The organism is Melioribacteraceae bacterium (assembly GCA_030584085.1).
Lineage (GTDB): Bacteria > Bacteroidota > Ignavibacteria > Ignavibacteriales > Melioribacteraceae > SURF-28.
In genome coordinates this window covers 2595214-2652884 of record CP129490.1, presented here as the reverse complement: position 1 = coordinate 2652884, position 57671 = coordinate 2595214, and the positions used below count along the sequence as shown (strand labels likewise).

Genomic DNA, 57671 nt, shown 5'->3' with positions numbered 1-57671 from the left:
TTTTTAAAATATCCATTTAGATTGGACAAACAAAATATATTTTTGAATGTATAATACAAGAGCCAGAATTAATTTTGAATCTTAATTCAAGGTATAACATCCTATGAAATAAAAAACGGAGGAGTTATGAGTTATTATTTTGCAAAGACGGTTGACTTATCGTTTGATGAGGCAATTCAAAAAGCTACAGATGAACTTAAAAAAGTAGGATTCGGAATTCTTACCGAAATTGATGTAAAAGAAACACTAAAGAAGAAGATTGATGTAGATTTCAGAAAGTATAAAATTTTAGGTGCATGCAATCCGCATTTTGCACATAAAGCATTGTCTACCGAGGATAAAATTGGTGTATTACTTCCATGTAATGTTATTGTTCAAGAAAGTGAAGATGGTAAAGTGGAGGTTGCAATCATGAATCCTGCTGAAGCCATGTCGGTAGTTAAAAATGAAAAACTCGAACCAATTGCATCAGATGTTAATAAATTATTAGAGACAGCTTTACAAAACATCTAATTTTTTTATTAAATCATAAATTGTAATTTAATATTTTTACTACAAGAACAAATTTTCCATAATGCTAATCTATTTAAGGAACTTCCCAATGAAGAAAATCTATGCAGTACTGCTGGTATCATTGATTCTTGTAATGTTCACATCTTGTAGTAAAGATGAATCTCCTAGTGGCCCAGAGGTAAATTCAGATGTAGCCGGTGAATGGGGAATCAATATGCAGAAATATTCCGGAAATGTGCTGGATGAAAGTTTAGATGTTTACTTAACTGTTACAGAAATCAACGGTACAATTACAGGTACAGGAACAGTAAATTATAAAAACGGCGGCACGAATACAGTTGAAATGAATCTTAATGACAACGTTGTTGGGGTTTACCAGCCGAATCAAAGCCCGAATATTTTTCTAACCGTTGGAGGCGGTACTCCCGCACCATTTACATTTACTGGTGATTGGGATGAGTATGGTGTTAATTTCCATGGAACCGTAACAATCTATTACGGCGGTAATTCATATGTAATTACTGATATGTCCTATTATAAAAGAAAATAAATTAGTGGCCCGGTTTTCCCGGATCATTTCATTTCCATATATTTGCACTTCGAAAAAAAACTACTTTTTAACATTTTTTCACAATAAAGAAGAAACTTTCTTATAAAGTGAAGTGTCTAAATGCATTGATTTTAAAAACAAAAGAGGGTATCCCGTTGGAAATAACAGAACTTAATGAAAAGATCAAACGCGAAAGCGAGTTTATTGATGTTCTTTTGAATGAAATCGGAAAAGTTATAGTCGGTCAAAAAGATATGGTTGAACGACTTGTAATCGGCTTACTCGGAAATGGTCACATTCTTTTAGAAGGTGTACCCGGACTGGCAAAAACTTTAGCTATTAAATCACTTTCCTCGTCAATGAAAGCTAAGTTTCAAAGAATTCAATTCACCCCAGATCTCTTGCCTGCGGATTTAATAGGAACACTTATTTATAATCAAAAAGACGGCAACTTTGCAATTAAAAAAGGCCCGATCTTTTCGAACTTTATTTTAGCAGATGAAATAAACCGAGCTCCGGCGAAAGTTCAAAGTGCGCTTCTTGAAGCTATGCAGGAAAGACAAGTCACAATCGGTGAAAACACTTTTAAATTGGAAGAACCGTTTTTGGTACTTGCCACTCAAAATCCAATCGAGCAAGAGGGAACATATCCGCTTCCGGAAGCACAAGTCGACAGATTCATGTTAAAAGTTAAAATCACTTACCCGGTTAGGGATGAAGAATTAAAAATTATGAGGCAAAATGTTTCAGGTCAATTTCCAACAGTAAACCCTGTGATTGATCCTGCAGATATTCTAAAAGCAAGAAAACTTATAAATGATATATATATGGATGAAAAAATTGAACGATATATTTTAGATATAGTTTTTGCTACAAGATCTCCAAAAGATTTCGGGTTGGATAAACTTACTGATTTAATCAGTTACGGCGGATCACCAAGAGCAACGATAAATCTTGCTTTAGCTTCACGAGCAATGGCATTTATTAAACGAAGAGGATACGTAATTCCCGAAGATGTTAGAGCAGTTTGTATGGATGTAATGCGGCACAGAGTTGCAGTAACTTATGAAGCAGAGGCTGAGGATATTACTTCCGAAAACATAATCACTGAAATTCTTAACACAGTTGAAGTACCTTAATAAATTTTCCTCACTCTTAATCATAATCTCGATCTCCAAAGCGATTAAGAGTAAGATCAAGTGTACGATTAAGATAAATTATGTTAACTAAAGAATTATTAAAACAAGTTCGTCAAATTGAAATTCGCACTCGAGGAATTGTTAATGAAGTTTTCTCGGGTGAATATCATTCCGTTTTTAAGGGACGTGGAATGGAATTTTCCGAAGTTCGCGAATATCAATTTGGTGATGATATAAGAAATATCGATTGGAACGTTACCGCTCGGTTTGGTCATCCCTACATTAAAATTTTTGAAGAGGAAAGAGAACTTACCGTTATGTTATTAATTGATATGAGCGGTTCTCTACTTTTTGGGAGTGCAGAAAAAACTAAACAACGTATTGCCGCTGAACTTTCTTCAATACTAGCATTTTCTGCTTTAAAGAATAATGATAAAGTTGGTTTAATCCTTTTCACAGATCGAATAGAAAAATTTGTTTCTCCAAGAAAAGGTCGAAGTCACGTTTTGAGAATAATTAGAGAAGTACTCTCGTTTGAACCACAAGGCAATCAGACCAATCTTAAAGCTGCGCTCGAATATTTTAATAGCACTATCAAAAAGAAAAGTATCGCATTCTTAATTTCTGATTTTATGGATAGCGGTTATGAGAAGATTATTAAAATTGTGGGTAAAAAACATGATTTGATTGGAATGATTTTAGAAGATCCTCGTGAAAAAGAATTACCACTTGCCGGATTAGTAAAATTCAGAGATGCTGAAACCGGTGAAATTAGAGTCATAGATACAAGCAGCAAAATTGTACGTGATGAATTTTTTACTTATAGAAAATACAACGAAGAAAAACGCAGACAGCTTTTCGTTTCCAGTCGAATTGATAAGGTGAATATCGAAACAGATAAAAATTATGTAAAACCATTAGTCGATTTTTTCAAATTGCGTGAGAAACGTTGGTGAGGAAGAACTATCTCTACATAGTGTTAATTAGTTTAATTTTTTCACAATCCTTCGCCCAGGATTTTAGAGCACGCGTTGAAGTCGATTCTTCGGTCTATCTTGTTGGTGATTATATAAATGTTAAGTATAGAATTGAATACCAAGATGGAATAAATTATTCGATGCCATCAATTCAAGATTCTTTAACCGACTTAACGTTTATTAAAGAACTGCCTGTAAAGAATTATGATAAAGATGACATACTAATAGACGAATACACTTATGTTTTCTCTGCATATGATTCTGCCGGTATTGTAATCCCGTCAATAAAATTTATTTATGCGGATAAAAACGGTAATGCTTATGTAAGCTATTCAAACGAAGCTGCTTTGGAAGTAAGAACTATTGAAGTTGATATGCAAGGAGATATTCAAGATGTAAAATCTCCATTGAGAATTCCGTTGGATTGGTGGTCTATTCTTATTTATCTATTGATATTGTTAGCAGTAGCGGTGCTTGTATATTTTATTTATCAAAAGTTTATTAAGAAAAAAGAAATAAATGTTCTGCAAAAACCAATAGTAATAATTCCTCCGCATGAAATTGCTTTGAAAGCATTAAGAAACTTGGAAGATCAAAAACTCTGGCAGCAAGGTAAGATAAAAGAATATCATTCAGAATTGACGAATATAATCAGAAGATACTTTGAAGGAAGATTTAATTTTCTCGCAATGGAAATGCCTTCATCCGAAGTATTATTAAACTTAAAAAAGATTGAAACGAACTCATCCTTTTTTGAATCGGCACAGAGTTTCTTTAACAATGCCGATTTAGTAAAATTTGCAAAATTTGAACCAATGCCGTCTATTAATGAACAAATGATGGATGAAGCATATAAAATAGTAGATACTACGAAGGAAACTATAAACTCAATTCAACAGGAAAACGCAAATGTTTGATTTCACTAATGTTGAATTTGCATATCCTTTTGTTTTATACGGACTTATTTCATTACCGTTATTCGCATTATGGTATTGGAAGAGAAATAAAAAATCCACTCCGGATATCACGTACTCATCGCTGAAATTATTCGGAAGTTTGAAACCGACTTTGCGAGAAAGATTACATCATTTACCATTCATTCTTAGATTACTTGCATTGGGTTTTTTAGTTGTCGCGCTTGCTCGTCCGCAGACTTATTCAACCGGTGAAAATGTTTATACTGAAGGAATTGATATCGCGATGGTTTTGGATATTTCGGGAAGTATGCTAGCCGAAGATTTTCAACCAAATAGACTTGATGCCGCAAAAAATGTCATTGGTGATTTTGTCCGAGGGAGAACTTCAGATAAAATTGGTCTAGTAATTTTTGCACGCGATAGTTTTACTCAATGCCCGCTTACAATTGACTATCAAGTATTAAGAAACTTGTTGAAAGACATTCAAAGCGGAATGATAACAGATGGTACGGCTATAGGGAACGCAATTGCAAACGGTGTTAATAGATTGAAAGATAGTGAAGCAAAGAGTAAAGTTATGATTTTACTTACCGATGGTGTTAACAATGCCGGTGAAGTTGATCCTGTAACTGCCGCTCAAATTGCGGAGACTTTCGGAATAAGAATTTATACAATCGGTGTGGGTACTAGAGGCGAAGCTCCGTATCCATTTAAGACTCCGTTTGGGACAAGATATCAAATGGTTCCCGTTGAAATTGACGAGCAGCTTTTGCAGCAAATTAGTGGATTAACAGGTGGAAGATATTTTAGAGCAACGAATAATGAAAAATTAAAAGAAATTTATGATGAGATTGATAAACTTGAACGAAGCAGAGTTGAAGTTCTTTCATATAGAAATACACAAGAATTGTTTTATTCCTATGTTGGTGTTGGATTGATTTTACTTTTATTAGAAATAGGTTTAATCAGAACATATTTGAGAAGATTACCTTGAGCACATTTAGATTTGCACATAGTGAATATCTAAATTTACTTTACCTCATTCCGGTATTGATTTTACTGTTTTGGTTCACTCAAAGAAAAAGCAGAAAACTATTGGAAGATTTTGCTTCGTCAAAAATGCGAATGATATTAATGCCTTATTACAGTAGAGTCAAAACATTTATAAAATTTGGGTTGATTTCATTCAGTACAGTGCTGTTAATCTTTACTCTTGCAAATCCACAAGTTGGTTCGAAGATAGAAGAAGTTAAGCAAGTCGGGATTGATGTTTACATTCTACTCGACGTATCAAACAGCATGCAGGCTGAGGATATAAAACCAACTCGTTTAACTAAAGCTAAATACGAAATTTCAAAATTGATTAACCGTTTACGCGGAGATAGAATTGGGTTGATTGTTTTTGCAGGACAAGCTTATGTACAGTTTCCATTAACAACCGATTATTCAGCAGCTGATTTATTTTTATCTGCGGTTGATCACTCAACTGTTCCGCAGCAAGGAACAGCAATTGCACCGGCAATAGAATTGGCTATGCAATCTTTCAAACATGATGAAGCAACACAAAAAGCAATTATTATTATTACAGATGGCGAAGATCATGAAGGTAATTTGAATGAAGTTATTTCGGAAGCAGCTCAATCCGGCGTTGTAATTTATTCAATAGGAATGGGGTCACCAACGGGTGTTCCAATTCCGGTTTACAATTCTTCAGGTATTCAAGTCGATTACAGGAAAGACAGAGATGGAAATGTTGTTTTAACTAAATTGGATGAACCAACTCTCGAAGAAATTGCTTCACTGGGAAATGGAAAATATTATCGCAGTACGAATACTAGTGATGAACTGAACCAAATTTACAATGATCTATCGAAACTTGAACAGACTGAATATGGTACAACGCGTATAACCGATTATGAAGATAGATACTATTATTTCTTAATCCCCGCTTTAATCTTATTAATCATGGAAATATTTGTATCAAATAAAAAGTCACAGCTTTTCAGAAAACTTGATGAGAAGGGAGCCGAACAGGTATGATTCGACTTAATTCTAAATTTCTATTCACATTACTTTTCACAACTACTTTGGTTTTTGCTCAAAGTGTGAGATCGTTAAATAATACCGGCGTTGATAAATATGAAACAAAAGAATTTTCCGAGGCGGAAGTAAACTTTAAAAAGGCAATTGAAGAAAATGCTGAAACTTTTAACGCTCACTACAACTTGGGATCGGCTCTTTACAAACAAGAAAGATATGATGAAGCAATTAAAAGTTATCAAAGTGCACTATCATTAGCCGAAAATGATCAACAAAAAGCTCAGATTTATTACAATCAAGGTAACGTTCTTTTAAAAGGACAAAAACTAAAAGAGAGTATTGAGGCTTATAAAGAAGCTTTAAAAATCAATCCTGATGACCTTGAGGCAAAATATAATTTATCTTACGCACTTGAAATGATGAAGAACCAGCAGGAACAACAGCAGAATCAAGATCAAAATCAGAATCAAGATAATCAAGATCAAAACAAGGATCAGCAGCAAAATCAAGATCAGAATAAGGATCAAGAACAAGATAAACAAGATCAACAGCAGAATCAGCAGAACAAGGATCAACAAGATAAAAATCAACAGAATCAACAACAACAGCAACCTAAAAAAGATCAAATTTCTAAAGAAGAAGCCGAGAGAATTTTACAAGCATTAAAAAACAATGAAACTGATCTACAAAAAGAATTAAGAAAACAAAAAGGAAAAGCGGTTAAAAGTGCTAAAGATTGGTAAATTTGATTAATGAAATTTCTTTCTAAAATATTGTTGTTGGTATTACTTGTATCAGTAAGTTTTGCTCAAAAGTTTGAAGCAACTGCCGACAGAACAACAGTCGGTCAGAATGAACGTTTCCAAGTATTTTTTACTTTTGAGGGACAAAGCTCAAATGTAAGCGGATTCAAACCACCGTCCTTTGAAGGTTTCCGAGTTTTAAGTGGTCCGAATCAATCGACAAATATGCAGATTATAAACGGACAAGTTTCAAGTTCGATAACTTTCTCGTTTATTTTAACTCCTAGTAATATTGGCGAGTTTACTATTGGTAAAGCTTCTGTTAATTATTCAGGCACCAAGTATGAAACTAATCCGTTAGCAATCAAAGTAGTTCAAGGTGCAACCACAGCCCAGCCACAACAAAGTGGTGGAGAAATTTCACAAGAAGAACTTCAAAAAAATGTTTTCATAATTGCTTCTGCCGATAAAAGAAATGTTTATCAAGGTGAACAAGTTACGGTTACATATAAGCTTTATACTAAACTCACAATTGCTTCGATACAAATTGCAAAGCTTCCGACATACAATGGATTTTGGCAGGAAGAAATTCCAACCGATAATACTATCAATTGGGAAATTGAAATGTATAACGGTGAGAGATTCAGAACTGCAACTATAAAAAGGGTTGCTTTATTTCCCACGAAAGCCGGAGAACTTACTGTAACGCCTTTTGAATTAAATCTGCCGATTGTTGTTAAGAAACGAAGAACCTCAAATGATTTCTTCGATGATTTCTTTAACGATTCCTTTTTCGGAAGAACCGAGACAGTCGACTATACAGCTAAATCGAACACATTAAAAATTAATGCTGAACCTTTACCTCAAAACAATGTCCCGGAATCATTCAATGGGGCAGTAGGAGATTTTAATTTTACTTCACAACTTGATAGAACATCTCTTAAAGCCAATGAATCTTTAACACTAAGATTTACTATCACCGGAAGCGGCAATATGCAGCTTCTTGATTTACCAAAGCTAACATTACCGGCGGGTTTTGAAGTCTATGAACCCAAATCCAATTTAAATATTAATAGAGGAAGTAAAATCTCCGGGACGAAAATTATCGAGTATGTTATTGTTCCGAGAGTTCAAGGACAAAAAACAATTCCAGCTGTTGAATTCAGTTATTTCAATCCCGCGAAAAAACAATATGTTACGACAACTTCGCCTGTATATGTTATTGAAGTTGAAAAAGGTGATGGAACAATTGCTTCCGGAAGTGGGTTTTCTAAGGAAGATATTAAATTGCTAAATGAAGATATCCGTTATATAAAAACATCAAGCACAAAATTCTATTCTATGAACGGGGATTCGATAATTCCGATTTGGTTTTGGCTTGGTTTGATTTTACCAGCTTTCACACTTGGTGGATTATTAATCTATCAATCGCGAAACGAAAAATTATCTAGAAACACACAATTACTTAAATCAAGAAAAGCAGAAAAACTGGCAAAGCAAAGATTAAAAACTGCACAAAAATTAATGACAGGAAATGAAAGCTTGGCTTTCTATTCGGAAATATCATTAGCAATGAATGGATATTTGGAAGATAAATTGAGTATTCAGAAATCGGAATTTTCATTAGGTAAAGCTTTGGATAAACTAAGCGAAAAGAATATTTCCGATGATCTTAAAGAAAAAGTTAAACAGATTTATGAAAAATGTGAGTTCGCAAGATTTGCTCCCTCTTCACAAAATATTTCGGCTGAAAAGAATTTGTACGATGAAACCATTGAAACAATTATAAAAATTGAATCTCATTTAAATTCCAGAAGAAGTAAATGATCAAGAAACTTTTCGAAATATTGATTGTGATTATTCTTGTAAATGTTAGTGTCAATTCGCAAACACTAGAAGAATTAATGCAAATCGGAAACGAGAATTACAAAAATGAAAATTATTCCGAAGCGATTGAAAGTTATTCGAAAATACTGAATCAAGGTTATGAAAGCTCGGCACTTTTTTTCAATTTAGGAAATTCTTATTTCAAATCAGGTCAACTCGGCAGAGCAATATTAAATTATGAACGTGCATTAAAACTTAATCCCGGTGATGACGATATTCAATTTAATTTAAGATTGGCAAAGACTCGAACGATCGATAATATTAAAGAAGTCCCACAGCTTTTTATTGTAGAATGGTGGAATTTGTTAATCTCGATGTTCTCTGTTTCCGGATGGGCGTTAGTCTTATTAGTTTTCTATTTATTACTATTATTATTTATCGCATTCTATTTCTTATCAAATAATATTAATCTCCAACGATTGAGTATTTATGGCGGGATAGTTTCATCTGTTTTCTTGCTGATTTTTGCAATTGTATTATTTGCTTCCTATCACAGAGAAGTATCATTTGATTATGGAATCTTAGTTGCTAATTCTGCTAATGTAAAAGTTTCTCCAACCGAAGACAGCAGTGATTCCTTTATAATTCACGAAGGAATTAAATTCGAACTTCAAGATCAATTGGACAATTGGGCAAAAATTAAATTAGCTGACGGCAAAGTTGGCTGGTTACAAGTCAATTCATTTGAGAAAATCTAAACCCTTCTTATCCGATTAAATATTTTTTTCATTTTATTTTAGTATTTTGAACCAAAACAAGACGAAAGGTGTTATTTGATTATGACAAACAAAGGAGCATAAGATGAAAAAAATTATCGTTGTTTCCATAGTTGCGTTAATAAGTTTTGGCTTTACACTTAAGTCAGATACTAACCAAAAAGTTGTTGCGGATTGTCCGTACTTGAATAAAATTCATTCATCGAGCGAGATGAATAAATCCGAATGCCCTTATTTGGAAGGAAAAATTTCACAAAAAAGTGAAAAACAAAATTTAAAAGAATGTCCTTACACAAATGAAAGTAAAATGAATTCTTCCGAGTGCCCATTTTTAAATAAGGGTGAAAAGCTGAAAACTTCGGATGAAATTCCAAAAACTAAAATAAAGCTTAAAGCCAGTTAAGATTTTTAAGTCCGTCAGTAGACGGACTTTTTTTTGATGTCTAAAGAAAACTTTATATTTACAATTAATATGAAATCAAAATCAAAAAAGTATAATAATATAAAACTTGGTATCGGTATAGGAAAAGGCATTATTGCCTTTATCCTTATATTACTTTTTGTGTTGCTTAATTACAGTAAAGAGCTCGAAGCTTTACTAAGGATCAATATTCAAAGCGACTATTTGATTTTGTTGCTTTTTACTTTGGTAATCGGAATGGTTTCGTCTATCATTTTCTTCCCCATAAATTATTACTCCGGATTTTATCTTGAACATAAATATGAACTTTCTAATCAAACTTTTTTTAAATGGATGTTGGAAAACTTAAAAGGAACATTGGTCGCAGGTGTTATCGGCATTCCTCTGCTTCTTGCATTTTACTTTTTTCTAAACTTATTTGGTAGTATCTGGTGGCTACCTTTTGCGGTATTGATGTTTATTGTCTCAGTAGTGCTTGCACAAATTTTACCAATTATTATTCTCCCGATTTTTTATAAGGTTTCTCCGATTGAAGATGTCGAATTAAAAAAGAGAATCGTTAAACTTGCTTCAGAAGTCGGGATGAAAGTTGAAAATGTTTTTTCTTTTAACATGAGCAAAAATACAAAGAAGGCAAATGCTGCTTTTACCGGTTTAGGTAAAACCAAAAGAATTATTTTAGGCGATACTTTACTTGAGGGATATTCGAAAGAAGAAATTGAAACTGTGATTGCACATGAAATTGGTCATTATAAACATAAACATATTGTTAAAAATATCTTTATCAGTACAATTTTTAGTTTCCTAACTCTATTTCTTATTGCATTCTTTTATGAATTTTCCTTAAGCTGGTTTAACTTTTCTGACATCACACAAATTGCAGCATTACCAATCTTAAGTTTGTGGGGAATGTTAATAGGATTAATTCAAACCCCAATCTCAAATTGGATTTCGAGAAAATACGAATATGAAGCAGATGAATATGCAGTTAGATCCACTCGTAATCCAAACGCGTTTAAGGAAACTTTAAAGAAATTATCGGATCAGAATCTAGGGGATGAAAATCCTCATCCTATTGTAGAATGGTTTTTCTATTCACACCCATCAATCCGAAACAGAATTCTAGCTATAAATTCAATTTCTCTCGGCTAGATATTGTGTAAAAATCATACATAGACTTAGTTTGAGACATATCATCTTTACAAAATCGATTAAAAACTAAATTAAGACAACGGAACGGAATTTGCCTTATTAACATTTCGTATTACGCAAATTGCGATATATTTATTAATTTTCGAGATAATTAAAAGGGCATACAAGTGAATAAGTTTTTGAGGGCACTGGTATTCATACTTGTTACATTTTTGGTGGTATCTTGTTCATTAAGTGGTGATGATAATGAACAAAATCCGGATCCGGTTGATCAAACTTTACCGCGAAATCCAAGTCCGGCTAACAATTCACAAAATCATCCCCTCGTTGTAACTCTGTCTTGGAGTTTTGAGGGAGCTGAAACATATGATATTTATTTCGGTGAACGAACCCCACCAAGAACTTTATACGCTTCAAATCGTGCCGAAAAAAGTATAATTGTGCCGGGACTCGATTACGCAACTAGGTATTATTGGCAGGTGATTGCAAAAATGCCGGGCGGACAAAGAGTTGAAGGACCGATTTGGTCATTTGTCACCAAACCACGAGGAACTACTCAAGAAGGTTATGTACTGATTGATTATGGATTAGAGACTGAAGCTCCTACTTTTGTTAATGTTTATTTCCAAGTAATTGATTTAAACGGAGTGGGGATCAGTAATCTCAATGAAAACGATTTTGAAGTTTATGAAGACGGTGAAATGGTTTCCATTTCCGAATCAGGATTGGAAGTTATTAAATCAGCCGAACTTCCTTACACATTACAAATAGTTTTAATGCTTGATAATAGTACTAGTTTATTAAATAACTTAGATGATATAATAATTCACGCGACTAATTTTGTAAATAGTTTAAGTCCGCAGTTTGAAATGGCTGTGTTCAAATTTTCCGAAGATCCGATACTAATTCAAGATTTTACATCAAATAAAGCCGAATTAATTAATGCAATAAATGATATACGAAATGATGTTTTTGAGACTACGGATTTATACGGTGCTGTGATTGAAGGTGCCGGTAAAATGGAAGAAATTTTTGATAGGGATGAAATCGTTCAATCAGCTATGATTATTTTTACAGACGGTGATGATACACAAGCCGAGCACACATTATCCGAAGCATTGAATGCTGCTAGTAGTAAACGTGTTTACACAGTTGGCTTAGGTCCTGATATTAAACCTGAAGTTCTTGAGAAAATAGGTAACGCGGGATTTTTTGCAATTGGAGATGTTGATGAATTGTCCGATACATTTATAGAAATTGAAGAAGAACTGAATAAGTTTGCAAATAGTTTCTATCAAATTCGTTACAAAAGTCCTAAGCGTGGGAATAACTTGCATGACTTACTAATCCAAATGGTAGATAATCCAAATAATTCTGTTATACGCGGTACATTTAACAGTAAGGATTTCTTCTCAACTAATCCCGGGCTTTATATAAACGCAACTCCGGAAAATCCAAATGGAATTTCTGAACTAACAATTATTTCCAACGGAAGTCAAACAGTTCAAGCCGGAAGTTTCTACGGAAATTTTGAACCGGTTTATGATTGGCTGTCACTTTCTCCAAATATTATTGAAGTGGATGTTGATACCGAAGACTCTTCAATTGCAACAATTAGAGCAGTGGGTGCTGCCGGACAAAGCGGAGTTGTAAGGGTTAGAGATACTGCAAACGGATTCACGAAAACAATTACAGTAAGGATTCAGTAAGAATGTCGGTTACAAAAAACGAAGTAGAAAATATTGCTAAGTTGGCAAAGCTGAATTTAAGTGAAGATGAAATGACCGAGTTCACTTCCGATCTAAATGACATATTAAATTATATGGATAAATTAAATTCACTCGATACGGAAAACGTGAAACCATTATCTCATCCGTTGGAAAGACATAATATTTTCAGAGAAGATAAAATTAAAGAATCAATTCCAAGAGAAGATGCATTAAAAAATGCACCGGAAAGAACAGAAGAATTTTTTAAGGTTCCGAAGGTTATTAAATCAGATAAAAAATAATTTATGATAATAGGTGTAATTCCCGCCCGATTCGGCTCTTCTAGATTAATGGGTAAACCGCTGGCAAATATCGGCGGTAAACCAATGATTCAACACACATATGAAAGTGCTTGCAAATCAAAATTACTTGATAAAATTGTAATTGCCGTAGATGACGAAAAAGTTTATCAAACTGCCAAAGAATTTTGCGATAGTGTGAAGATGACCTCAAAAGACATTTCAACCGGTTCGGATAGAATTGCAAGTGTTATTAAAGATATGACTTCTGCCAAAATTATTGTGAATATTCAGGGAGATGAGCCATTCATACCGGGAAGAATGATAGACGAAGCAATTGAACCATTGTTGTTCGATGAATCAGTTGAAGTATCAACCTTAGCAAAAAGAATAACGAGAGTTGATGAACTTACTAGTCCAACTGTTCCCAAAGTTGTTTTTGATTACAATAATTTCGCACTTTACTTTTCCAGATCACCCATTCCGCATGTGCGGGATGCAAAAACAAATTTCGAAAGAATTAGAAATTATGAAATCTATAAACACATTGGCCTTTATGTTTATAGAAGAGATGCATTACTGAGATTTACTAAACTCAAACCGACTGACTTAGAACAGATCGAGAGATTAGAACAACTTCGTATGTTAGAAAACGGATTCAAAATTAAAATTGTTGTCACCGAACATGAAAGTATTTCGGTTGATACTGATACCGATCTGCGAAAAGTGCGAGAATATTACCAAAAATATATCCAGAAGAATGAAGAAGATTAGGAATGCGTCGTTGACTTTTTTGTGTATCAATAATTATTTTTTGAATGAAAATGAGGATGAGAAAATAAATGGATAAAAAAATCAGAGTAATTATTGCTAAAGCCGGATTAGACGGACATGATCGCGGCGCAAAAGTTATCGCGGCGGCTCTTCGTGATGCCGGTATGGAAGTTATTTATACCGGGCTTCGTCAAACACCGGAAATGATTGTAGAAGCAGCTATTCAAGAAGACGTGGATGCAATTGGTATCAGTCTTTTATCAGGTGCGCATATGACAATATTCCCAAAAGTTTTACAACTTATGAAAGAAAAGGGAGTCGATGACGTTCTGTTATTCGGCGGCGGCATTATGTCGGATGAAGACATTAATAAACTAAAAGAGATGGGAGTCGGCGAACTTTATACTCCCGGAGCAAACACTCAAGAAATAATAAAGTTTTTGAAAAATTGGGTTGTTGAGCATCCAAGAAATTAATAAAAAATTTCCGTAATCATTTTGATTACGGAAATCTTCTTACTTTGAAGCTTATCTACAATTAATCGCAATTCTTTTCTATCTTTTGATTATTAATAACTAAACACTATCTGTATGTTAAAAATTGGTAAATATACAATTGAAGAAATAAAAACCGGCACATTTGCACTTGATGGCGGAGCAATGTTTGGAATTATTCCAAAACCATTGTGGGATAAAACAAATCCAGCTGATGATCAAAATAGAATTAAACTCGGTGCTCGCTGCCTTCTACTTAAGAGTGATTCAAAAAAAATATTAATCGAAACCGGAATTGGAACCGGCTGGGACGAAAAATTCAAAAAGATTTATGACCTTGATCAATCCGAAAATGATTTATACCAATCTCTTAAAAAGAAAGGAATTGTCCCATCAGATATTACTGATGTTATTCTAACTCACCTTCATTTTGACCATGTTGGTGGTGCTGTATTACAAGAAAATAGCAAATTCATTCCTGCATTTCCAAATGCAAAATATCATGTTCAAAAAGAACACTTTGAGTATTCATTAAATTCATCCGATAAAGATAGGGGAAGTTTCATCAAAAATCGTTTTCTTCCTCTTAGGGAAGAAGGAGTTCTCAATACGCTTGATATAGATCAATTTGATGATGAAATTTCATTCATAAAAGTTTACGGTCATACAATCGCACAGCAACTAGTTAAAATGAGTGACGGCAATCAAACATATTTATATATTGCCGATCTAGTCCCATTCTATTCACAAATTCCGATTGTTTATCTGATGGGATATGATATCCAGCCTCTTAAAACAATTGATGAAAAGAAAAAATATTTATCATTGGCAGTTGAAGAAGACTGGAAATTAATTTTCGGTCATGATCCGAACATAGCAATGGCAACAGTTCAAAAAACTGATAAGGGTTTTACACACAAAGAATTATTTAATGAGATAAAATGAAAGAATCATTGGAAGGTTTTTCAAAAGTATGTAAAGTTGACGATCTAAAAGAAAAAGTCGGCAAACGATTTTTTATTTACGACATTGAAGTAGCAGTCTTTAAAGTTGACGGAAAAATCTATGCTCTCAATAACATCTGTCCTCATCAACATTCGGCTTTAATTTATGATGGCTTCATTGAAGATTGCAAAGTAATTTGTCCGGCTCATGGATGGGAATTCAATTTATCTGACGGTAAGATGGATAATAATCGGAAAGGCTTAGATTCTTATGAAGTGAAAATTATTGATGACTATGTTTATGTAAAAGTATTCAAAAAAGAATTAAACTGGTGACAAAACTAAATGGTCATTTCCGCGAAGGCGGGAATCTATTCATGACTAAGTTAGATCACAAATAAAATTTCCGGAAATGATACCATAAATCTAAATGACGAACCACCAAATAATAAATATCGCTCATCAACTTGGATTTGAACTTGTCGGTTTTTCAAAAGCTGAAAAATTAAAAACAGAGATTGAACATTTGCAAACCTGGCTGCAAAAAAACTTCCAAGCCGGAATGAGCTATATGGAACGTAATTTTGAAAAGAGAGAAGATGTATCACAGATTCTCCCAAATGCAAAAAGTGTTATCTCGCTTGGCTTAAATTATTACACGGATACTGAACACAATAACAGAGATGGTTTTGGTAAAGTTTCAAGATATGCTTGGGGAAAAGATTATCATCTGATCATTTGGGAAAAGTTAGATCAGTTTGTTGAGATGTGTAAGGAAATTGATAGTCACTTCGAGGCAAAAACTTATATTGATACCGGACCTGTAATGGACAAAGCATGGGCGGTTAAATCCGGAATAGGCTGGATGGGAAAACATACAAATGTTATTTCCCGTGAAATTGGAAGTTGGTTTTTTATAGCAAATGTTATCACCAATTTTGAATTCGATTATAATGAACCAATTGCTGATTTTTGCGGAAGCTGCACGGCTTGTATTGTTGCTTGCCCGACTAATGCAATAGTTGATGAATATGTTGTTGATGCAAATAAATGTATTTCTTATCTCACTATAGAAAGTAAATCTGATGTCCCCGAAGAATTTATTAGTAAGTTTGACAACTGGATTTTCGGTTGTGATATTTGTCAGGATGTTTGTCCGTGGAATCACAAATTTTCTCTGAATACAGATGAAAAGGAATTTTTACCGCGTGAAACTGAACTTAATATTTCAGAAATAAAAAATATGACAAACAGTGAATTCAAAAAGAAATTTTCAGACAGCCCAATTAGCAGACCAAGATTAAAAGGCATGAAACGTAATGCGGAGTTTTTAGAAAAATGATATTTGTATTTGAATCTTTTCTTAAGAATAGAGATAATGTAATTTGTGTTGATGCAAACTTTCCCGCGAAAATTCAAATCAGTCATTGGCCGGGACATTCAACTCCTTCCGAATTATTTGCAGATACGACAACTGAAATGGCTTTCAAGTTAATTGAGTCCCCCCAAAAAGATGAATACTTAAGAGGAATTGAAGTTATATCAAATAATCATTTCGATTCCGATGGAGTCATTTCAGCTTTTGTTTTAAACAATGCTGAGTATTCTTTATCCAATAAGCAGAGTTTAATTAATATTGCATTAACTGGTGACTTTGCCGAGTTCACAACCGAAGATGCTCTTAAAGCAGATTACGTGCTAAATAATTTGATAGATTATGACAAAAGTATCTTCAAGGATTTAATTAAAGATTTGCAATTTCCACATGCAGCTCAATTAATGTTTGAAAAAGGATTCGAGATTCTTCCCGAATTAATTAGCGACATAGAAAAATTCGAACCATATTGGAAAGAAGATTTTAATTGGTATCAAAAGTCCGAGCAATCATTTGAAACACAACAATCAGTCTTTTCAAACTATGGTGATATTCGTTTAACCGTTTTGGAATCTGATTTTGAAATTCACCCAGTCGCAAAAGTATCTCAAGCCGGATGTGAGATTATTCTCTCGGCAATTAAACATGAAGAAGGAAGATTATACAGTTTAGAGTATAAACCATTTACATGGCATTCTACGACAAGACCGCAGAAAATTGCACGAAAATCACTTGAATCCTTAGCAGAAAAATTGAATCTAATTGAAACTAATAAAATTGGTAAATGGAAAGTTATCAGAACTGATCCCAATACCGATTGGGACTACAGAATGAACTTTTCTGATAAGTCATTTATACAAATTCCAAGTAAATTAAAAGTTCACGAAATTGAAAATATTTTATTCGATTATTTTTTTGAGTAATTACGGAGTATTATTATGGCAGACAAACATCATAAAGTGATTATTATCGGATCGGGACCTGCGGGTTTAACAGCAGCACTTTACAACGCTAGAGCAAATTTGAATCCGGTCGTGTTTGAAGGATTACAACCGGGCGGACAATTAACTATTACAACCGAGGTAGAAAATTTCCCGGGTTTTGAACATGGTATTCAAGGACCGGAATTGATGGACGTTATGCGTAAGCAAGCGCAAAGATTTGGTGCGAAACCATTTTTTAAACAAGTTACAAAAGTAGATTTTTCTAAAAGACCATTTACAATTGAAGCAGACAAAGAGACCTACACGGCGGATGCTGTAATCATTTCAACAGGTGCAACGGCAAAATGGTTGGGAATTCCAAGTGAAGAAAAATATATGGGATACGGAGTTTCTGCCTGTGCAACTTGCGACGGATTCTTTTTTAAGAATCAAAAAATTATTGTTATCGGCGGTGGTGATTCTGCAATGGAAGAGGCAAACTATTTAACTAAATTCGCTTCCGAAGTTTTAATAGTTCACCGACGTGAAGAATTCCGCGCTTCAAAAATTATGCTTGAACGTGCAGAAAAGAATCCGAAGATTAAATTTATCTTGAACAAAACCGTGAAAGAAATACTTGGCGAAGAAGAAAACGGACGAAAGAAAGTTACCGGTGCCTTACTTGAAGATACTCGTGATGGTTCAACCGAAAAAGTTGACGTTGACGGAATATTTCTTGCCATCGGTCATAAACCGAATACAGAATTATTCAAAGGTCAACTTGAAATGGATGAAACAGGTTATTTAATAGTAAAAGGATCATCAACTTATACAAACGTTGATGGCGTATTTGCAGCCGGTGATGTTGCCGATCATGTTTATAGACAAGCAGTAACAGCAGCGGGAATGGGTTGCAGAGCAGCAATTGATGCCGAACGCTGGTTGGCAGAACAAGGTATTGAATAAATCAATAATAGAATTGCAAAAAAAGTCCGCCTTTGAGCGGACTTTTTTGTTTAACAACAAAATTAGATTAACGAATTACTCTTGATACTTTTTGCTGACAAAAAACGCAACGATAAATCCTAAACCTGTCATGGTGAAAATTAGGAACGGAACCCATTCTTCTACTCCGGTCATTTCTTGTATTAAAAGTCCGCCTCCTAAACCAAGACCGAAAAAGAATACTACAACACCAATTTTAAGCATTATTAACGGATCGCGCTTTTTGTTATAGAGTGCCATCATTTGTTCAGTTGACAAACCTCGTTCGATTATTGTTGATCTTTCGCGATAACGTAAATAATAGTAAGCTATTAGGACAGCACCGGTGGTAAAAAATATTATCGGAACTACAATTACTTCGGAACCCATTTTATACTCCTTCTAATTGTTTCTAAAACTTTTGACTAATATTTCTGGAATAAGGTTACAAACCATCAAATTTTAATTGCGCTTTCTGCTTTTCTTTTGCTTATTAAGACTGGCTTTTTCCCGGGAGGTTACAGATTAATTTTGGGTAGCATTTGTAACCTATTTAATTAAATTGCTGTCAAAAGTATTGAAATGAAGAATTTAACCGACGAACAAATTATTGAATCGATCAAAAAGGGAAATAAAGGAGATTTTACCCTTTTAGTTGATCGATATAAAGATAAAGGTTTCTCACTTTTAAAGAGAATACTTAAAAATGATTTGGATGCGGAAGAGGCATTACAAGATACATTTATGAAAGTGTTCAGCTCATTGAATTCATTTCGGTTTGAATCGAAGTTTTCTACGTGGTTTTACAAAGTAACTTTTAACACCGGTTTAACCATGGCTGCAAGTAAAAAACGAAAAATCGAAAAAGAAATGTCATCGATTGAAGATCATTTTGAATTGGGTCATGAAGACGAAAGAATTTATTCCGAATCAGAAAATGTAAAACAATATGTGATGAAATTAGTTGATCATTTACCGCCGAGAAATGCACTATTATTAATTTTGTTTTATATTGATGATATGTCGCTTAAAGAGATAAGTGATATTCTGGAAATATCATTAGTTAATACAAAAGTTCTTCTTCATAGATCGCGAAATATTTTGAGAGATATGTTACTCAAACATAATTATCAAGAGGAAGTATTATGAAACAGATAGATGAATTATTGAATAAATATATTGATAACGAATTGACAGTTTCCGAAATCAATGAATTGAAAAATTATATTTCTGAAAATCCGGCCGAGTTGGAAAAATTAAAAGCGCTCAAATTGGCAGATTCAATTTTAAGAGAACTTGAATTTGAAACCGCTCCGGGTAAGTTCACAGATAAATTGATGTCACGCTTAAATGTTGTCTATAAATCGAAACCTCAAAAGAATTATGTTATAAGAGTAATTTTTTCTTTATTCATCGCGGGATTTCTCGGAATATTCACTTTTGGCATTACTCAAATTTCGTTCGACTTTAGCGATTCTGAAGAAAGCCGTTTTGGTAACCTTTTTGAAAGACTCGGTGAATTAATTCCTTCATTTAATTTCTCCATCAGTTCAGATTTGTTGATGTTAATAGTCTCCATTTTAGTGCTGATTACTTTGATTGCTACTTATATAATTATTAATTCTCACAAAGCATTTAAAGATAATTTGGAAAATATCTTCCGTTAAGTTTATCAATTAATTGCCTTTCGCATCCTCGATATCTATTTTTATTCATTCCAATAATTAGAATATCTATGAAAACAAAATCTGGTTACGTATCAATAATCGGCAAACCGAATGCCGGTAAATCCACATTGATGAATTCGCTCATCGGAGAGAGATTATCAATAATTACAAGTAAACCGCAGACTACCCGGAAAAATATATTAGGAATTATTTCTGATGAAACTCATCAAATAATTTTTCTTGATACTCCCGGAATCTTAGAACCTAACTATTTGCTTCAGCAAAAAATGGTTGAGTTCATCAATCAAGCAATTAAAGATGCTGATATTCTTCTTGTTCTTTTTGATATAGATTCCGATCAAGATGGGAAAGAAATTTTGGAAGATGAGAATCTTATTCAAATTATTGGCAGCAATAAATCGAAGAAGATTGCTGTAATTAATAAAATTGATCTTTCCAATGAGATTAAAGTCGAGAAGTTGATTAATAGAGTAAAAGGAACCAATATATTTGATGATGTAATTATTATTTCTGCACAGTTAGGATTTAATATTCAAGAATTACTTAAGACTATTAAATCATTTTTACCTTACGGACCAAAGTATTATCCCGATGACCAGCTAACTATTGAGAATGAAAGATTTTATGTTTCGGAAATTATTCGTGAAAAGATTTTTGAATATTATAAAGACGAAGTTCCTTTCAGTACAGAAGTACTGATTGAAGATTTCAAAGAAAGAGAGAATGCAAAAGATTTTATTTCCGCCTCAATTATTGTCGAAAGGGAAACACAAAAACCGATCATAATTGGCAAAGGAGGTGAAGCAATAAAACGTCTCGGTAAAATTTCTCGCGCAGCTATTGAAAAATTTTTAGATCGCGAAGTTTATCTTGAACTTCACGTAAAAGTCAAACCAAAATGGCGTAGTGATCCAAACTTGCTGAAAAACTTCGGATACTCCACTGATAATGAATAGCACAGAACCAACCGGAAGAAAATACTTAGCCGAAGGTGCACTTCTTTTAGCAACACTAATTTGGGGCGGAACATTTGTTATAGTAAAAGAATCCTTGAATGATTCTTCTCCGATGTTATTCATTACTTTACGTTTCGCTTTAGCTTCGATATTGCTATTACCTTTTATTTACAAAAGAAGAAAGCTTTTCACAAAAGAATTGTTATTCGGCAGCATGCTTGTGGGTGTTTTTCTGTTCTTGGGTTTTGCAACTCAAACAGTTGGACTAAAGTACACAACTGCTTCTAGATCTGGTTTTATTACCGGAACAACAGTCGTAATTGTCCCGATTTTGCAATTATTAATTGAAAAACGACCGCCGACACTGGGTGCTATAATTGGAACGCTTTTAGTATTTCTAGGCTTAACTTTTTTGAGTTCGGGTGGAAATTCAATTTATACTGTTTTTACTGAACTAGGGACAAATTTTAATTGGGGTGATTTTCTAACTCTTCTCTGTGCAGTATTTTTTGCTTTTCAAATTGTATTTATTGATATAGTATCCCGTAAATATGATTTCTGGTTATTGATGTTTGTTCAGCTCAGCACGGTTGCAGTCCTTGCGTTTTTTGCAACACTATTTTTTGAGATTACTTCAATTGAATCAATAAAACTAATTCCGACGGATTATTTATTATTCGGTCTTCTTTACACCGGAATACTTGCAACACTCATTAACATATCGATTCAGACAAAATTTCAAAAAGAAGTCACACCTACCAAAGCAGGAATTATCTTTTCATTTGAACTTGTTTTTGCTGCGTTATTCGCGTTCTTTTTATTAAATGAGAAAATCACTAATTTTGGCATCGTTGGTGGTGCATTAATCTTCATGGGTTTATTAGTTTCCGAAGCTTATGACACATTCAAACTAATTTATGAACAGCGAATTAAAAAGAGCTGAAATAATTGTTAAAGGTCTAGTACAAGGTGTCGGGTTCCGATGGTTTGTATTAAAAACTGCACAGCAACTTGGTTTAAAAGGTTATACAAAAAATTTAATAAGCGGGGAAGTTTACTCAGTTGCTGAAGGTGAGTATTCAAACTTAGAAGAGTTTTTCAAAAAATTAAAAATCGGTCCGATGCACGCATCCGTAAGAGATGCATCAATAAAATGGACTGAACCAAAAAACGAGTTTACTAATTTCGAGATTAGACATTGAACACACCTTTTAGAATTGGCTTTGGTTATGATGTCCATCAGTTCGCTAACGATAGGAAATTATATCTCGGCGGAATTGAAATTGAACATCATAGCGGTTTAAAAGGTCATTCCGATGCCGATGCTCTTCTTCATTCCATCACCGATGCTTTGTTGGGAGCTTTGGCACTTGGTGATATTGGAACACATTTCCCGGATACGGATTCACAATACAAGGGAATTGCCAGCAGAATATTATTAGAAAAAACGTATGATCTTGTGATACAAGAAGGATTTAAAATTGCGAATATTGACGCAACAGTTGTTGCAGAAAATCCAAAACTTAATCCACACATCAAAGAAATCAGAAGAAGCATTGCATCCATACTTAAATTAGAAGTTGATCAAGTTTCTGTAAAAGCAACTACTTCCGAAAAGATGGGATTTGTCGGTGAAGAAAAAGGCGTTAAAGTTTACGCTGTCGTTTTAATCTATAAAGACGAAAATTAATGTTAGAACAAGTCCTATCCTACATAAGCAGCGTTGACACTATATATGTTTATTTAGTCTTGTTTTTTTTCTCCTTTATTGAAAATGTTTTTCCACCTTCTCCAAGCGATGTAGTTGTGGTTGTCGGTGCTTCACTCATTGCATCTACCGAAATCTCCTTTTTACCGATATTATTTATTACAAGTATCGGAAGTGCAATGGGTTTTGTTCTCATGTATTATGTTGGCAAATTGTTCGGTGAAAAACTTGTAAGGAAGGGCAAAATCAAATTCATTCACAAAGATGATATTGAAAAGGCAGACAAATGGTTTAATAAGTGGGGCTATAAATTAATTTTAGCAAATAGATTTTTACCCGGAACTCGTTCGGTTATTAGTTTTTTTTCCGGTGTGCACGAATTAAAAATTGGCACAACTTTTTTATATGCGGCCATCAGTGCGTTCGCATGGAACGCCGTAATAATTTATATCGGAATGTTAGTCGGCAACAATGTTGAGTTGATTGATTATTATTTAAACACTTATTCTTATGCAATAGGTGGGTTGACAATAGTAATTTTTGCCGGTATTCTTATTAGAATATTCTGGCGAAAAAAGAAATCGCATGAAATTAAATGAGCGTAAAAGAATTCAATATTGAACTTAAATCTGATTCAAAATTCGTAAATAGAAAAGATTTATTACTAGCATTTGCATCGGGCTTAATGCTTGGACTCGCTTTTCCGCCTCTTCCATTTTATCCACTTCTATTTGTAGCTTTTATCCCACTATTTAAAGTTTTAGAACGGAGAAATTCTTTAGCGGAAATCAATCGAATTACATACTTCTCGATGTTTATATATAATATCATTACTCTTTATTGGGTTGGAAGCTGGCAGCCTGATACAGACTCATTCTTAATGGTAGCTGGGGTAGCTTTACTATTTTTTAATCCGATCGTCTTTCTAATTCCCACAACAATCTATTATTGGACTTACAAAAAATTTGGAAGAAAGATAGGATTGTATCTGTTTCCTCTTTTTTGGGTAACTGCTGAGTTTCTTTATGGAATATCAGATTTTAGATTTCCTTGGGTAACACTTGGTCATTCGTTGTCATACTTTAATTCATTTATTCAAATTGCCGATATAATTGGTTCATTTGGTTTAGGTATACTTGTTATTTATATAAACATATTTTTCTTTATAACTTATAAGAATTTTATTGAACTAAGAAATTATTTCATTCCGCTTTTTTTAGGAGTCGGGTTGATTGCTCTTGCGTTAATTTATGGTGGGATTAAAATTAATACTTTACCGAGAGCGAATTCAAAATTAAAAATCGGTGTAGTTCAGCCCAATTTAAACCCTTGGAAAAAATGGGAAGCCGGTAATTTAGATCAACAGTTAGATTTATATCTTGAGTTATCGATAAAAGAAGTTAAGAATGGTGCAGAATTAATTGTGTGGCCGGAAACTGCATTACCGGTTTACTTATTAGCCGGTGGATATGAAAGAATAGTTGAAGACATTCACAAGTTTTGTGATACAAACAATGTTTACTTGTTAACTGGAATGCCGCATGCAAATTTTTATTTTGACAGTACAGAGGCACCCAGAGAAGCTAAGAAAACAAATAGCGGAACTTATTATACTTCCTACAATTCAATAGTTCTCTTTCAGCCAGGTAATCGAGAAATTCCAAAGTATGGAAAGATCAAACTTGTTCCGTTTGGAGAAAAAGTTCCGTTGGTTGAACACATACCATTTCTCGGGGATATTATTAAATGGAATGTAGGAATCTCAAGTTGGAATGAAGGAAAAGAACAAAAAGTTTTTGAAGTAAAACAAGATAATAAATCTTTTAACGTTGCCGGTGTTGTGTGTATTGAATCTATTTACCCACGATTCATCAATGGATTTGTGGATAACGGCGCCGAGCTTTTGATAGTAGTTACCAATGACAGTTGGTATGGAGACTCCAGCGGTCCTTATCAACATAAAGAGATGAGTGTACTTCGTGCAATTGAAACTAGACGCAGCGTTGTAAGATCGGCAAACGGCGGAATTAGCTGCGTGATTGACAAACTTGGTAATACAAAGATTAGCACAGAAATGTATACTCGTACAAGTTTTACTTTTGATGTTGAAATCAATAATGAGAAAACAATTTATTCAAGCACGGCCTATGTACTTCCTCTGTTGAGTCTGCTTGTATCAATATTTGTTATGTTTGCATTCACGTTTGATAAAATAAAAAAGAAGAAAAAATAATATGATCGATTTAAGAAGTGATACTGTAACAAAGCCATCAAAAGAAATGCTTAAAGCAATGTATGATGCCGAATTGGGTGACGATGTTTACAAAGAAGATCCAACCGCAAATGAATTAGAAAGATATGCTGCCGAATTACTCGGTAAAGAAGCTGCTCTCTTTGTCCCAAGCGGAGTGATGGGAAATCAAATTTGTTTAAATGTGCTAACACAGCCGATGGATGAAGTAATTTGTGAAAAGGATGCACATATTTTTCAATACGAATCCGGTTCGCCTGCTGCACTAAGCGGCATACAACTTTTACAGGTTGAAGGTAAACGTGGTGTATTTACGCCGGAGCAAATTGAGCCTCTTATTCGTCCGACGAGTGCATATTATATGCCGAGATCAAGAGTTATTGAAGTAGAAAACACACACAACCGTGCCGGCGGTACAATAAATCCAATCGAAAATATTGCGGCATTAAGCCAGCTCGCTAAAAAATATAATTTATTTTTTCATTTGGACGGAGCTAGAATTTGGAATGCTTCTGTAGCGACTGGTATTAGTCCAAGTAAATATGCTTCGTACTTTGATTCGGTTTCTTGTTGTCTTTCAAAAGGTTTAGGCGCACCTATCGGTTCTGTAATTGCCGGGACAAAAGATTTTATAAAAGAAGCATTTCGAATTCGTAAAGCTTGGGGCGGAGGTATGCGTCAAGTCGGTGTTATCGCTGCCGCCGGATTATTTGCTCTCAAAAATAATATTGATAGATTACAAGAAGATCATCAAAAAGCTAAAAACTTGGCTGAATTCTTAAACGCATCAGATAAATATGAAATCGAATTGGAAAGGGTTCAGACAAACATTATTGTCTTCAAACCAAAAAATAATACCGTGGAAGATATTTTAGAAAAAGCCAAAGGTAAAGGATTAATTCTATCTGTCGGAAATGTCGGTTGGATTAGAGCGGTCACACATATGGATGTAACGTTTGATCAAATTGAAAAAGCAAAAGAAATTTTAGAACAAATTTAGAGTTAGATTAAGAGTATGAGTAAGAAAGAAATCGATATAAAGAACTTTTCACATCAAACAAAAGAGCAAGTTAAGTTTCATGAAGTTGACCTGTTAGGTGTATGCAACAACGCAGTTTATTTCAACTATTTTGAAGACGGAAGACTCAAATATGTTAATGACTTGAAAGCGAAGTATAACTTCAAAGAATTTCTTCAAGGTAATTCATTTTTTATAATGGTTCATAACTATTGTGATTATTATGAATCAGCTCACCTCGATGATGAATTGATAATCTATACTCGTATAAACTTCATTAAAAATTCCAGTTATGGTTACGAACATGTTGTTCAAAAAGTATCAACCGGAAAAATAATAGCCTCCGGCGGTGGTGTGGTAGTTCATATCGACAAATTAAATCAAAAACCGATTCCTCTGCCACAAGAATTTTACGATGCAGTTAAGGCCCACGAAAAAAATGTGGATATTTTAAAGGATATAACTTAACTTCTTTTATTCTTTAATAAAGGAAGTTGTTATGCAATTAGTATTTGACATCGAAACTGTTGGATGCGATTTCAATTCTCTTCCCGATTCCCAAAAAGAATATCTCCTTCGCTATGCAGAAAAAGAACTGGATAAAGAGATTCGTGAACAAAAAGTTGATGAAGCAATCCGATATCTAAGTCTGTATCCATTCACAGCTAAAGTAATTGCAATAGGATTATATCATACAGAAATGGAAAAAGCTTTAGTTCTTTATGAAAGTGAAACTGATGAAAAGAATGTTATTTCAGATGATGAACATGTTGTTTATAAAGCACAAAGTGAAGATGAAATGCTCACGACATTTTGGCAATATGCATCCAAAGTAGATAGATTTATTTCGTTCAACGGAAGAAATTTTGATATACCTTTTTTAATGTTACGTTCAGCAATCAAGAAAATTAAGCCTAGTGTGAATTTTCTCGGGAATAGATTTGATACATCAAAGCATATCGATCTTCTGGAGCAATTCACGTTTTATGGATTAATAAAAAAGTTTAATTTGGACTTTTATTGCAAATCATTCGGTATCGAATCTCCCAAATCAAAGGGCGTAACCGGGATGGATGTTAAACAGTTGTATGAAGCCGGACGCATAAAAGAAATTGCAGTTTATTGCGGGCAGGATATTCGTGCAACTTTTGAACTTTATAAAATTTGGGATGAATTTCTAAACTTGAAAAACACATCAAAAAAATCTTAGTGCAACTCATCTAAAAATTATTTATAATACTTCGGTGTCTATTTATATTGGTGGGCAAATGACTTTTCCAAAATCTATTAACCTTGGACTTCCTCTACTCATCTGCATTGTTTTATTATTCTTAGTTGTTACCGATGTTTTCTATTTCAAAGAAGTAAATACGGAAACAACTATCGATAGAATATTATATTTAATTATTCATATAAGTTTTTGGTTTTCTACAGCATTTCTTTTTAACACTATAGTAAATAAATTCTTTTGGGGAGGCATTAATAAAATTCCCGTTGGCGATTTAGTTCTTCATAAAATTAAAGACTTTTTATCCGTACTGGTTTATGCGATAATAATTGTTTTAATATTAGTGAACTATTTTGGAATTGAACCTTCCTACAATTTATATGCAGTTGCATTAATTGCAACTTTTATTGGAACGCTGTTAAGACCATATTCAATCTGTTATTTAAGAACTGTTTTTCTATCAAACTCCTCTGCTTTTAACATTGGTGATTGGATAAAATTGAAAGCCATAAATTCGGATACTGAATTAGTAGGTGAAGTAACTGATATCGATAGAAAAAATCTGAAACTAAAAACAGAAAACAATAACATCGTTACAATTTCCCAAAGTAGTTTAGCAGATTTTGCAATTGAGAATTATTGGGGAAGCGGAAAGGAAGCGCGTTTTGAAGTAAATTTTATTATTGATCATTCAATATCGCCGAATAGAGTTAAAAGAATTTTAAAATCCGCCGCAAAGCAAGCTATTGAAGAAGAATTTTTTCTGGACTCACCCGAACCTGAAGTTATTATTAGAGAAGTTGTTGAGTATGGAGTTAAATATTCAATTTATTTTTGGATAATTCCTTGGGAAAAAATTCCTCCATCAAATGCTATTGATAAAATTACATCTACTGTAATTGAATATTTGGGTCGTAGTGGACTGACTTTATCATATCCTAAAGAAGAAATTCAACTTACTAAAATAGTAGATTCCCAAACTTTAGGAGTACAAAATAACGATATCAAAAAAATAATTAGTAATGTAGACTTATTCGATTCACTAAATGAAGATGAGTTAACCGATCTTGCCACGCATATTATAGAGAAAGAATTTATCTCGGGTGATATACTCATAAAACAAAATGAAGATGGTGATTCGATGTTTATTGTGATCGAAGGGTTACTTGATGTGTTTATAAATTCAAAAGATAGTCATCAAATCAAAGTGGGCAGATTAACACCAGGTGATTTTTTCGGTGAGATGTCATTAATGACAGGTGATAAAAGAAGTGCAACTGTTATAGCTGCAACAGATGTTCTTGTTTACGAAATTACAAAAGAAAATATCTCTAAGATTATTGATGCTAGGGAAGATGTAATAAATGAATTCGGCGAGATAATATCCCGCCGAAGTGAAGTGAATATCCAATTTAAAAAGAACTTTGAATCTTCGAAACAGACATTCTTAAATGAGATTGTAGGTAAAATTAAAAAGTTTTTTAAGCGTTAAAATTTATCTACCAACCTCGTCTAAGTGCTCTTTCTTTTTCATTAAGTCTTCTTTAGATTCAACTCTGTCTGGATCCATTACAATAGCTTCAGTTGGACAAGCTTCTATACATTGTGGTTCATCGTAAAAGCCGACACATTCTGTGCATTTTTCCGGAACAATATAAGTGTGTTCATCATTAAGTGCATCGTGTTCTTCACCGGCTAAATCCCATTTTACTCCGGCATCGTAAATTGCATTGTTTGGACATTCAGGTTCGCAAGCGTTACAAGCGATACATTCGTCAGTGATCATTACAGCCATTATTACCTCCAATAAGAATAAAGAAAAATTTGACTATGAAATTTAGTAAAAGTTATTTCATTAAGCGGTAGGTAAAAATAAAATTGTGGGGAAAATCATTAAGTAATAATACACAGTATCCGAAATAGATAAAAGAAACTAGTAATTGGAACAATTAATTTTTACGAATTACTCTCGTGTGTTTCTTAGTTCCTCTTTAAAATAACCAAGGTCATATCATCGTGCTGAGGATAATCTTTCGTGAATTTATGCACATCTTTTAGAATAAGATTTAAAATTTCGTTTGCTTGTTTTTCTCTATTCTGTTGAATCAAATCTATCAAACGTTTTTCGCCGTACAGTTCAATCTTATGATTCATTGCTTCTGTAAACCCATCTGTATAAAAAACTACAACGTCACCGTTCTTCAATTGAATTGTGTCTTCGTTTAATGTTTCTTGAAAAACTTTTCCTTCTTCTAATCCAAGTGCAATACCTTTGCTCATTAGCAATTTTGAATCTTGTTTTTCAAAACTGCAGAATATACCGGGATTATGTCCCGCTCTAGAGTACAGCAAAGAATGATTTCTAACATCAAGTATAGCATAGAACATACTTACAAATGAATTCTTTTCGATTGTTTTATAAAGCAGTCTATTTACTTTACCTAAAACAACTTTCGGAGAAACGTTTTCTTCGGCATGAGCTTGCAATATTCCTTTTGTTAGCGTCATATAAATTGCCGCACCCACACCTTTACCGGAAACATCCCCGATTGCAATACCAAGTCTTCCATCACTTAGTTTAACATAATCATAATAATCACCGCCGGCTTCTTTCGCCGGTATGCTGAGGCTGGCTATGTCATATCCTTCAATCGCCGGCTGTTCTTTTGGTAGTAAGCTTAGTTGAACCTTCGCGGCAATTTCCATTTCTTTTTTTAATCTTTCCCGCTCGGAAATTTTTTCAATATGAGATGGTAAACCGTAGTCTTCCAAAACAAATTTTTCTTTTTTGATTCGGCTAATAATATAAATGGCTGGAACTGCGGCAAACAGAATAAATACTAAGTATGAATTAATTTCAAAAAACTTTGCAGAAGAACTAAACAAAGTAAAGAAATCAAAAGTTAATGCCGAATAAAAAAGCGCAGCTAATATTGTTAGCAAATCAAATTTGAAGAATAAATATGCGATCAATATTCCAAATAAAAATCCAAATAGAAGATTTGTTAAAAAATTATTAACCGACGGAGGTGTTGATGCAACTACAGTGAAGGCTATGGTAGATACACCGACAAATAAAATTGACAGCCATTTTTTTCTCCATTTAGAAAAAGTTAAACTGGCAATAAAAAATGTCACTACAATTCCGCCTAAAGTAGCTTCTATAAATGCTTCACCAACAATTGAGATAAAAGGCATGAAGCCATAAAATACATCAAAACTAGCAACAGGACTAAAGAATATTTTTGATCCGGGTTCATTAAGTGATATCGAAGCAATTAGATATAGTAGTGAAATACCTAATCCAATTATCAATCCTCTCAATAAACTAGTACCTGCCGAAAGAGTGAAGATGTGCCTTTTAATTATGGAATCTGTTCCATTCAACTTTTCAGACCAAAATTCTCTGGCATATGATTCACTTACAGACCAAGTTGCAAATACCATTAAGGCAAGTAAGAATTGTAAAAGCAAACCGTTTAAGACTACTACAATAAACTTAACCGCAAAAAAATTGAGACTGCCTATCTGAACACCTAAACCTATATTCGGCCATTCGTTAATTATGACCAATAGCGTTACAAGAAAATATATAACAAACAATGAACGACCAACATTTATCCATATTTCACCCTGATGATACTTCTTTAGAAAATAATACAATGCAAATACCATTAAGAATGCAACAAAGATTACAGAGACAGTACCAAACACTGCCTCACCTGTATCAAACATACCTCTATCAGATTCAGGTACAAGAAATGATACACTATACTGTCCGGCTTGATTACCTTGAATTTTTCCTCTCACAACCATTTCGCCCGGAACAATTTCGTTAGTTCTCTTCCATATAAAATCGTGATCGGTTCTGTTTGAATAATTTTCTTCGCGACTTTCCTTTAATTCATACTCGGATAAATCAATTGGAAAGTTATTATTAATAGTTTCCGTCATTAAATCTAATGCGGATTGCTTATCAAGTGAGGGTGAGGACAATGAATCCGGGATTTCCCGTTCATAAGCTGAAATTCTTCCGCTGTTTGAGACATGTATAGTATAGGTGGTCTGAGGTATATCACCGGATATATTTTGATGGAAAAAAATAGTCCATCCAAATAAATTCCAGTCTGGGTCATTAAGTAATTTTGAGTACTCTTCATTACCAAGAGTTTTACTTAAATACTTATTTACTGTTGATTGCTCGGCAACAAATCCCTCAACTGAGTATGATGAAAAATCAATATCTTTATCGCTCAAATAATCTTTTGCAATTTTGATTGCTTCGGAACGTGTTAATCGAAAATCAACCGAACTGTATGGAGAGGAAGGGAATATGAAAAACATTAGAATGATAATAATAATTCCGCCGGCTATCCAATACTTATCGTAGTTTAAATTTGATTTCATGTAAATTCCAACATAATTAAGAAGGTTTTTATCTTGAGACGAGTGAAAAATAGAAAGGTTTATCTCGGAAATCAATTTACCTTTTGTCCTTATTTTAACAAAGCGTTTTAAAAGTGTTATATTTATAATCAATTTAATTTTGACATTATCGAGAGAAATATGATAGAACCGGAAGTGAATTTAGAACTTGCTAAAGAACATGGGCTAACCGCTGAAGAATACGGTTGGATTTGTGAACGCTTAGGTAGAACTCCTTCATTCACAGAACTTGGTATTTTCAGTGTAATGTGGAGTGAACACTGTAGCTATAAAAATTCTATTGCTTTATTAAAAACTTTACCACGCGATGGTGGTAAATTGTTAGTTAGTGCCGGTGAAGAAAATGCCGGATTGGTTGATATTGGTGACGGATTAGCTATTGCATTTAAAATTGAAAGTCATAATCATCCATCGGCAGTTGAACCTTATCAAGGTGCGGCTACTGGTGTCGGTGGTATTTTGAGAGATATATTTACAATGGGCGCAAGACCAATTGCGGCTTTAAACTCACTTCGTTTTGGAACATTAGATGATAAAAGAACTCGTTACTTGTTTGAAGGAGTAGTAAAGGGAATCGGAGATTACGGAAATAGTTTTGGTGTTCCAACGGTTGGCGGTGAAGTTTACTTTGATGAATGCTATAAAGGGAACCCGCTGGTAAATGCAATGGCGATCGGTTTAGTTAAGCATAATCAAACAGCATCAGCGGTTTCAAAAGGTGAAGGTAATCCGGTTATGATAGTCGGTTCATCAACGGGTAGAGACGGAATACATGGTGCTACGTTTGCTTCGGAGGAAATTTCCGAAGCATCGCAAGCAAAACGTCCGTCCGTACAAGTTGGTGATCCTTTCACAGAAAAATTGTTACTTGAAGCAACATTAGAAATAATAAAAAATGATTGGATAATCGGTATTCAAGATATGGGTGCGGCAGGTATCTCTTGTTCAACTTCTGAAATGAGTGACAAAGGCGAATCCGGAATGAAGGTTAATCTTGATAAAGTTCCTCTTCGTGAAGCAGATATGTCAGCCTACGAAATTATGTTATCCGAGAGCCAAGAGCGTATGTTGGTTGTTGCAAAAAAGGGTTGCGAAAATGATATAATAAAAACATTTGAGAAGTGGGATCTAAATTGTGAAATAATTGGTTATGTGACCGACAAAAAAGTTTTAGAAGTAACTCAACACGGAGAATTAAAAGCCGAAGTAAACCCATTTGATCTAGCATTAGGCGGAGGTGCTCCGGTTTATCATCGAGACATAAAAGAACCGAACTATATAAAAGAAAAACAAAATTTTGATTTATCTAAATTAGATCAACCTAAAGATTTAAAGGAAGTTTTCAAGAAAGTTCTTTCATCCCCAAACATAGCATCTAAAAGATGGGTTTATGAACAATATGATTCAATGGTAAGGACAAATACAATTGTTGGTCCCGGTTCTGATTCAGCGGTTATTTTTATCAAAGGAACTAATAAAGCAATTGCAGCAAAAACAGATTGTAATTCAAGGTATGTTTATCTCAATCCCAAAGAGGGGGCAAAGATAGCTGTTGCCGAATCCGCACGAAATATTGTTTGTAGTGGTGGAAAACCCCTCGCGATAACAAATTGTTTGAATTTTGGTAATCCTTACAAACCTGAAATTTATTGGACATTCAAAGAAGCTATTGAAGGAATGGGTGAAGCATGCAGATTCTTTGAAACTCCCGTTACCGGCGGAAATGTTAGTTTTTATAATGAAAGTCCCGATGCAGCAGTTTACCCAACACCTGTAATTGGGATGGTTGGTTTAATTGAAGATATTGCGGATGTAACTACCGCTCAATTTAAAAACCTTAACGATTTAATTTATGTATTAGGTGAAGACTATGAAGAAATCGGCGGAAGTGAATATTTAAAAGTTATTCACGGAAAAGTTGAAGGAAACTGTCCGAAGATAGATTTACAAAAAGAAAAGGACCTCCATAATACGGTTCTCGAATTAATTGAAGCCGGTTTGATCCAGTCTGCTCATGACATATCTGAAGGGGGAATAATAACAGCCTTAGCAGAATGTGCAATTTTAGATGACGAAAATCCAATTGGACTTGAAGTTGATATTCCAATAAAATTCAGAGAAGATTTTAGTTTATTTTCCGAAACTCAGTCAAGGATAATTGTTTCGGTTAAAAAAGATCATCAACAAGAATTTGAAAAAATTGTAAATGCTTCAGCAACTCAATTTACATTGATAGGAAAAACGTCAAAAGAAAAGTTTACTGTTAATAAGGAAATCACATTTGAATTAAAGGAATTACTAGATATTTATTATAAATCAATCTCTGCAAAGATGAATGAGTATTAAGAGTATAAAAAAATATCTTACACTTCATACTTTAATAAGATTTTTTGAAGAAGTTAAATACTACGCTATAGGACTGTATAATAGAATGGATCACCATCATCTGTTTCTTTCCGGTGGTGGTATTGCCTTTTCACTTTTTGCAAGTATAATTCCGCTAACTTTGATCATGTTTTCGATTCTCGGAAATCTCTTGGATTCTGCAACGGTTGAGGAGCAACTTACTACAATTTTAAATACAATCATTCCTTATCCGGAATACGCAAAAAAGATGCATGCAATTATTATGTCTCGCGTACCCGAAGTAATTGAATATAAAACTTTAGCCGGTTATATAGGTGCCGGAGGTTTATTATTCATTTCCAGCGGATTGTTTAGTAGTCTGAGAACAATATTAAACAGTATTTTTCATTTCACAGACGACAAACATCTACTTATAGGAAAGTTAAGAGATTTGGGAATGGTTCTGCTTCTAATTGTTTTCTTACTTCTCTCTATGTTAGTCTTCCCGGCTATTAATATTCTCTCATCTTTTGCGCTCGAAAGTGAAATCCTAAGATTTTTTCAGCTAACCCCGCTAGTAGATTGGCTGCTTTCGATTGGCTCATTGCTAATTATTTTATTGATGTTCTATGTTTTTTATAAGCTTATCCCTTACGCAAAACTTGGGAAACGTGTTCCTTTTGTTGCTGCTTTAACGGCAACAATATTTTGGGAAATCGCAAGACAGCTTTTCGGATATTATATAACAAATATTGCAACATTAGATAGAATATATGGAACTTATGCGTTGCTTGTTATCGTTGCATTCTGGATTTACTATTCTTCAATTCTTTTTTTAATTGGTGCCGAAATTGGTCAGCTTTATAGAGAACGAAGAAGCGAAAAAGAATTAGCCAGTTATGAAAAGACATAAAAGTTTAATACCATTATCGCGTCAACATCACGACACACTTTTACTTGCTCAACTAATCAAGAAAGATGCACCGGCTTATAAAGGTTTGCCTACTGATATCAAAGGTAAGCGTGAATATACTTTGATTACGTTTAGAGATCATCTTGTACCGCATTTTGAAGCCGAGGAACTGATTTTAATTCCCTTTGTTTTAGGAAAGACTGAAAAGATTGATAAACTTTGTGAACAAATAATCTCCGAACATCAAGAGATATCGGTTCTAGTTGAACTCATCAGAAATGAAAAAAATCTAGAAACTAACTTGGATAAGTTAGGGAATTTAATTTCATTGCATGTGAGAAAAGAAGAGCGAGAACTATTCGAAATAATTCAAGAAGTGTTTACGGAAGGTAAACTATTAAAACTGGGAAAAGACTTAACTTATTTAGAAAATAAAAAAAGCTGCTAATGATCAAGATCATACCGCTTGGCGGTGCTGATGATATCGGAGCCAGTTGTATCTATTTAAATATAGATGGATCTGGGTTTCTGCTTGATTGCGGTGTCCATCCAAAGAAAAAAGGAATGGACTCACTTCCTAAATTTGAATTAATTGAAAACCTTCCGCTTGATTATGTTTTAATCTCTCATGCACATCAAGATCATATCGGTGCACTTCCATTGCTGATCAAAAAATTTCCTCATGTTATTATTTACACAACTTCACAAACGCAAGAAATTGCACACTTAACATTACATAATTCTGTTTCAATCCTTGAAAAAGAATTTAATGATCCATCAATGATTCTGTATACTCATGAAGAAATTGATATGCTCGTTAAATCAATTGTTGCAATCGATTATTCCGATGAAATTGAATTAAAGGGATTACGACATAAATCGCTTGAACCGATTTGGGTCAAGTTTTACGATGCCGGGCATATTTTAGGATCAGCATCTATCCATATTAAATTTAAACATCGATCGTATCTATATACCGGAGACTTAAAAACTTCCCCTCAGCAAATAATGAATGGTGCGCAACTTCCAAAAGGTCAAATCAATACTTTGATAACGGAAACCACATACGGTTCATTATCAACAAAAAATATTCCTACACTTCAAGATGAAAAAAAACGGTTTGCAAAAGAAATAAATAAAATTATTTCAAAAGGCGGTTCGGTTTTAATTCCGGTTTTCGCGCTCGGCAAGACTCAGGAAATACTTGCAATTATTTATTCAATAATGATGAAAGGAAATATAACAGAGGTCCCAATTTACACCGGGGGAATAGCATCGAAAATTTCGCAAGTGTACGATAAAAACCGGTACAAAGTTAATGTGCGTGATAAAAATTTTGAGCTCGGAAATATTCCTCAAGAAAATTTGATGGAGATAAATGATTTCACACATTTCAACAAAAAACCGGGAATTGTGCTTGCAGCTTCGGGAATGATGATCGAAAATACAACTTCGTTTAAGCTCGCTAAACATTGGCTTAGACAAAATGATTTCGGAATATTTTTCGTCGGATATGTTGACGATGAAAGTCCGGCTCATAAAATAACATCGGCAATCAAAGGTGAAATGATTAAGTTAACAGAATATTCCGAATCGATAGAGATGAAATGTGAAGTTAACAAATTCACATTCCCGTCTCATTCAAACAGACTTGAGATTTTCGATCTGGTAAAAAAATATAAGCCAAACGAAGTAGTTTTGCTTCATGGCGAAAATAGTTCACGTGATTGGTTCGGGTTTAACATACTAAAAGAATTTCCGGATACAAAAGTTTACGCGCCAGATCCCGGATCGGAAATACTAATTGAGTCCTAACTTATACTTGATTATTTTACACTGAATAAAACAAAGAGGATGTTATGGATAATTTACAATTTAACTATGCCGGATTTTGGAGAAGATTTGTTGCTTATTTAATCGACGAATTGTTAATAGGGGCTGTTACATTTATTATTCTTTTACCGGTTTATATCATATTTGGACTTGGAATTTTTGCTTTTGAGAATTTTGACGCTTATGAAGATTTTTCAAATGTTTCGTTTGCTCAATACTATGATGATGATGTAAAAGCGGGAGTTATAGTTGCTTTTGTATTTGTCATACTAATCATTGTTGCGTTCTCAATAATTTTACAATGGCTTTACTTTGCTTTGATGGAATCTTCTAAGAAACAAGCCACCTTAGGTAAGATGGCGCTTGGTATCAAGGTAACAGATTTACAAGGAAATCGAATTTCTTTCGGTCGTGCAACGGGCAGATATTTTGGGAAAATTCTTTCCGGTTTAATTCTTAATATCGGTTATATAATGGCTGCGTTCACAGAAAAGAAACAAGCACTACACGATATGATGGCAAATTGTTTAGTTATAATTGATAGACCAACCTACCAACAACCTCACGGAGGAATGAATGAAAATGTTCAGAACACTACTTCTATTTAGTATTGTACTATTATCACTATCAAATGTTTTATTAGCAAAGGATGGATTTCTTGTTCATATATCCAGCAATGATCCCCATCGTGTTTCAATGGCATTAACATTTGCTGAAAAGATGTCACATGACTACGCTGTTTTTGTTTACGTAGATATCGATGGTGTAGTTGCAATGTTAAAAGATAAAGAGAGTATTCGTTTTAAGAACTTTGAAGCATCACGTACTTTGATCGATAAATTAGTGAAATCCGGAGTACAGATTTCAGTTTGCAAAATGTGTCTGGAAGCTCATGGTCACACACAGTATGATTTAATCGCCGGATTGAAAATTGCTGAAGGAAAAGATTTCTTCGGATTTACATCAGGTAGAATAATTACGATTGATTATTAAAAGAAAAGGTGAGTCTTTGGACTCACCTTTAAGGGCATCATGTTAGTGGGAGGGAACCACTAATTTTTTCTGAGGGTGCTTTCTCTATAGTTAACAAGAAAAGTGCCAAGCAAGTTTTCACTCAAAATCATCATTTTTATTTTAGTCTGCTGATTTTTTGTTAACATTTGTACAATAATGTGCAACTATTACCATTTTAAAATAAGTAATAATTACCGGTATTCCTCCCGATTTCATAAGTTGATTCTGTTCTAATGTGATATTTCACGTTTGCTATTTATATCTTTCTCATTATATTCCAACTCAATATTAAATCGGACAAGATGGAAGTTATTCTATTACAAATATTTGGGACAGCTTTAGTACTCGCGATTATATTTCTGTCTATATTTCTTTACTATAAAAAGAAGAAATTTCTTAAGCAGTTCGATTTCAACAAGAAACCAGAGATAGATGATTTCGAGGAATTGCTAAGCAGCAGTTTTTACAAATCTTACTCAAAAGATTTTGAAGGTGCAATAGAAGATATTAATCATGCTCTTAAGCTTAAACCTCACATGGAAAGACTATATTTTCAACGTGCCAAATTACATGAAGAATTAAAGAACTACGAAGCAGCTAAAGCCGATTATACAAAAGCAATTTTATTAAAAGAAGATTATGATGTTGCCTACCTAAATCGAGGTCTTATAAAATTAAAACAGAAAGACTATCAGGGTGCCAAGAAGGATCTGGCAAAAGCCCAAGATTTAAATAAGAATCTAAACGAAGCCGGATTCTTTAGAAGAGAAGCAGAGTTACACATCACAAAACTAGACGATCATCAAAAAGATATTATTGATCTGTTTGACCAAAATGATCAATCGCCCCAAGGAAAAGCACTTTAAAGCAATTCTTTAACAAAAATCATTCTTGCACATAGTTAATCCATTCGCTATATTATTTTTGCCATATAGGTAAATTACATTCCAAATTATTCCGGGGGGAAATTGAAAAATTAACTTCGGAGTGATTTATGAAAGTCATATCAAACTTAGACACCGATGATTATTTGATTATTTTTTTACTGTTAATAGGAGTAGTTATTGCGGTTATTGGAATCTATTCGGTTGGATCAACCTTCGTTAATTGGCTTTCCTCTTCGTTATCGAATATAAACATGAATTAGGATGAACCCTATCGAATATTCCTTTAAAACAAAAAATCCCCATTCTTATGAATGAGGATTTTAGTTTTTGTAGCGGGGGCAGGACTTGAACCTACAACCTTCGGGTTATGAGCCCGACGAGCTACCAATTGCTCCACCCCGCGATGTAATTTTTATAAGAACTTTAATTTCGTTTCAAAATAGGATTCGAAATATAAACCTTCACCCCCTCAAAGTCAAATTAGCACTGAAAATGAGTTTTTTTTGTTTTAACTTTAGTGCCAAATTACTTCATATTCGTGTATGATAAAATCCCTTCAAATAAAAGATTATGCATTAATTGAAAAAATTAATGTTGAGTTTGAAAAAGGACTCAATATTATAACCGGTGAAACCGGTGCCGGTAAGTCAATTTTAATTGACGCGATGAGTTTACTACTCGGTGATAGAGCTTCAACCGAAGTTGTCCGTAAAGGAAGTGAGAAATCAATCGTCGAGGGAATTTTTGAAGCTGAAGGAAATAAAAAGCTTGAAGAGATTCTAAAGGAAAACGATATAGACTTCTGGCCGGAAATGATCGTCAGAAGAGAAATTTCTCTAAAAGGAACTAATCGTTGTTTTATTAATGATACCCCAGTTCCCTTAAACCTTATAAAAGAACTCGGTTTCTTACTTGTTGATTTGCATGGACAACATGAACATCAATCATTATTACGAAAAGAAACTCACATAGAAATGCTGGATGATTTTGCCGAATTGGACGAAGAACTTTCTTTATTCAAAAAACAGATAAGTGATTTAAAAAATATTTTAACTGAAGTTCGAGAACTAAGGGAAAAAGAAAAGTTACTTAAAGAGAAAAAGGAATTATATGAATTCCAGATTAAAGAAATCGATTCTGTAAATCCCATTGAAGGTGAAGAGGAAGAATTAGTAAATGAATTGAATATTCTTGAAAACTCGGAACGACTTTTGGAACTAACTACATCAATTTTTTCGGAACTATACGAATCTGACGAATCGATTTATGATAAACTTGGCGAAATAAAAAATCAAATAGAAGAACTTTCGGAAATTGATTCATCATTCATTGAAAAATTAGATGAACTGAAAAATGCTTTAACGCAAATTAATGATGTAGCAGATTTTGTAAGAAGTTATAAAGATAATATAGATCTCGAATCCGGACGATTAAAAGAAATTAGAGATCGTCTAGGAACATTTGGCCCGCTTAAGAAAAAATATGGCGGTTCGATTTCAGCCGTTATTGAACATAGAAAAAAAATAGGCGATGAGTTTGACTTGGTGGAAGGTTTTGATGAAAGATTGAAAATTTATGAAAATGAGTTAAAACAATTTAGAATCAAAGCCGGTGAGACTGCAAAGAAGATATCCATAAAGAGAAAAAAAGCCGCCAAAGAAATTAAAAAGGGTATTGAAGAATCACTAAAATATCTTGGTATAAACGAATCGATTTTTGAAGTGAAGTTTGATGAGGAGTTACCCTCGTTGACAGATGAAAATTTTATTTTACTGGATAATAATAAAATTAAATTTACCCCACGTGGAACCGATAAAGTTGAATTTTATCTTTCCACAAATTTAGGTGAAGATGTTAAACCGCTACAAAAAGTGGCATCTGGTGGTGAAGTATCACGTGTGATGCTAGCAATGAAAATGAATTTAGCTAAGAATGATAAACTGCCGCTACTAATTTTTGATGAAATTGATACAGGTGTGAGCGGTAGAATTGCTCAAAAAGTCGGACAATCATTAAAAGAATTATCAAGGCATCATCAGATAATTGCAATTACTCATTTACCACAAATTGCAGGTTTAGCCGATCATCATTATTTTGTGCAGAAAATTGAAAAAGAAAATAGATCATCAACATCGATTAAATTATTATCTGAAGACGAACAAATTCATGAAGTTGCAAAATTACTTGGTGGCGAAAATATAACCGAAGCTAATTTAAAAAGTGCAAAAGAGTTGATGAGCGTCAAGTGATATTAAAACTATTTCGCATAAATTTGAAATTAATTCACAACATGAGGAAGTAATGAAAAAAAGATACATCCTTTTATTGTCAGTACTATTTTTAGCTGTCTCAATTAAATCACAAAATTTGGATGAAACACTTTCAAATCTTTCTGCTGATGCAGCGTCTGCATATGTAGCACCAATCACAAGTGGTTTCGGTTCTAATTTAAATTCCGGCTGGTTCGCTTATCCACCTGCTCCGGTGAAATTTGGATTTACAGCTAGATTGAGAGTTGTAGGTACCGGAACATTTTTTTCATCCGATGACGAAACTTTTTCTTCAAGTGGTTCATTTAGATATAATTCTCAACAAGCTGATGCTATTCTTGCAAACTCTGGAATTAATCCCGGTTCCCCCGGTTATCAATCGGCAAAATCTGAGTTACTTTCAAAATATTGGGATGTAACATTTAGCGGACCTACAATTATTGGTTCCGAAAATGAATATTTTAAAGTAAGATTCGGCGGCGGAACTGTTGGTGGTCAACAAGTTCAACCTTATGAAGAAGTTATTGAAGATGTTTACGGTTATCTTGATGGATTAACGCTTTTACCATCGGCTAATATTCAATTAACACTTGGTACTGTAATGGGGACAAATCTCGTATTGAGATGGTTTCCATCTTTGGATATTGAAGATCTTGGCAAATTCGAATTTTTTGGTTTTGGTTTAATCCACAACACAAATGTATGGTTTCAAGACAAATTGCCAGTTGATCTGAGTGTCGGTGGTTACTATCAAAAACTAACTGTCGGAGATATTTTTGAAAGTAACGCAACTCAATTTGGACTTTATGCAAGCAAAACATTTGGTGGAGTTTTTGCTGTTACACCTTACCTTGGCTTGACAACCGAAAGTTCTACGACAACAGTAAGTTATAATTACAATTATGACACACCAGTTGGACCACAAGATGTAAAAGTAGAGTTTGACATCGATGGTAAAAACTCAGTTGGATTTACTGCCGGTCTTTCATTTAAGTTAGCAGTTGTTAATCTTAACATTGATTATAAAGCAGCTAAAAGCGGAACAATTACCGCCGGGTTGTCTTTCGGAGTTTTATAGATTGTTTTTTGTGGGTCGGCTTATCACCGGCCCATTTTTTTTACTCGACATAAAATTATACATATCAAATTACTTCTTATCGTTTATTGTATTACATTTGCAAATCAATAGAAATAAATTACACTCTTATTAGTGAAGCAAACCGCAATTTATATTCATATTCCTTTTTGTGATCACAAATGTATTTATTGTGATTTCTATTCTATAATAAACTATGATAATGTAAAAAATTATTTGGATGCTTTACTTAAAGAAATAGAACTTAGAAGTCTGGAACATTCATCCGGCAGAGAAATAATTTCTATTTTTTTTGGTGGTGGTACTCCTTCATTCATGGAGCCGGATTATATCGGGCGTATAATAGAATCAATCAAGGTAAAATTCGATGTACGTAAAGATGTGGAAGTTACTCTAGAAACGAATCCCGGTACGGTGACAAAAGATAAACTGCAAGCTTTCAAATCAGTTGGAATAAATAGAATAAGTATCGGCATCCAATCCTTTAATGAAAGTGAACTAAAATTTCTAACTAGAATACATGATTCTAAAACTGCAATTGATACAGTATATTCGTCTGCAGATGCTGGTTTTGAAAATATATCAATAGATTTAATATTCAACTTGCCAAATCAAACAAAAGAAATTTGGAATGAGAATCTTCAGATCGCCACATCTCTTCCGATTAAACATATTTCTGCCTATAGCTTAATTCTTGAGAAGGGAACAATACTCAATAAAATGGTTCTTGATGGTAAAGTTCAAATGCAAGATTCCGATCATGACGCTAATCTTTATGAATTCACAATCAGTCAACTTGAAGAAAAAAGATTTAAGCAATACGAAGTTTCAAACTTTGCTAAAGATGGATTGGAGTGTATGCACAATAACGTATATTGGAGGTACCATGATTATCTCGGTTTTGGTACTTCCGCACATTCGTTTATAAATTCACAGCGTTGGTGGAATTACTCATCGTTAAACTTTTATATAGAAAAAATGAAAAATGGTTCACCGATTGCCGGATCAGAAATACTTACTTCTGATCAGCGGCATGATGAATACGTTATGTTAGCATTGAGAAGTAAAGGAATAGATATAAATGATTACAAAAGTAATTTTGACGGGAACTGGTTAACTCAAAAGGAAGAATTAATTAATAAATACAGTTCAGATGGTTTCTTAGTATTAGAGGATAATTTTATTAAATTTAGTCCGAAGGGCTACTCATTATGTGATGAGATTGTTAGTAATCTTTTATAATTAATTGGAATTATTATGCTCAAATTGAAATTACATTGGCAAATACTAATCGCATTAATAATTGGGATAATATATGGTTTGTCAATACCAGAATACTATGAATATGTGGCGTGGATGGGAGATTTATTTCTGCGTGCTTTGAAAATGGTAATTGTACCGTTAATTCTTAGTTCCATAATTTCCGGGGTTACAAATATTGGTAATGCAAGCAGCCTTGGTCGACTTGGTGCTAAGACAATGATTTATTACATGTCAACAAGTTTGTTTGCAATAGTAACCGGTTTATTTTTTGTTAATATACTAAAACCTGGTATTGGCGCTGACCTCGGTTTAAGTCAGCAAGTCGAAGGTTTGGATATTGCACAAGATTCTTTTGGTGATACACTTCTCAAAATCATCCCGGATAATGTATTTACTTCATTTACAAATGGAGATATGCTTTCGATAATTTTCTTCGCATTATTATTTGGATATTTTATCACACGCGTGGAAGAAAAATATCAATCATTGCTTACAGATTTTTTCTCATCGACTTTTGAAGTGATGATGAAGATAACAATGTTCATAATAAAGTTTACACCGCTTGGAATTTTGGGAATTGTAGCTAAACAGGTTGCAACTACACATAACTTAATTGAAGTTGCAGCTAGCTTGGGAGTTTATATGGTTGCAGTTTTATTGGCACTCTCTATTCATAGCATGGTCACTTTACCGATGATAGTAAAAATTTTTGGTAGGGTTAAACCATTTGAACATTTTAAAGCTATGACTACCCCTTTGCTTACTGCATTTTCTACATCTTCTTCAAATGCAACTTTACCGCTTACAATGGAAGCTGTCGAACATAATTCCGGTGTCTCAAATAAAGTTACAAGTTTTACATTACCGCTTGGCGCCACAATTAACATGGATGGAACTGCTTTATATGAATGCGTGGCGGTTATGTTTATTGCTCAAGCATATGGATTCGATTTAACAATTTTGCAGCAGGTAATAGTTGTAATAACTGCTCTTCTTGCTTCTATAGGAGCAGCCGGAATCCCAATGGCGGGGCTGGTTATGATGGCAGTCGTTCTCTCAGCAGTCGGATTACCACTTGAAGGAATTGGAATGATCTTAGCCGTCGACAGAATTCTGGATATGTTCCGAACCACTGTTAACGTTTGGAGTGATAGTTGCGGTGCAGTTGTGATTGCTAAAACAGAAGGCGAAACTTTAAATATTGAGTAGGAATTCAAAATGAATAATCAAAATAAGATTGCAATACTCGGCGGTGGTAATATTGGATTTGCGATAGCAAGAGGCCTGAGTTCATCCGGTAAAATCAAGAAGGGCGATATTCTAATTACTCGAAGAAATAAAACTGCTATATCTGATGCACGTAAGGAAGGTTTTAATATATCTACAAATAATGTCGAAGCGGTGAAGAATTCTTCCGTTATTGTAATTGCTGTTACTCCTCAACAGTTAAATTCGCTTATTTCTGAAATAAAGAATTTGGTGAACCCACGAAGACATATAATTTTTTCGATCGTTTCCGGCGTTTCAATAAAACAGATAAAAAAATTGTTTGGTAAAAATATTCGTGTAGTTAGAGTAATGCCGAATACAGCAATAGCAATTCGTGAATCGATGACATGCATATCTTCTGATGAGAAAGATAGAAGGGCGTGTGATCTTGCTGTTGAACTGTTCAATAATCTTGGTGAAACAATTGTAATTAAGGAAGAATTGATGGTTCCGGCAACCGCTTTGTGTGCATGCGGAACTGCATTCTTCTTAAGAGCTGTAAGAGCAGCCTCGCAAGGCGGAATTGAAATTGGTTTTCATGCTGAAGAAGCATTGTTCATGGCGGCACAAACTGCAAAGGGTGCAGCGTCAATGTTAATAATAGACAAAAATCATCCTGAACGAGAAGTTGATAAAGTTACAACCCCAATGGGATGTACAATTGCCGGTTTAAATCAAATGGAACATCATGGATTTAGTTCATCGTTAATAAAAGGGATTACAGTCTCGGCTGAAAAAGCTAAGACACTTTATTCAACTGATTAATTTGTGATGAACAAGAAAATACTTCGTCTTGCAATTCCTAATATTCTTAGCAATCTATCCGTCCCGCTGTTAAGCTCGGTTGATACGGCTATTGTTGGTCATCTTGAAAAAGTGTCATACCTGGGTGCAATAGCAATAGGTTCAATGATATTCAATTTTGTTTACTGGGGTTTTGGTTTTCTTAGAATGGGAACCACAGGTCTCACCGCACAAGCATTCGGTAAAAAAAATGATGAAGAAATAATTCTCGTTCTTGCAAGATCTTTATCTGTTGCTTTTGCAGCAGCTATTTTGATTTTCGGATTACAATATTTTATAAAAGAGATTAGCTTTTATCTGGTTACCACAGAACCGGAAGTAGAAAAATATGCAAGAGATTATTTTGATATAAGAATTTTCGCGGCTCCCGCAACTTTAGGTCTATATGCATTCCATGGTTGGTTTCTTGGAATGCAAAATGCAAAGTATCCGTTAATATTAACTGTAGTTGTAAATGTTTTGAACATCGGATTCAATTTTTTGTTTATTTATGGATATGGAATGAATGTCGATGGCGTTGCTCTTGGGACAGTATTTGCTCAGTACCTCGGATTAATACTTGCGATATTTCTTTACCTAAAAAAGTATAGAGAATTTACTGCAGCGTTAATTATTAAGAAAATTACGGATGTAGAACCAATCAAAAAATTCTTCTCAGTTAATTTTGATATTTTCTTGCGAACTCTCTCATTGATTTTTGCATTTACATTTTTCACAGCAGTTTCTGCGGAGTTAGGAACAGAAATTCTTGCCGCGAATACTATACTTCTTCAACTTTGGATGATTCTTTCGTACGGTGTTGATGGTTTCGCTTTTGCAGCAGAAAGTTTAGTCGGTAAATATATCGGTGCAGGTAATAAACAAAAATTGCAATCAGCAATTAAATACTCTTTCATTTGGGGAATTGGACTTGGGGTAATTCTCACAATTATCTATTTCTTTCTCGATAGAGAAATTTTGGCGTTTTATACGGATAAGACTGAAATAATTAATTTAGCTTCAGCCTATTTTATTTGGACATTGCTTGCTCCGCTAACAAATTCAATTTGTTATATATGGGATGGAGTTTTCATTGGAGCGACAGCGACTAAACCGATGAGAAATTCAATGTTGTTAAGCGTACTAATTTTCTATCTTCCGATTTATTACCTTACAGTTGACATACTTGGAAACGATGCTTTATGGTTAGCGATGATAAGTTTTATGATTGTTAGAGGAGTTTCGTTAACCTTATACGCACCAAAATATATTTTGAGTAGAACTTTCAAGTGATCAATTTAAGATTAGAACATCGAATCAGTTTCATCAAATTTTAATATCTCTGCATATAACAAAAGTTCTTCGAACAAATCTTTTGATGTAACAACATTGGAAGGATTAATATTCTCTAAACCGGAAAATTTTAGAGCATCCGCAACCCATGTATTACAAGTATTGAATAAGTGATATTTCGGATTCGCTTCAAAAAATATAATGTTCCCATTAAGACGTTTTTCAATAATTCTTAAAATTTCTTGATTATCCTTGCTGAATGATTTGTCTATAAATTCACAAAGTTTGAGAATAGATTGACTATCCATCCTAATTTTTAAAACATAATCACTCCATCGAATTAATTCATCCTCCATGTTATATGTTTTCGCAACTCTAATGGTACTTTCGGTCGGGACTAATATTGCTCTAGCAGCCAATACATAATCATTTGAAGGATGTAAATAAAAAACACGGTCACCAAAACCAATATCAACAAAATCAAAATTATCGAAGTATTGTAAAGCTCGTATATCGTTTTTTGTTGTGCTATCAACCTGGATTATTATCCCGGTGTGCCAATAATTTTTGATTACATAAATATGTGTATCCTCGGTTTGTGCATACGAAGAAAAATTAATAAAAATAATTAGAATCAATATTTTTGAGGATATTCTTTGCATGATTGAACTTACTTTTTTCAATTATATCAAATATGTTAAAAACCTATAAAAAAATAATCCATTTACTGATTTACTTACCTGATTGACATTATAATTCCCAAAGCATATTTTGAAATATAAAGGAAAATTTAATTAGCTTGAATGACAAGGGGAGTTATGGAAACATCAATTTCTAAAGATGAAAGAATGTGGGGTATGTTCTGCCACATTTCGGCATTTGCTTTTTTTATTTTTCCGTTTGGTAATATTATTGGTCCGCTTGTAGTTTGGTTGATCAAGAAAGATGTTTATCCGTTTGTTGATGAACAAGGGAAAGAATCCTTAAATTTTCAAATATCTGTCTCAATTTATGCCTTCGCAGCATTGTTGCTAAGTATAATTTTAATTGGAATTCCAATACTTATTGCACTTTTCTTCTTTGATTTTATCCTCGTTGTCGTTGCTGCCGTAAAAGCAAATGATGGGTTTAATTACAAATATCCGTTAAGTATTCAACTTATTAAGTAATGCTGTTATCAATAGTAACTGGCATTTCAAAACAACATATTTCTTGATAATTCCGTTAATAAGTGTTAAATTTAATATTCTTAATTCGCCCCTTAGAGGGCGATTTTTATTTGTATGAGTATTAATAAAAAATATATCGAGTCTGAAATTCAACGCATCGTTGAATCACTTGACTTTCTTTTTATAGAGACAGTCATTAGAGGTAATGAGCGTCAGCTTGTTCTGGAAGTATTTGTTGATAGTGAACCCGGTGTGTCAACGGATGATTGTGCTGCAATAAGCAGAGCAATTAATGAGTTTTTTGAATTAAATGAGGACAAAATTGGTAATTACAGACTTGATGTTTCTTCACCGGGCGTTGATAGACCTTTGAAATATCTCAAACAATATCCTAAACACCTCAATAGAGAATTTAGCATAAAATATATTATTGAAGAAGAAACAAAAGAACGAAAAGGTAAACTAAAACAAATTGAAGGAGAAAATTTAACCTTTCAATTTGGCAAAGAAGAAATTTTAATTCCTTTTGAAAAAATAAAAGAAGCAAAAGTTCAAATTAGTTTTTGATCACGGAGGCATATAAAAATGAACAATGAGATAGTTGATTCCTTTGCCGCGATGGCGAGGGAAAAGAGCGTTGATAAAGATGTTCTCGCTGGCATAATTGAAGAAATCTTCGGTCTGCTCGTTAAAAAGAAATTTGGTCCCGATGCAAATTTTGACGTTGTTGTGAACATGGACAAAGGTGATATAGAAATCTTCCTCGAAAGAACAATAGTCGAAGAAGTTGAAGATCCGAATCTGGAAATTAGTATAGATGAAGTCAATGAAAAAGGAAATGAAGACGAACTTGAAGTTGGTGATGATTTTGTAGAAATAATTCCTCTTGCCGCATTCGGAAGAAGACTGATTAATCTCGCCCGGCAAAGTTTAAATCAACGTATTCGAGAAATCGAAAAAGAATTAATTCACAACGAATACAATGAAATGGTTGGTGATATTGTTGTAGGTGACATCTATCAAGTAAGAAGAAACGATGTTCTTGTTAACCATAATAAAAATGAACTTTTACTTCCACGTTACGAACAAATTCCTAGAGAAAAATATAGAAAAGGCGATACAATTCGTGCGGTGATAAAAGAAGTTAAGAAAACACCAAATGGACCTGTAATAATAATTTCAAGAGCAGATAACACATTCTTAAGAAGGTTATTTGAAATTGAAATTCCAGAAATTTATGACGGTGTTATAGAAATTAAAGGAATTGCTCGTGAACCCGGTGAAAGAGCTAAAGTTGCGGTTGAATCTCAAGACCAAAGAATTGATGCGGTTGGTGCTTGCGTTGGTATGAAAGGTGTTCGTATTCACGCAATCGTGCGTGAGTTGAACAACGAGAATATCGACGTTATAAATTATTCAGAGGATCCTGTGGTTTATATTCAACGCTCTTTATCTCCGGCAAAATTAAAATCAATTGAGTTGGATGAAGATGAAAAGAAATGTACTGTTACTGCCGATAGCGATCAAGTATCGTTAATTGTTGGAAGAAACGGGGTTAACATTAGACTAGCAATGAAATTAACAGGATATGAAATTGATGTAATACGAGAAGAAAAACCGTTCGAAGAATATGAAGGCGATATTGAACTAGTTGAACTTCGTGAGGAACTTGGTGATACCGTGGTCGATCTGCTCATTAATAATCGATATGATACAGCGGTTGAAGTGCTAACAGCCGGAGTGGAGAAACTAAAAGAAATCAACGGTATAACCGAAGAAACAGCAAACCAAATACTCGAAATATTAAAAAATCAATTTGAAGAAGAAGAATAAGTCGTTGTGACTTAATTGCGGGTGATCTTAAATGACAGAAAAAAGTAAGAAATTAAGAATTTACAAATTTGCTTCCGAATATAATTTGGCAACAGACACGATTGTTGATTTCCTTAAGCAAAAGGGATATGAAGTTAAAAATCATATGTCTCTTCTTAATGATGAAATGATTGCCGATATCAATGATAAGTTTAAGAAAGACATTGAAGCTGCAGAGAAACATTATCGTAAAATTTCTGAATTCCATAAAAAACGTGGCGATCAAGTAAAACCGGAAGAATCGGAAAAAGTAGAAGAAACAGAAAAACCTTCTGAAGAAAAGCCTGCTGAAAGTGAACAAGAAATTTTAGTTGAGGAAAAACAAGAGCCAATCGCTGAAGAGACTATAACTACCGAAGAACCAAAAGCCGATATTAAGGATGTTGAGGAAAAAGTTGAAGCTCCAGAAGAAGAAGCCGCAATCGAGACTTTTAAGACAGAGGGAGAGCGGCAATTATCACAAAAGAAAAAAGGTCTTACTGTAGTTGGTAAAATTGATCTTACTGACAAGAAGAAACAGAATAAAGAGATCAAAGAACCGGAAGAGAAAAAAGTTCCGGATACAAAAGATGCGGATGCAAAACCAAAACCTGTTAAAACACCCGAAGAACTTGAGAAAGAACAAAAAGAAGCCAGCAAACGTAAAAAGAAAAAATTAAAAGCTAAAAAGCGTGCTGAAGATGAAGTTGATGAAGCACCAAAGAATAAAAAGAAAAAGAAAGTTAAAAAACTTGATGTAGATAAACGTGAAGTTGAAGCTGCAATTAAACGTACACTGTTAAGTATGGACGAAAGTGGAGCAAGTGCAAGAGCCAGCTTCAAGAAGAAGAAAAGAAAAGAAAGAGAAGAGGAAGAGGAAAAACGTTTAGAACAACGTGAAATTGAAAAATCCACCCTACATGTGACCGAATTTATATCGGTTAGTGAATTAGCTAATCTTATGAGTGTACAAGTAAGTGAAGTAATTCAAAAATGCATTGAAATGGGTATAATGGTTTCAATAAATCAAAGACTTGACGTTGAAACAATTACTTTAGTTGCCGATGAATTTGGATTTGATGTTGCATTTGAGGATGAATATAAAGGCGATGTAATAGAAGAAGAACATGATCCAGAAGATTCATTAATATACAGACCTCCCGTTGTTACAATTATGGGTCATGTTGATCACGGAAAAACTTCTTTGCTCGATCATATTCGCAAGACAAATGTGGTTGCCGGTGAATCAGGTGGAATTACACAGCATATTGGTGCTTATAGAGTAAAACTTGATGACGGAAGATATATAACTTTTCTTGACACACCAGGTCACGAAGCATTTACCGCAATGCGTGCCCGTGGTGCTAAAGTTACGGATATTGTTGTGCTTATTGTTGCAGCCGATGATGCAGTTATGCCTCAAACAATTGAAGCAATTAATCACGCGCAAGCCGCAAGCGTTCCGATAGTAATAGCCATCAACAAGATTGATAAACCGGGGGCTAATCCTGATAAAATTAAACAACAGTTAGCCGATAGAAATATTCTTGTTGAAGATTGGGGCGGTAAATATCAGTGTGTTCAAATTTCTGCAAAATCCGGCCTGAATATTGAAGAATTATTAGAAAAAATTCTACTGGAAGCTGAAGTCCTAGAATTAAAGGCCAATCCTGATAGAAAAGCACGGGGAACTATAGTTGAATCTCAATTAGATAAAGGACGCGGTGTTACTGCAACAGTGTTGATCCAAAAAGGAACAATGAGAGTTGGCGATCCTTTTGTTTCTGGCAATACTTATGGACGTGTTCGTGCGATGTTTGACGAAAGAAATAATAAAATTGATGAAGCCGGTCCGGCAGCTCCTGCTCTAGTTTTAGGTTTTGATAGTGCACCTCAAGCCGGTGATACATTTATAGTTGTCGATAGTGAGAGAGAAGCTAGAGAACTTGGATTAAAGCGTCAGCAATTAAAACGCGAACAAGATCATCGACAAGTTAGACACATTACATTGGATGAGATTGCAAACCAAATTAGCCAAGGTGGATTTAAGGAATTGCCAATCGTTGTTAAGGGTGACGTTGATGGATCTGTTGAAGCTTTATCGGATTCGCTGATGAAATTATCAAACAATGAAGTCGCAGTCAGTGTTATTCACAAAGGTGTTGGTGCCATTTCAGAAGGCGACGTTCTGCTTGCAGCAGCATCCTCTGCCATTATTGTAGGTTTCCATGTAAGACCTCATATCAACGCTAGAAAATTGGCTGAACAGGAAAAAGTTGATATCAGACTTTATAATGTAATCTACGACGCAATCAATGAAGTTAAATCTGCTCTTGAAGGTATGTTATCCCCGGTTGTTTCTGAAGAACTTACGGCAACTATTGAAGTACGTGAAACCTTTAAGGTGCCGAAAGTTGGTACAATTGCCGGCTGTTATGTGCAAGAAGGTAAAATTACAAGAAATACTCGAATTAGATTGTTTAGGGATGGAATTGTTATTTACGAAGGTGAACTTGCTACACTCAAACGTTTCAAAGACGATGTTAAAGAAGTTGACGCCGGATACGAGTGCGGACTTAATATTGCTAACTTTAATGATATTAAAGTAGGTGATGTTATTGAAGGTTATAAGTTTGTCGAGACAAAGAAAAAGCTAAGTTAATTATGTCTATACGTGGAGAGAAAATAGAACACCTTATAAAAGAAGAACTAAGTTTAATTTTTCTACATAAACTCCAAGATCCGGAATTTGGTTTAACAACAATTACAAGTGTTAAAGTTACACCGGATGTTAGAATTGCAAAAGTTTATTTCTCTGTTTTCAATAAAGAGAATAGAGAAATGATGTTGAATAAAGTAAATGAATTATCCGGTTTTATACGCGGACAATTAGCACAAAAAGTTAAGTTACGTCATACACCGGAACTCCATTTTTATATTGATGATACTATAGATTATGTAGAGAAGATGGAAAATATTTTTAAGAAATTACACAATGATGATAAGCAAAGCGACGAATGATTTTAGTAATTTCGACTTTACGAATGGCGAAGTAATTTTAATTGATAAAGATTTACATGCAAGTTCTTTTAACGTTGTTTATAAACTGCGTAAAATTACCGGAATTAAAAAGATTGGGCATGCCGGTACTTTGGATCCGCTTGCAACCGGGCTTTTAATTATCTGTACCGGAAAGAAGACTAAAGAGATTAGTCATTTCCAAGATTTGAAAAAAGTATATTCCGGAAAAATTATTCTCGGCAAACGTACTGCTTCTATGGATGCAGAGACAGATGTAATTGAAGAACATGATACTTCCGATATTACACTTGAAAAAATTATTTCCGTGAAAGAAGCTTTTGTCGGTAAAATTGAACAAACGCCACCGATGTATTCTGCGGTAAAACATAAGGGTAAATCACTTTATAAGTATGCTCGTAAAGGTGTAGAGATTGAAAGAAATTCAAGATCGGTTGAGATATACGATTTTGAGATTTCCAATTATGTAAATCCCGAAATTCATTTTAGAATTTCTTGTTCGAAAGGAACATACATTAGAGCTATTGCAAATGACCTGGGTGATAAACTTGGCTGCGGCGGTTACTTAAAAGAACTTAGAAGAGAAGCAATCGGTCAATATAATGTCGATGTTGCATTTACAATTAAAGAGTTCGAAAAAGAATTTAATTCTATTACGGTTGATAAGTAATGAATGTTTTTTCTGATAGAGTTGATAAGCCAAAATTAAAAAATACATGTGTTACCGTCGGAACATTTGACGGACTTCATATTGGTCACAAAAACATTTTAGATGTTCTTATAAATATTGCAAAAGAAAAACAATTAAAAAGCACTGTTGTTTCATTTGATCCACATCCAAGAAGTGTTGTGTCAAATAGTTACGAAATAAAAATTCTTACCGATGTTGAGGAAAAGAAAGAGATTCTTAACGCGTTTGGCATCGATAATTTTTATCTGATTAACTTCACCCCCGAGTTTTCTAATCAATCATCGGAAGAATTTGTTAAAAATTTTCTTATTGATAGATTAGATGCAAAACATGTTGTTGTCGGGCATGATCATAAATTTGGAAAGGGAAGAGGCGGGGATGCTGATTCGTTAACGGATTTAGGAATCAAATACGGTTTTGAAGTAACTTCGGTTGACGCTGTTAAACAAAATGATGAGATTGTAAGCAGCAGCAAAATTCGTAATGCATTGATTGAAGGAAATGTTGAGCAAGCTAATTTATTTCTCGGAAGAAGTTATTCATTGCAAGGTGAAATTGTAACCGGTGCAAAAAGAGGAAGAATACTTGGTTTCCCGACAGCTAATTTGCAGATGTTTAATGCCAGTAAATTGATTCCTCAAAATGGTGTTTATGCAGTTGGATGTGAATTGAACAATGAAAAACTAAGCGGTGTAATGAATATTGGTTACAGACCGACATTTAACGATACAGCAGAACTTGTACCTGAAGTTCATCTATTTAATTTCAATAGAATGATATATGGTGAGGTTCTAAAAATAAATTTTATTAAGAGAATTAGAGCAGAAAAAAAGTTTAACTCAAAAGAAGAACTAATTGAACAAATAGAATTAGATAAAAAGAAAGCGGCAGAAATTTTAGATGTAGTAATAACTAATTGATCTCGGTGAGGACTGGGATTACATTAATAACTAATTTATAGGAGTAACAAATGTCTTTAACAAAAGAAAAGAAACAAGAATTAATTAAAAAATTCGGTAAATCAGAAAACGACAGCGGAACAGCCGAAGTGCAGATTGCTATTCTTACACAAAGAATAAATGAACTAACCGAACATTTCGGTAAACATTCAAAAGATCATGCGTCAAGAAGAGGCTTGATGAAAATGGTTGGTAAAAGAAGAAGATTGCTTGATTACTTAACTAAAAAAGATATCGAAAGATATAGAGCAATCATTAAAGAACTCAATATTAGAAAATAAGGAAGCACATGAACGTTATACGTAAAGAAGTTGAAATAAACGGTAAAAAATTAATTTTAGAGACGGGCAAACTAGCAAAACAAGCAGATGGTTCTGTGATGGTACGTTATGGAGACACTATGGTACTAGTTACAGCCGTAGCTGCTAATGAAGCTAAAGAAGATATTGACTTTTTCCCACTATCGGTTGAATACAGAGAAAAAGCCTATGCAGCCGGAAAGTTTCCGGGCGGATTTTTTAAAAGAGAAGGAAGACCAACAGAAAAAGAAATCCTCAGCTCTCGCTTAATTGATCGACCAATAAGACCATTGTTCCCGAATGAATTCAAAAATGAAACACAGTTAATTGCAAATGTTTATTCATTTGATGGTGAAAATGATTCTGATGTTCTTGCAGCAATAGGTGCATCTGCTGCATTGCACATTTCAAGAATTCCATTTCTTGAACCAATCGGTGAAGTTAGAGTGGTTAGAGTCGAAGGTCAATTTATTGTTAATCCCACAATTAAACAGACTGAAGCAAGTGATTTGGAACTTACAGTCGCCGGTACAGCGGATTCGATAATGATGGTTGAAGGTGAAGCGAAAGAAATTTCTGAAGAAGAATTTTTATCAGCTTTACGATTTGCACATGAAGAAATAAAGAAAATTGTTCAGCTTCAACATGAGCTTAGGGAAGCCTGCGGTGTGGAAAAAATGACTGTTACAACAAAAGTCTATGCCGATGGATTGGAAGAAGATGTTAAGAAATTAGCATATGATAAATATGCCGAAGTTGTAGCAATGTCTCTTGAAAAAGAAGAAAGAGCTACAAAAAATAAAGAGATAAATGAATTTGTTCTCGCTGAATTAGCAGAAAAATATCTCGAGTTTGAAAAAGATATCAAACAAATTCTTCACGATATCGAAAAAGAGTTGATGAGAAAACAAATTCTGGAAAATAAACCGAGATTAGATGGCAGATCTCTTACAGATGTAAGACAAATCTGGATTGATTTAGGATTACTTCCAAGAACTCACGGCTCTGCGTTATTTACTCGTGGTGAAACACAAAGTTTAATGACATTAACTTTGGGAACAAAAGGTGATGAACAAATTGTAGACGGATTACAAGAGGAATATAAGAAGAGATTTTTACTTCATTATAACTTCCCGCCATTTAGTGTTGGTGAAGTAGGAAGAATGACCGGTGTTGGAAGACGAGAGATTGGTCATGGCAATCTTGCCGAAAGATCTCTCAAATTTATCATTCCTGATGAAGCAACTTTCCCATATATAATTCGATTGAATTCAGATATACTTGAATCTAACGGATCATCATCGATGGCAACAGTTTGTTCCGGTACTCTCGCTATGTTAGATGGCGGTGTTCCGATCAAAACTATGATTGCCGGTATTGCTATGGGATTAGTAAAAGAAGGTGACAGTTATGCTGTACTTTCTGATATTTTAGGGAATGAAGATCATCTCGGTGATATGGATTTCAAAGTTGCCGGTTCAGAAAAAGGTATAACTGCAATTCAAATGGATATCAAAATTCAAGGTATCTCATTCGAAATTATGGAAAAAGCACTTCACCAAGCTAAAGAAGGCAGAATGCACATTCTTTCAATTATGAAGGAATCAATTTCTGAACCCAGAGCTGCAATTTCGCAATATGCTCCGACATTATTATTCACAAAAATTAATCCTGAAAAAATTGGTTCGGTTATAGGACCTGGTGGAAAAGTTATTCAGGGTATTCAAAGAGAATATACTGTTGATATTGCAATTGAAGAAGACGGAACCGTTCATATTTCCGGTCAAGATAAAGTTAAAGCCGAAGCAGCAAGAGAATATATAAAGAAGCTTACTCAAGAACCTGAAATCGGTAAAACTTACGAAGCAAAAGTAATCAAACTTCAAGATTACGGTGCTTTTGTTGAGTTTTTGCCTAATATTCAAGGATTGCTTCACATTTCTCAGCTTGATACAAAGAGAATCGAAAAAGTTGAATCGGTTCTAAAAGAAGGCGATAAAATAAAGGTTAAGTTGATAAAGATCGAAAACGGTAAATTTAGTTTATCACGAAAAGCATTGATGATTGATGAAAAGAAAGATGAAAATGTGCCTGAAGAAAGTAACTAAAATTAGAAATGCTGAATGGAATATTCAGCATTTTTTGTTTTAAATATATGTAAATTGATAAGATGCTAATAGGTAACGTTGATCTAACAAAAAGATTGCTCCTAGCACCAATGGCAGATATTTCGGATGAATCATTCCGGGCTATTGCCAGAAAATATGGTGTAGGTTTAACATTTACTCAGATGGTAAGCGCAAAAGGAGTGCTCGAAAATGAATTTGAAACACTTCGCTACTTAGCTTTCCACAAAAATGAAAAACCTATCGGTGTACAAATTTTAGGTAACGATCCCGAGATAATTAAATCATCTGTAAAAGAAATTATTAAATATAAACCGGACGTAATTGATCTTAACTGTGGTTGTCCGGTTGAAAAAGTCGTTAAATACAGTATGGGTGCTTGTTTAATGAATTCGCGCCCTTTACTTGGCAAAATTATTTCTGAAATGAAAAAGGCAGCCGGTGATGTGATGATATCTGCCAAATTCAGATTGGGAGATGACGAAAAGAATATATCCGTAATCGACAACGCAAAAGTTGCTGAAGATAACGGGGCATCTTTTGTTACTGTTCATACAAGATATAGAAAAGATAAATATGATCAAGCAGCTAAGTGGGAGCTGCTTTCCAAAATTAAACAATCAGTAAAAATTCCGGTTGTGGGAAACGGTTCAATCTTCTCAGCCGATGATGCGATTAGGATGAAAGAACAAACCGGGGTTGATTCAGTTATGGTTGC

Annotated in this window: 61 protein-coding genes and 1 tRNA gene (1 of these 62 running past the window's edge); 57 read left to right on the top strand and 5 right to left on the bottom strand. The window is 34.0% G+C overall.

Annotated features, from left to right (window positions below):
* Positions 1-126: 126 nt before the first annotated feature.
* From QY331_12200 to trxB, 21 genes are all read left to right on the top strand, one after another.
* Positions 127-513, top strand: a complete 387-nt coding sequence (locus tag QY331_12200) for a DUF302 domain-containing protein (protein ID WKZ68712.1) — start codon at positions 127-129, stop codon at positions 511-513.
* An 88-nt stretch (positions 514-601) separates the two neighbouring features.
* The gene (locus QY331_12195; GenBank protein WKZ68711.1) at positions 602-1063 is read left to right on the top strand and encodes a hypothetical protein; all 462 of its coding nucleotides are present in this window, start codon (positions 602-604) and stop codon (positions 1061-1063) included.
* A 155-nt stretch (positions 1064-1218) separates the two neighbouring features.
* Positions 1219-2202 (top strand): MoxR family ATPase, encoded by a 984-nt coding sequence (locus tag QY331_12190; protein WKZ68710.1) that lies wholly within the window; start codon positions 1219-1221, stop codon positions 2200-2202.
* A gap of 80 nt (positions 2203-2282) precedes the next feature.
* The gene (locus QY331_12185; GenBank protein ID WKZ68709.1) at positions 2283-3158 is read left to right on the top strand and encodes a DUF58 domain-containing protein; all 876 of its coding nucleotides are present in this window, start codon (positions 2283-2285) and stop codon (positions 3156-3158) included.
* Entirely contained in the window at positions 3155-4096 is a 942-nt protein-coding gene (locus tag QY331_12180) for a hypothetical protein (GenBank protein WKZ68708.1), read from the top strand. Before QY331_12185 ends, QY331_12180 begins: the two co-directional genes overlap by 4 nt.
* Positions 4089-5090: a VWA domain-containing protein gene (locus QY331_12175; protein ID WKZ68707.1), complete on the top strand. Its 1002-nt coding sequence runs from the start codon at positions 4089-4091 to the stop codon at positions 5088-5090. Before QY331_12180 ends, QY331_12175 begins: the two co-directional genes overlap by 8 nt.
* Positions 5087-6136 carry a VWA domain-containing protein gene (locus tag QY331_12170; GenBank protein ID WKZ68706.1) on the top strand — a complete coding sequence of 350 codons (1050 nt, stop codon included), beginning with the start codon at positions 5087-5089 and terminating at the stop codon, positions 6134-6136. Before QY331_12175 ends, QY331_12170 begins: the two co-directional genes overlap by 4 nt.
* A complete protein-coding gene (locus tag QY331_12165) occupies positions 6133-6879 on the top strand; it encodes a tetratricopeptide repeat protein (GenBank protein ID WKZ68705.1) in 747 nt (248 codons plus the stop codon). Before QY331_12170 ends, QY331_12165 begins: the two co-directional genes overlap by 4 nt.
* A gap of 9 nt (positions 6880-6888) precedes the next feature.
* A complete protein-coding gene (locus QY331_12160; GenBank protein WKZ68704.1) occupies positions 6889-8706 on the top strand; it encodes a BatD family protein in 1818 nt (605 codons plus the stop codon).
* The gene (locus tag QY331_12155; protein WKZ68703.1) at positions 8703-9464 is read left to right on the top strand and encodes a tetratricopeptide repeat protein; all 762 of its coding nucleotides are present in this window, start codon (positions 8703-8705) and stop codon (positions 9462-9464) included. Before QY331_12160 ends, QY331_12155 begins: the two co-directional genes overlap by 4 nt.
* A 103-nt stretch (positions 9465-9567) precedes the next feature.
* On the top strand, positions 9568-9885 hold the full coding sequence (locus tag QY331_12150; GenBank protein WKZ68702.1) for a hypothetical protein: 318 nt from the start codon (positions 9568-9570) through the stop codon (positions 9883-9885).
* A 36-nt stretch (positions 9886-9921) separates the two neighbouring features.
* Entirely contained in the window at positions 9922-11055 is a 1134-nt protein-coding gene (locus tag QY331_12145) for a M48 family metallopeptidase (GenBank protein ID WKZ68701.1), read from the top strand.
* Between the two features lie 167 nt (positions 11056-11222).
* On the top strand, positions 11223-12764 hold the full coding sequence (locus tag QY331_12140; protein WKZ68700.1) for a VWA domain-containing protein: 1542 nt from the start codon (positions 11223-11225) through the stop codon (positions 12762-12764).
* 2 nt (positions 12765-12766) lie between these two features.
* Entirely contained in the window at positions 12767-13066 is a 300-nt protein-coding gene (gene gatC, locus QY331_12135; protein WKZ68699.1) for an Asp-tRNA(Asn)/Glu-tRNA(Gln) amidotransferase subunit GatC, read from the top strand.
* 3 nt (positions 13067-13069) lie between these two features.
* Positions 13070-13837: a 3-deoxy-manno-octulosonate cytidylyltransferase gene (gene kdsB / locus QY331_12130; protein WKZ68698.1), complete on the top strand. Its 768-nt coding sequence runs from the start codon at positions 13070-13072 to the stop codon at positions 13835-13837.
* Positions 13838-13905: 68 nt separating this feature from the next.
* A complete protein-coding gene (locus QY331_12125) occupies positions 13906-14313 on the top strand; it encodes a cobalamin B12-binding domain-containing protein (GenBank protein ID WKZ68697.1) in 408 nt (135 codons plus the stop codon).
* Positions 14314-14427: 114 nt separating this feature from the next.
* The gene (locus QY331_12120) at positions 14428-15276 is read left to right on the top strand and encodes an MBL fold metallo-hydrolase (protein WKZ68696.1); all 849 of its coding nucleotides are present in this window, start codon (positions 14428-14430) and stop codon (positions 15274-15276) included.
* Positions 15273-15611 carry a Rieske 2Fe-2S domain-containing protein gene (locus tag QY331_12115; protein ID WKZ68695.1) on the top strand — a complete coding sequence of 113 codons (339 nt, stop codon included), beginning with the start codon at positions 15273-15275 and terminating at the stop codon, positions 15609-15611. The genes QY331_12120 and QY331_12115 overlap by 4 nt, the downstream gene beginning before the upstream one ends.
* Positions 15612-15705: 94 nt before the next feature.
* The gene (gene queG / locus QY331_12110) at positions 15706-16617 is read left to right on the top strand and encodes a tRNA epoxyqueuosine(34) reductase QueG (GenBank protein ID WKZ68694.1); all 912 of its coding nucleotides are present in this window, start codon (positions 15706-15708) and stop codon (positions 16615-16617) included.
* Complete coding sequence (locus QY331_12105) at positions 16614-17573, top strand: hypothetical protein (GenBank protein ID WKZ68693.1); 960 nt, start codon at positions 16614-16616, stop codon at positions 17571-17573. Before queG ends, QY331_12105 begins: the two co-directional genes overlap by 4 nt.
* Before the next feature lie 15 nt (positions 17574-17588).
* Positions 17589-18539 (top strand): thioredoxin-disulfide reductase, encoded by a 951-nt coding sequence (gene trxB / locus QY331_12100; GenBank protein WKZ68692.1) that lies wholly within the window; start codon positions 17589-17591, stop codon positions 18537-18539.
* A gap of 75 nt (positions 18540-18614) precedes the next feature.
* On the opposite strand, the gene QY331_12095 is transcribed toward trxB, so the two are convergent.
* Positions 18615-18947: a hypothetical protein gene (locus QY331_12095; GenBank protein ID WKZ68691.1), complete on the bottom strand. Its 333-nt coding sequence runs from the start codon at positions 18945-18947 to the stop codon at positions 18615-18617.
* A 192-nt stretch (positions 18948-19139) separates the two neighbouring features.
* Here QY331_12095 and QY331_12090 point away from each other — a divergent pair, with 192 nt between their 5' ends.
* The 12 genes from QY331_12090 (at position 19140) to QY331_12035 (ending at position 28898) form a co-directional block, all read left to right on the top strand.
* Positions 19140-19706 (top strand): sigma-70 family RNA polymerase sigma factor, encoded by a 567-nt coding sequence (locus QY331_12090; GenBank protein WKZ68690.1) that lies wholly within the window; start codon positions 19140-19142, stop codon positions 19704-19706.
* Positions 19703-20224 (top strand): hypothetical protein, encoded by a 522-nt coding sequence (locus QY331_12085; GenBank protein WKZ68689.1) that lies wholly within the window; start codon positions 19703-19705, stop codon positions 20222-20224. The genes QY331_12090 and QY331_12085 overlap by 4 nt, the downstream gene beginning before the upstream one ends.
* A gap of 68 nt (positions 20225-20292) precedes the next feature.
* A complete protein-coding gene (gene era, locus QY331_12080) occupies positions 20293-21201 on the top strand; it encodes a GTPase Era (GenBank protein WKZ68688.1) in 909 nt (302 codons plus the stop codon).
* Entirely contained in the window at positions 21194-22144 is a 951-nt protein-coding gene (locus QY331_12075) for a DMT family transporter (GenBank protein WKZ68687.1), read from the top strand. Before era ends, QY331_12075 begins: the two co-directional genes overlap by 8 nt.
* Positions 22119-22403: an acylphosphatase gene (locus QY331_12070; protein ID WKZ68686.1), complete on the top strand. Its 285-nt coding sequence runs from the start codon at positions 22119-22121 to the stop codon at positions 22401-22403. Before QY331_12075 ends, QY331_12070 begins: the two co-directional genes overlap by 26 nt.
* Complete coding sequence (gene ispF, locus QY331_12065; GenBank protein ID WKZ68685.1) at positions 22400-22891, top strand: 2-C-methyl-D-erythritol 2,4-cyclodiphosphate synthase; 492 nt, start codon at positions 22400-22402, stop codon at positions 22889-22891. Before QY331_12070 ends, ispF begins: the two co-directional genes overlap by 4 nt.
* Positions 22891-23508, top strand: coding sequence for a DedA family protein (locus QY331_12060; GenBank protein WKZ68684.1), 618 nt, complete (start codon positions 22891-22893; stop codon positions 23506-23508). The genes ispF and QY331_12060 overlap by 1 nt, the downstream gene beginning before the upstream one ends.
* Positions 23505-25142 carry an apolipoprotein N-acyltransferase gene (gene lnt, locus QY331_12055; GenBank protein WKZ68683.1) on the top strand — a complete coding sequence of 546 codons (1638 nt, stop codon included), beginning with the start codon at positions 23505-23507 and terminating at the stop codon, positions 25140-25142. The genes QY331_12060 and lnt overlap by 4 nt, the downstream gene beginning before the upstream one ends.
* Before the next feature lies 1 nt (position 25143).
* The gene (locus QY331_12050; protein ID WKZ68682.1) at positions 25144-26160 is read left to right on the top strand and encodes a GntG family PLP-dependent aldolase; all 1017 of its coding nucleotides are present in this window, start codon (positions 25144-25146) and stop codon (positions 26158-26160) included.
* A 15-nt stretch (positions 26161-26175) separates the two neighbouring features.
* Positions 26176-26646 (top strand): thioesterase family protein, encoded by a 471-nt coding sequence (locus QY331_12045; GenBank protein ID WKZ68681.1) that lies wholly within the window; start codon positions 26176-26178, stop codon positions 26644-26646.
* A gap of 31 nt (positions 26647-26677) precedes the next feature.
* A complete protein-coding gene (locus QY331_12040; protein WKZ68680.1) occupies positions 26678-27388 on the top strand; it encodes a ribonuclease H-like domain-containing protein in 711 nt (236 codons plus the stop codon).
* Positions 27389-27446: 58 nt separating this feature from the next.
* Positions 27447-28898: a mechanosensitive ion channel family protein gene (locus tag QY331_12035; GenBank protein WKZ68679.1), complete on the top strand. Its 1452-nt coding sequence runs from the start codon at positions 27447-27449 to the stop codon at positions 28896-28898.
* Between the two features lie 3 nt (positions 28899-28901).
* On the opposite strand, the gene QY331_12030 is transcribed toward QY331_12035, so the two are convergent.
* A complete protein-coding gene (locus QY331_12030) occupies positions 28902-29201 on the bottom strand; it encodes a 4Fe-4S dicluster domain-containing protein (protein WKZ68678.1) in 300 nt (99 codons plus the stop codon).
* 185 nt (positions 29202-29386) lie between these two features.
* Positions 29387-31813, bottom strand: coding sequence for a SpoIIE family protein phosphatase (locus tag QY331_12025; protein ID WKZ68677.1), 2427 nt, complete (start codon positions 31811-31813; stop codon positions 29387-29389).
* 159 nt (positions 31814-31972) lie between these two features.
* Here QY331_12025 and purL point away from each other — a divergent pair, with 159 nt between their 5' ends.
* The 8 genes from purL to QY331_11985 all read left to right on the top strand — a co-directional run bounded on the left by purL (position 31973) and on the right by QY331_11985 (position 39105).
* Positions 31973-34198 carry a phosphoribosylformylglycinamidine synthase subunit PurL gene (gene purL, locus QY331_12020; GenBank protein WKZ68676.1) on the top strand — a complete coding sequence of 742 codons (2226 nt, stop codon included), beginning with the start codon at positions 31973-31975 and terminating at the stop codon, positions 34196-34198.
* Positions 34188-35111 (top strand): YihY/virulence factor BrkB family protein, encoded by a 924-nt coding sequence (locus tag QY331_12015; protein WKZ68675.1) that lies wholly within the window; start codon positions 34188-34190, stop codon positions 35109-35111. The genes purL and QY331_12015 overlap by 11 nt, the downstream gene beginning before the upstream one ends.
* On the top strand, positions 35098-35559 hold the full coding sequence (locus QY331_12010; GenBank protein WKZ68674.1) for a hemerythrin domain-containing protein: 462 nt from the start codon (positions 35098-35100) through the stop codon (positions 35557-35559). The genes QY331_12015 and QY331_12010 overlap by 14 nt, the downstream gene beginning before the upstream one ends.
* Positions 35559-36926, top strand: a complete 1368-nt coding sequence (locus tag QY331_12005) for an MBL fold metallo-hydrolase (GenBank protein ID WKZ68673.1) — start codon at positions 35559-35561, stop codon at positions 36924-36926. Before QY331_12010 ends, QY331_12005 begins: the two co-directional genes overlap by 1 nt.
* Before the next feature lie 44 nt (positions 36927-36970).
* The gene (locus QY331_12000; GenBank protein ID WKZ68672.1) at positions 36971-37552 is read left to right on the top strand and encodes an RDD family protein; all 582 of its coding nucleotides are present in this window, start codon (positions 36971-36973) and stop codon (positions 37550-37552) included.
* Positions 37521-37937 (top strand): DsrE family protein, encoded by a 417-nt coding sequence (locus tag QY331_11995; GenBank protein ID WKZ68671.1) that lies wholly within the window; start codon positions 37521-37523, stop codon positions 37935-37937. The genes QY331_12000 and QY331_11995 overlap by 32 nt, the downstream gene beginning before the upstream one ends.
* Before the next feature lie 323 nt (positions 37938-38260).
* The gene (locus QY331_11990) at positions 38261-38824 is read left to right on the top strand and encodes a hypothetical protein (GenBank protein WKZ68670.1); all 564 of its coding nucleotides are present in this window, start codon (positions 38261-38263) and stop codon (positions 38822-38824) included.
* 128 nt (positions 38825-38952) lie between these two features.
* The gene (locus QY331_11985) at positions 38953-39105 is read left to right on the top strand and encodes a hypothetical protein (GenBank protein WKZ68669.1); all 153 of its coding nucleotides are present in this window, start codon (positions 38953-38955) and stop codon (positions 39103-39105) included.
* A gap of 70 nt (positions 39106-39175) precedes the next feature.
* On the opposite strand, the gene QY331_11980 is transcribed toward QY331_11985, so the two are convergent.
* A tRNA-Met gene (locus QY331_11980) sits at positions 39176-39248 on the bottom strand.
* Positions 39249-39387: 139 nt separating this feature from the next.
* On the opposite strand from QY331_11980, the gene recN reads away from it, so the two are divergent.
* The 6 genes from recN to QY331_11950 all read left to right on the top strand — a co-directional run bounded on the left by recN (position 39388) and on the right by QY331_11950 (position 46819).
* Positions 39388-41094 (top strand): DNA repair protein RecN, encoded by a 1707-nt coding sequence (gene recN / locus QY331_11975; protein WKZ68668.1) that lies wholly within the window; start codon positions 39388-39390, stop codon positions 41092-41094.
* A 52-nt stretch (positions 41095-41146) separates the two neighbouring features.
* Positions 41147-42193 (top strand): hypothetical protein, encoded by a 1047-nt coding sequence (locus QY331_11970; protein WKZ68667.1) that lies wholly within the window; start codon positions 41147-41149, stop codon positions 42191-42193.
* Positions 42194-42325: 132 nt separating this feature from the next.
* Entirely contained in the window at positions 42326-43453 is a 1128-nt protein-coding gene (gene hemW, locus QY331_11965) for a radical SAM family heme chaperone HemW (protein ID WKZ68666.1), read from the top strand.
* Positions 43454-43468: 15 nt separating this feature from the next.
* Positions 43469-44683 (top strand): dicarboxylate/amino acid:cation symporter, encoded by a 1215-nt coding sequence (locus QY331_11960; GenBank protein WKZ68665.1) that lies wholly within the window; start codon positions 43469-43471, stop codon positions 44681-44683.
* 9 nt (positions 44684-44692) lie between these two features.
* On the top strand, positions 44693-45508 hold the full coding sequence (gene proC, locus QY331_11955) for a pyrroline-5-carboxylate reductase (GenBank protein WKZ68664.1): 816 nt from the start codon (positions 44693-44695) through the stop codon (positions 45506-45508).
* Positions 45509-45514: 6 nt separating this feature from the next.
* Positions 45515-46819 carry an MATE family efflux transporter gene (locus tag QY331_11950; protein WKZ68663.1) on the top strand — a complete coding sequence of 435 codons (1305 nt, stop codon included), beginning with the start codon at positions 45515-45517 and terminating at the stop codon, positions 46817-46819.
* An 11-nt stretch (positions 46820-46830) separates the two neighbouring features.
* On the opposite strand, the gene QY331_11945 is transcribed toward QY331_11950, so the two are convergent.
* Positions 46831-47481 (bottom strand): DUF2459 domain-containing protein, encoded by a 651-nt coding sequence (locus QY331_11945; GenBank protein WKZ68662.1) that lies wholly within the window; start codon positions 47479-47481, stop codon positions 46831-46833.
* A gap of 156 nt (positions 47482-47637) precedes the next feature.
* On the opposite strand from QY331_11945, the gene QY331_11940 reads away from it, so the two are divergent.
* From QY331_11940 to QY331_11895, 10 genes are all read left to right on the top strand, one after another.
* Positions 47638-47988: a DUF4870 domain-containing protein gene (locus QY331_11940; protein ID WKZ68661.1), complete on the top strand. Its 351-nt coding sequence runs from the start codon at positions 47638-47640 to the stop codon at positions 47986-47988.
* Between the two features lie 114 nt (positions 47989-48102).
* Positions 48103-48555: a hypothetical protein gene (locus QY331_11935; GenBank protein ID WKZ68660.1), complete on the top strand. Its 453-nt coding sequence runs from the start codon at positions 48103-48105 to the stop codon at positions 48553-48555.
* A gap of 18 nt (positions 48556-48573) precedes the next feature.
* A complete protein-coding gene (gene nusA / locus QY331_11930) occupies positions 48574-49821 on the top strand; it encodes a transcription termination factor NusA (protein ID WKZ68659.1) in 1248 nt (415 codons plus the stop codon).
* A 31-nt stretch (positions 49822-49852) separates the two neighbouring features.
* Positions 49853-52501 (top strand): translation initiation factor IF-2, encoded by a 2649-nt coding sequence (gene infB, locus QY331_11925; protein ID WKZ68658.1) that lies wholly within the window; start codon positions 49853-49855, stop codon positions 52499-52501.
* Positions 52502-52503: 2 nt separating this feature from the next.
* A complete protein-coding gene (gene rbfA, locus QY331_11920) occupies positions 52504-52860 on the top strand; it encodes a 30S ribosome-binding factor RbfA (protein WKZ68657.1) in 357 nt (118 codons plus the stop codon).
* Positions 52835-53548, top strand: coding sequence for a tRNA pseudouridine(55) synthase TruB (truB, locus tag QY331_11915; protein WKZ68656.1), 714 nt, complete (start codon positions 52835-52837; stop codon positions 53546-53548). The genes rbfA and truB overlap by 26 nt, the downstream gene beginning before the upstream one ends.
* Positions 53548-54489, top strand: coding sequence for a bifunctional riboflavin kinase/FAD synthetase (locus QY331_11910; protein ID WKZ68655.1), 942 nt, complete (start codon positions 53548-53550; stop codon positions 54487-54489). The genes truB and QY331_11910 overlap by 1 nt, the downstream gene beginning before the upstream one ends.
* A gap of 50 nt (positions 54490-54539) precedes the next feature.
* Positions 54540-54809, top strand: coding sequence for a 30S ribosomal protein S15 (gene rpsO / locus QY331_11905; GenBank protein ID WKZ68654.1), 270 nt, complete (start codon positions 54540-54542; stop codon positions 54807-54809).
* 8 nt (positions 54810-54817) lie between these two features.
* Complete coding sequence (gene pnp / locus QY331_11900) at positions 54818-56935, top strand: polyribonucleotide nucleotidyltransferase (protein ID WKZ68653.1); 2118 nt, start codon at positions 54818-54820, stop codon at positions 56933-56935.
* Positions 56936-56997: 62 nt separating this feature from the next.
* A protein-coding gene (locus QY331_11895) for a tRNA-dihydrouridine synthase (protein WKZ68652.1) crosses the window boundary here: on the top strand, positions 56998-57671 show its 5' portion. Its footprint extends 400 nt past the window's final position; the window shows 674 of its 1074 coding nt (coding positions 1-674); the start codon lies at positions 56998-57000; its stop codon lies off the right edge, out of view.

Bases quoted from the DNA above. Each gene is read 5' to 3' on its own strand.
- QY331_12200 (WKZ68712.1), top strand. From the start codon at position 127: ATGAGTTATTATTTTGCAAAGACGGTTGACTTATCGTTTGATGAGGCA.
- QY331_12195 (WKZ68711.1), top strand. From the start codon at position 602: ATGAAGAAAATCTATGCAGTACTGCTGGTATCATTGATTCTTGTAATG.
- QY331_12185 (WKZ68709.1), top strand. From the start codon at position 2,283: ATGTTAACTAAAGAATTATTAAAACAAGTTCGTCAAATTGAAATTCGC.
- QY331_12175 (WKZ68707.1), top strand. From the start codon at position 4,089: ATGTTTGATTTCACTAATGTTGAATTTGCATATCCTTTTGTTTTATAC.
- QY331_12165 (WKZ68705.1), top strand. From the start codon at position 6,133: ATGATTCGACTTAATTCTAAATTTCTATTCACATTACTTTTCACAACT.
- QY331_12160 (WKZ68704.1), top strand. From the start codon at position 6,889: ATGAAATTTCTTTCTAAAATATTGTTGTTGGTATTACTTGTATCAGTA.
- QY331_12155 (WKZ68703.1), top strand. From the start codon at position 8,703: ATGATCAAGAAACTTTTCGAAATATTGATTGTGATTATTCTTGTAAAT.
- QY331_12150 (WKZ68702.1), top strand. From the start codon at position 9,568: ATGAAAAAAATTATCGTTGTTTCCATAGTTGCGTTAATAAGTTTTGGC.
- QY331_12145 (WKZ68701.1), top strand. From the start codon at position 9,922: ATGTCTAAAGAAAACTTTATATTTACAATTAATATGAAATCAAAATCA.
- gatC (WKZ68699.1), top strand. From the start codon at position 12,767: ATGTCGGTTACAAAAAACGAAGTAGAAAATATTGCTAAGTTGGCAAAG.
- kdsB (WKZ68698.1), top strand. From the start codon at position 13,070: ATGATAATAGGTGTAATTCCCGCCCGATTCGGCTCTTCTAGATTAATG.
- QY331_12125 (WKZ68697.1), top strand. From the start codon at position 13,906: ATGGATAAAAAAATCAGAGTAATTATTGCTAAAGCCGGATTAGACGGA.
- QY331_12120 (WKZ68696.1), top strand. From the start codon at position 14,428: ATGTTAAAAATTGGTAAATATACAATTGAAGAAATAAAAACCGGCACA.
- QY331_12115 (WKZ68695.1), top strand. From the start codon at position 15,273: ATGAAAGAATCATTGGAAGGTTTTTCAAAAGTATGTAAAGTTGACGAT.
- queG (WKZ68694.1), top strand. From the start codon at position 15,706: ATGACGAACCACCAAATAATAAATATCGCTCATCAACTTGGATTTGAA.
- QY331_12105 (WKZ68693.1), top strand. From the start codon at position 16,614: ATGATATTTGTATTTGAATCTTTTCTTAAGAATAGAGATAATGTAATT.
- trxB (WKZ68692.1), top strand. From the start codon at position 17,589: ATGGCAGACAAACATCATAAAGTGATTATTATCGGATCGGGACCTGCG.
- QY331_12095 (WKZ68691.1), bottom strand. From the start codon at position 18,947: ATGGGTTCCGAAGTAATTGTAGTTCCGATAATATTTTTTACCACCGGT.
- QY331_12090 (WKZ68690.1), top strand. From the start codon at position 19,140: ATGAAGAATTTAACCGACGAACAAATTATTGAATCGATCAAAAAGGGA.
- QY331_12085 (WKZ68689.1), top strand. From the start codon at position 19,703: ATGAAACAGATAGATGAATTATTGAATAAATATATTGATAACGAATTG.
- era (WKZ68688.1), top strand. From the start codon at position 20,293: ATGAAAACAAAATCTGGTTACGTATCAATAATCGGCAAACCGAATGCC.
- QY331_12075 (WKZ68687.1), top strand. From the start codon at position 21,194: ATGAATAGCACAGAACCAACCGGAAGAAAATACTTAGCCGAAGGTGCA.
- QY331_12070 (WKZ68686.1), top strand. From the start codon at position 22,119: ATGAACAGCGAATTAAAAAGAGCTGAAATAATTGTTAAAGGTCTAGTA.
- QY331_12060 (WKZ68684.1), top strand. From the start codon at position 22,891: ATGTTAGAACAAGTCCTATCCTACATAAGCAGCGTTGACACTATATAT.
- lnt (WKZ68683.1), top strand. From the start codon at position 23,505: ATGAGCGTAAAAGAATTCAATATTGAACTTAAATCTGATTCAAAATTC.
- QY331_12050 (WKZ68682.1), top strand. From the start codon at position 25,144: ATGATCGATTTAAGAAGTGATACTGTAACAAAGCCATCAAAAGAAATG.
- QY331_12045 (WKZ68681.1), top strand. From the start codon at position 26,176: ATGAGTAAGAAAGAAATCGATATAAAGAACTTTTCACATCAAACAAAA.
- QY331_12040 (WKZ68680.1), top strand. From the start codon at position 26,678: ATGCAATTAGTATTTGACATCGAAACTGTTGGATGCGATTTCAATTCT.
- QY331_12035 (WKZ68679.1), top strand. From the start codon at position 27,447: ATGACTTTTCCAAAATCTATTAACCTTGGACTTCCTCTACTCATCTGC.
- QY331_12030 (WKZ68678.1), bottom strand. From the start codon at position 29,201: ATGGCTGTAATGATCACTGACGAATGTATCGCTTGTAACGCTTGCGAA.
- QY331_12025 (WKZ68677.1), bottom strand. From the start codon at position 31,813: ATGAAATCAAATTTAAACTACGATAAGTATTGGATAGCCGGCGGAATT.
- purL (WKZ68676.1), top strand. From the start codon at position 31,973: ATGATAGAACCGGAAGTGAATTTAGAACTTGCTAAAGAACATGGGCTA.
- QY331_12015 (WKZ68675.1), top strand. From the start codon at position 34,188: ATGAGTATTAAGAGTATAAAAAAATATCTTACACTTCATACTTTAATA.
- QY331_12010 (WKZ68674.1), top strand. From the start codon at position 35,098: ATGAAAAGACATAAAAGTTTAATACCATTATCGCGTCAACATCACGAC.
- QY331_12005 (WKZ68673.1), top strand. From the start codon at position 35,559: ATGATCAAGATCATACCGCTTGGCGGTGCTGATGATATCGGAGCCAGT.
- QY331_12000 (WKZ68672.1), top strand. From the start codon at position 36,971: ATGGATAATTTACAATTTAACTATGCCGGATTTTGGAGAAGATTTGTT.
- QY331_11995 (WKZ68671.1), top strand. From the start codon at position 37,521: ATGAAAATGTTCAGAACACTACTTCTATTTAGTATTGTACTATTATCA.
- QY331_11990 (WKZ68670.1), top strand. From the start codon at position 38,261: ATGGAAGTTATTCTATTACAAATATTTGGGACAGCTTTAGTACTCGCG.
- QY331_11985 (WKZ68669.1), top strand. From the start codon at position 38,953: ATGAAAGTCATATCAAACTTAGACACCGATGATTATTTGATTATTTTT.
- recN (WKZ68668.1), top strand. From the start codon at position 39,388: ATGATAAAATCCCTTCAAATAAAAGATTATGCATTAATTGAAAAAATT.
- QY331_11970 (WKZ68667.1), top strand. From the start codon at position 41,147: ATGAAAAAAAGATACATCCTTTTATTGTCAGTACTATTTTTAGCTGTC.
- QY331_11960 (WKZ68665.1), top strand. From the start codon at position 43,469: ATGCTCAAATTGAAATTACATTGGCAAATACTAATCGCATTAATAATT.
- proC (WKZ68664.1), top strand. From the start codon at position 44,693: ATGAATAATCAAAATAAGATTGCAATACTCGGCGGTGGTAATATTGGA.
- QY331_11950 (WKZ68663.1), top strand. From the start codon at position 45,515: ATGAACAAGAAAATACTTCGTCTTGCAATTCCTAATATTCTTAGCAAT.
- QY331_11945 (WKZ68662.1), bottom strand. From the start codon at position 47,481: ATGCAAAGAATATCCTCAAAAATATTGATTCTAATTATTTTTATTAAT.
- QY331_11940 (WKZ68661.1), top strand. From the start codon at position 47,638: ATGGAAACATCAATTTCTAAAGATGAAAGAATGTGGGGTATGTTCTGC.
- QY331_11935 (WKZ68660.1), top strand. From the start codon at position 48,103: ATGAGTATTAATAAAAAATATATCGAGTCTGAAATTCAACGCATCGTT.
- nusA (WKZ68659.1), top strand. From the start codon at position 48,574: ATGAACAATGAGATAGTTGATTCCTTTGCCGCGATGGCGAGGGAAAAG.
- infB (WKZ68658.1), top strand. From the start codon at position 49,853: ATGACAGAAAAAAGTAAGAAATTAAGAATTTACAAATTTGCTTCCGAA.
- rbfA (WKZ68657.1), top strand. From the start codon at position 52,504: ATGTCTATACGTGGAGAGAAAATAGAACACCTTATAAAAGAAGAACTA.
- truB (WKZ68656.1), top strand. From the start codon at position 52,835: ATGATGATAAGCAAAGCGACGAATGATTTTAGTAATTTCGACTTTACG.
- QY331_11910 (WKZ68655.1), top strand. From the start codon at position 53,548: ATGAATGTTTTTTCTGATAGAGTTGATAAGCCAAAATTAAAAAATACA.
- rpsO (WKZ68654.1), top strand. From the start codon at position 54,540: ATGTCTTTAACAAAAGAAAAGAAACAAGAATTAATTAAAAAATTCGGT.
- pnp (WKZ68653.1), top strand. From the start codon at position 54,818: ATGAACGTTATACGTAAAGAAGTTGAAATAAACGGTAAAAAATTAATT.